Below are 47,012 nucleotides of genomic sequence, written 5' to 3' on the forward strand. Positions count from 1 at the left end.
CATCGGTAACTACAACCTCAAGGACAACGTCGACGGCGACGGCGTGCAATTCCGCCACGACCTGCGCCTGACCTCTGGCCAGTTGGGGACGCGCTTCTCGGTCACCGACAACCTGAAAATGACCTTGGGCGGCAGCGTCTACGCCTACCAGAACGACAAGGACAGCCGTTGCACAACCACCACCACGCCTTGCGCACTGGCGGTCAACGGCAACTCGGCCGACAACCAGTTCCGCCTGTATGAAGGCTTTGCCCAAGCCGACATCGGCGGCCTGGCAGTACCGCTGGCGTTCTACGGCCAGTACGTGAAAAATAACGACGCCGTGACCGACCAGGACACTGCCTGGCTGATCGGCGCCAAGTCGAAAGTGTTCGGTTTCAATCTGGACTACAACTATCGCGACATTCAGCGTAATGCCGTGGTGGGTGCCTTCACCGACTCGGACTTCGCCAACGGCACCACCGGTTCGCGCGGTCACAAGATGAAGGTCAGCTACGACATCGACAAGAACTTCGCGCTCGGTGCTACCTACTTCCTGACCAAGGCCGACTACGCCAGCCGCACCCAGCGTGACGCCAACACCAACACCCTGCAGTTGGACGCAGAAGCCAAGTTCTAAAGGTAAGTGTTAAAAACCTTGGGCCAGGACGGCCCGAGGTAGCAGCAACAGTCTTGCGTGGGTGGAACGGTCCCCATCATCCGTCCGGTCCCCCCATGCGAGCCTGATTATTCCCCGCCTTTGTGATCCTTGAGTCGCTCTTGCGCCAACCGCTGCGCCAAGGCCTCCACACCCTCTACCGGCTCATCCGGCATTATCTTCAGCGTCGCCTGCATCAGGCGCATCTGGCGGATAAACCGGCGGCAGTTCGGGCAGAACATCAAGTGATGACGCACCAGCAGACGCTCGCGAAAGGTCAATTGCCCATCGAGATAGTCACTGGAACGTGCCACTTGTTCTTTACAGGTCAACATTCGCCCGTTTCCTCAAAATGCTCCACCGTGGCGAAGACTTTAAGCCGTGCTCGATGCAACAGCACACGGACATTGGAGAGCGACAGCGTCAGAAGATTACAGATCTCTTCCAACTCCAACCCCTGGCGCTCACGCAGCACCAGCACGCTGCTCTGCAACTCAGACAGACTCAGCAACGTATGCTCCAGGCATTTACGCAGTTCATCCTCGGTCAGCAGGGCTTCCGGAGTGTCCTGGTGCCAGGCGTAGGGGGCGACGGCCCAATGACCATCGTCGGGGGTGAAGCGATCATCACCAATAGTGCCATGGGGCGAAGGCAGGTCGTCGAGCAACACTTCGCGACGATTCTGCTTATAGCGCCCCTTGGCGGCGTTGGCGGTGATGGTCAGCAGCCAGGTCTTGAGGCTGGAACGCCCTTCGAACTTGGCCAGGTTGCGCACCACCGACAGCCAGGCGTCTTGCACGACTTCGTCGGCGTGACGCTGGCCGACAATGGCATAAGCCACCGCCCGCATGGCGCTCTGGTAAGTGGTGACCAATTCCTTGTAGGCCCGCTGCTCACCCTTGAGCAGGCGTTCAAGCAGGTGCGCGTCGTCCGCTGCTGCCATTCATGACCTCGATTGTCTTAGCGTTTGCGCAGGATCACGCTGCCGATCGAATAGCCCGCGCCAAACGAGCTGAGTACCGCCACGGAGCCCTTGGGCAAATCGTCCTGGTATTTGTGGAACGCAATCACCGAGCCCGCCGAACTGGTATTGGCGTAAGTATCGAGGATCACTGGCGCTTCTTCCACCGAGGCTTCACGGCCCAGCAGTTTCTTCACGATCAGGTGGTTCATGCTCAGGTTGGCCTGGTGCAGCCAGAAGCGCTTCACATCGGCCACGTTCAGCTGGTTTTCTTGCAAATGCACGCCGATCAGCTCGGCCACCATCGGGCAAACATCGCGAAATACCTTGCGGCCTTCCTGTACGAACAGCTTGTCGGGCGCGCCGATGCCTTCTTCCGCCGTGCGGTTGAGGAAGCCAAAATTGTTGCGGATGTTATTCGAGAACTTGGTCAGCAGCTTGGTGCTCACCACATCGAACTGGTGCTCGGAGGTCGCCAGGTCAGCGCGCTCCAGGATCACGGCAGTGGCCGCGTCACCAAAGATGAAGTGGCTGTCACGGTCGCGGAAATTCAGGTGGCCGGTGCAGACTTCCGGATTGACCATCAAAATCGCCCGCGCCTGGCCCAGTTGGATGCTGTTGGCGGCGTTCTGGATGCCGAAGGTGGCCGAGGAACACGCCACGTTCATGTCAAAACCAAACCCTTCGATACCCAGCGCTTCCTGGACTTCAATAGCGATGGCCGGGTAGGCACGCTGCAGGTTGGAGCACGCGACGATCACGCCGTCGATGTCGGCAGCGGTTTTGCCAGCGCGTTGCAGGGCCTGTTCGGCAGCGCCGACGGCCATCTGGCAGAGCACTGACCATTCGTCGTTGCTGCGCTCGGGCAGGCGTGGGGCCATGCGCTGCGGGTCAAGAATGCCATCCTTGTCCATCACGAAGCGGCTCTTGATGCCCGAGGCTTTTTCGATGAAGGCTGCGCTGGATTCGGTCAGCGGTTGCACATCACCGCGCTCGATGGCGGCGGCGTTATCGCTGTTGAACTGATGCACGTAGGCATTGAAAGACTGCACCAGCTCTTCGTTGGAGATGCTGTTGGCCGGGGTGTACAGGCCAGTGCCGCTGATGACGACGTTATGCACGGTCGTTCCTCTAAATCTGTCAGGCAGAAGATATTGGTACCGTCGTACCAAACTGTAAGTAGTTCGATCCCGCCCAGCGGACATCAAACTGGCATCGCTTTATTCCTTCGCGTCGCAGCCCTTCACGACGATCCCGGCATTTATAGGCGCGAAGTTTGCCACAAACCCTGGGATTTGGCGCCATATGCCAGATAAACACCCTCCGGCTTCCCTTGTAGGAGCGAGCTTGCTCGCGAAGAACTCAAGGACGCCGCGGTCGTCCAGACTGCCCGCGTTATCGTTGACGTTTTTCGCGAGCAAGCTCGCTCCTACAGGGGAGGCAGGTCTTCAGGCTTCTACCAGGCTCCATTGCTTGCTCAAGCGCTTGTCGGAAATCGGCACTTTGGTACCCAGTTGCTGGCCAAACAACGACACGCGATATTCCTCCAACCACCAGCGATAGAGTTCCAGCTGAGGGTCGCGCTTGCCTTCCTGGGCATGCTTTTTCAGACGGTTCTCGTACTGCGTCCACAAGCCGGCCAGTTCGCCGCTCCACACCCGATCCTTTTGCACCTGACTCGGCAGTTTCTCCAGGCGCAACTCGATGGCCTTGAGGTAACGCGGCAACTCCTTGAACCACTGCGCCGGGGTTTCCCGCACGAAACCTGGGTACACCAAGTTACTCAGCTGCTGCTTGATGTCGTTCAGGGCCACGGCCTGGGCGAGGTCGATCTTGCCTTTGAAGCGTTTCTGCAGGCCGTGCCACAGTTTCAGCACATCCAGGGTCAGGCGCGCCAGGCGCTCGGCGTGTTCGGTCCAACTGCCGCGCTTGCGCTCGGCCAAAGCGGCCAGGCCTGCGCCATCACGCGGCAGGTTGGCTTCGCCTTCGAGTACACAGGTGTCGAGGCTGGCCAACAGGATGTCTTCCACCAACGCGTCGATGCGGCCCAATTCGCGGTACATCAGACCCAGTTCGGTCAGGCCCGGCAATTTGCCGCGCAGGAATTTCGCCGGTTCTGCCAGTTGTTGCATCAGCAAACGCTGCAAGGCGCGGCGATGCTGGAACTCCGCCTCGGCGGCCGTGGAGAAGCGTCCTTCCTTGACCGTGCCGTTTTCCTCCACCAACGCCGGATACACCGTCATCGACAGCCCGGCGATCTTCTGTTGAGTCTTTTCCGCCACCGCCGCAAACACCTTGGCTTCCACCGGCTGCTGGCTTTTTGCGGTTTGCGGCACGGCCAGCGCGGCCTGGCTGGCCTCGGCAAAACGCGCCGTCAGTTCGGCCAGGTCGCGGCCTTCGCCGAGGAACTTGCCCTGGCCATCGACCACTTCCAGGTTCATCTTCAGGTGGCTTTCCACCTGCTGCGCGGCTTCAGCCCAGGCTTCATCGCTGACCCGCGCCCCGGTCATGCGCAGCAATTCGCGGCCCAGCGCCTGAGGCAACGAGCCCTGGCCAAACTCGATGCGTTGCAGCGCGGCCTTGACGAAGTCCGGCACCGGCACGAAGTTCTTGCGCAATGCCTTGGGCAGGTTACGCACCAGGGCGATGCACTTGGCTTCGATCACCCCCGGCACCAGCCACTCCAGACGCTCCGGCGGCAACGCCGGTAGCAGCGGTGCCGGCACGCGCAGGGTCACACCGTCGCGCGGGTGGTTGGGTTCGAAGTGGTAACTCAAGGCCAGTTCCAGGTCGCCCAGGTGCAGGGTGTCCGGATAATGCGCGGCGGTGACTTCACTGGCTTCACGGGCCAGCACGTCTTCTTCGCGCATGATCAGCAGTTGCGGGTCTTTCTGGCTGTTGATCTTGTACCAACTGTCGAAGGTCGCGGTCTGGTGGATCTCCGCCGGCAAGCGCGCATCGTAGAAGGCGAACAGGGTTTCTTCGTCCGCCAGGATGTCACGGCGGCGCGCCTTGGCTTCCAGTTCGTCGAGCTGTTCCAGCAGTTGCTGGTTGGCAGTGAGGCACTTGGCCCGCGACTGGATCTCGCCACGCACCAGGCCTTCGCGGATAAACAACTCGCGCGACACCACCGGGTCAATCGGCCCGTAATGCACCGGCCTGCGCCCGACCACAATCAGCCCGAACAGGGTGATCTGCTCAAAGGCCACGACCTGTCCGCGCTTCTTCTCCCAATGGGGTTCGAAGTGGTTTTTCTTGATCAGGTGCCCAGCCAGCGGCTCGATCCAGTCGGCGTCGATCTTGGCGACCATGCGCGCATACAGCTTGGTGGTTTCCACCAGTTCGGCGGTCATCAGCCATTGCGGGCGCTTCTTGCCGATGCCCGACGACGGGTGGATCCAGAAGCGGCGCTGGCGTGCGCCGAGGTAATCGCCGTCTTCGGTTTTCTGGCCGATCTGGCTGAGCAAACCGGACAACACCGCCTTGTGCAGTTTCGGGAAATCCGCCGGCTCTTTATTGACGGTCAACTGCATGTCACGGCAGATCAGGCTCAGCTGGCGATGGGAGTCGCGCCACTCGCGCAAACGCAGGTAGTTGAGGAAGTTCTTGCGGCACCAGTTGCGCAGCGGGCTGGCCGTCAGTTCCTGGCGCTGCTCTTCGAAACCGCGCCACAAGTTGACCAACCCAGCGAAGTCAGAATCCGGATCTTTCCACTGTGCATGCGCCTGATCGGCCGCTTGCTGGCGCTCCGGCGGACGCTCGCGCGGGTCCTGAATCGACATGGCGCTGGCGACAATCAGCACTTCCTGCAGGCTGCCGAGCTTGGCGGCCTCCAGCAACATGCGGCCCATGCGCGGGTCCACCGGCAGACGCGCCAACTGACGGCCCAATGGCGTGAGCTGGCTGTTGCGGTCTACCGCCGACAGCTCTTGCAGCAGGTTGAAACCGTCGCTAATGGCCTTGCCGTCCGGCGGCTCGATAAACGGGAAATCGGTGATCTCGCCAAGGCGCAGGTGCAGCATCTGCAGGATCACGGCGGCGAGGTTGGTGCGCAGGATCTCCGGGTCGGTAAATTCCGGACGCCCGATAAAATCCTCTTCGCTGTATAACCGAACGCAGATACCCGGCTCGACCCGGCCGCAACGGCCCTTACGCTGGTTGGCGCTGGCCTGTGAAATCGCCTCGATCGGAAGGCGCTGCACCTTGGCGCGGTAGCTGTAGCGGCTGATGCGCGCGGTGCCGCTGTCGATCACATAACGAATGCCCGGCACGGTCAGCGAGGTTTCTGCGACGTTGGTCGCCAACACCACGCGCCGACCCGGATGGGACTGGAAGATGCGCTGCTGTTCGGCCGGCGACAGGCGCGCATACAGCGGCAGGATCTCGGTGTGCTTGAGCTGGGCCTTGCGCAGCATGTCGGCGGCATCGCGAATTTCGCGCTCGCCCGGCAGGAACACCAGCACATCACCAGGGCTGCGGCGCTCGCTGCGCTCGTAGGCGGCGATTTCATCGAGGGTGGCGAGGATCGCCTGGTCAACGGTCAAGTCGTCCTCGACGCGATTGCCCTCCTCGTCCTGCTCCAGGGTCAACGGGCGATACCAGGTGTCCACCGGGAAAGTACGGCCCGAGACTTCGACAATCGGCGCGTCATCGAAATGCTTGGAAAAACGCTCCAGGTCGATGGTTGCCGAAGTGATGATGACTTTCAGGTCCGGACGACGCGGCAGCAGGGTTTTCAGGTAGCCCAACAGGAAGTCGATGTTCAGGCTACGTTCGTGGGCTTCGTCGACGATGATCGTGTCGTAGCGTTCCAGGTAGCGATCGTTCTGGGTTTCCGCCAGCAGGATACCGTCGGTCATCAGCTTGATCAGGGTGTTGGAATCGCTCTGGTCTTCAAAACGCACCTGATAGCCAACCAGCGCGCCCAAAGGCGTGGCCAACTCTTCCGCCACCCGGCTGGCGACGCTGCGCGCGGCGATCCGGCGTGGTTGGGTGTGGCCGATCAGACCGAATTGGCCACGACCGATTTCCAGGCAGATCTTCGGCAACTGGGTGGTCTTACCCGAGCCGGTCTCACCGGCAATGATCAGCACCTGGTGCTTGTTCAGCGCGGCTTTGATCTCATCACGCTTGGCCGCAATCGGCAGGCTGTCGTCATAACGGATCACCGGCAGGCTGGCACGCCGCGCCGTGACCTGGGCGCAGGACGCCTGCATGCGCGCGACCCACTGCGCCAGCTTTTCCTCGTCAGGCTTCTTGCGCAACTCAAGCAATTGCCGCCGCAAGCGGTGGCGGTCGGCGAGCATGGCGTGATCGAGGGTCTTGAGCAGTTGGTCGATAGTGGGCGCTTGGTCAGTCATCAGGTACGCAAGGGTCGTCTATATATGCAGGGGGCGGATTGTCGCAGAAAACCACCCATAAGCGTGCCCCCTCATTCGTTATCGCGGTCCTTGCGTCGGTACGGGAACACATCAATGACCTTGCCCGCGCGGATCGCCTCCTGAAGGCCTTTCCAGTAATCGGCGTTGTACAACTCGCCATGCAGTTCATCGAACAGCTTGCGCTGGCCGGCGTCGGCGAACAGAAACGGCGGGAACTCCTCGGGGAAAACATCCAGCGGGCCGATGGAGTACCAGGGCTCGGAAGCCATCTCATCCTCGGGGGTACGCGGCGCCGGAATGTGACGAAAGTTGGCTTCGGTGAGAAAGCAGATTTCGTCGTAGTCGTAGAACACCACGCGACCGTGGCGAGTGACGCCGAAGTTTTTCAGCAGCATATCGCCAGGAAAGATGTTGGCCGCCGCCAGTTGTTTGATCGCCAGGCCGTAGTCTTCCAAGGCTTCACGCACCTGGGCGGGGTTGGCGTTGTCGAGGTAGAGGTTGAGCGGGGTCATGCGCCGTTCGGTCCAGCAGTGGCGGATCAACACCGTGTCGCCTTCGACTTCGACGGTGCCAGCGGCGACTTCCAGCAATTCGGCGAGGCATTCGGGCTCGAACTTGCTCAAGGGAAAACGGAAGTCAGCGAACTCCTGGGTGTCGGCCATGCGCCCGACCCGGTCGACACTTTTGACCAGGCGGTACTTCTCGATCACCGTGGCGCGGTTGACGTTTTTCGACGGCGAAAAGCGGTCCTTGATAATTTTGAACACCGTATTGAAACCCGGCAGCGTGAATACACTCATGACCATCCCGCGCACGCCGGGAGCCATGATGAATTGATCGTCGGTGGTCGCCAGGTGGTTGATCAAGGCCCGGTAGAACTCTGACTTGCCGTGCTTGTAGAAACCGATCGAGGTATACAGCTCAGCGATGTGCTTGCCCGGCAGGATGCGCTTGAGAAAACCGACAAATTCCGCCGGCACCGGCACATCCACCATGAAGTAGGAACGGGTGAACGAGAAGATGATCGACACGTCGGCTTCGTCGGTGATCAGTGCGTCGATCTGGATGCCCTGCCCTTCACGGTGCAGCAGTGGGATCACCAGTGGCCATTGTTCGTCGCGGGTGTAGATACGCCCTACAAGGTAGGCGCCTTTATTGCGGTAGAGCACCGAGGAAAACAGCTCGACCTTGAGGTCCGGGTCCTTGCACACCCAGTCCGGTAGGTTTTCCCGCAGTTGGGTCTCGAGGCGGCGCAGGTCGCCGGCCAGGTCGGCGTAAGGCTCGCTGAAACGGTAGTCGGCAAAGACCTGCGCGAGCATCTCCGGGATTTTCCCGGCGGGGGTGTAGGTACGCGTCTGCGCGGCCCGCGCCCGGCGCAGGCTGGGTCGGGTGGTGTGGATGAACATGCAGCCGTCGCTGATCAGGTCGTGGCTGAACAGCCCGCAGAAGATCGAGTTGTACCAGGTCTCGGAGAGTTCATCATCGAAACGCAGGTCGATCAGACCGATGTAGGCGCTTTTCACCACGGGCCACTGGTCAACATCGAGTAATGCTCCGTCATCAAAGCTACTGCGCAAACGCGCAATCACTTCACTGACCTTTTCTTCATAGAGGTTGATCCGCGCCGCCGATGCCGCCTGCCCCTGCTGCCACTGGGCCTTTTCGAAACGCTCACGGGCGCCGTCAGTGATCTGGCGGAAGTGCTCACGGTAATCATCGAAACCATCGAGGATCATCTGGGCGACAGCGAGGGCGGATTGCGACATGCGGGAAACCTCTACGGGCATCTGGAAGCCCTGAGCTTAGCCAGTGTACGAGAGCAGGAGAAGGGTCATTTCTTGCACTGCCTTGTACAACTTCGTTCATTTCGTACATTTATTTTCAATTTTTTTAATTCGACCATTCGGTCAATAAACGCACCCTGAAGTCTCGCTGCGTTTTACCCGCACGCCTTCAATGGCGGGGCTTGGCAGGTTGAAGCCGGAAAACCGCGCGCAGCTCCGGCGGCGATCATCGCACAGGGCTTTGGATCCAACTAAGGGAAACCCTGATTACCACGCTGATGGCACTTTGATATATAGCGCGCCCTCTCCCACCCTAACAAGGTCCAAAGACCGATCCGGGAACAGGTTCTAATCGCCCAAGGAGCATTGAGATGTCATTGAGGAACATGAGGATCGGTCTGCGTGCCAGTCTGAGTTTTGGGGTTTTGGCCAGCTTGCTGGTGATCGTCGGGATGTTTGGGCTGGGCCAGATGGCCAAGTTGCGGCAGAGCGCACTGGTTATCGAAGAATCGTGGATGCCGAGTATCGAGAACATCCACGACAGCGCGGCCTTCGTGGCCAGCATCCGCCTGGAGGCGTTGCGCCTGGCGACCACCGACGAATCGCGGATACGCGACAACAGCAAGGCCCTGATCACCCGCCAACGCACCGAGCTGCAAACCTTGCTGGACCATCACAAAACCCTGCTCAGCGGCGATGAAGAACGCGAGATGCTCAAGCAACTCGAAGGCAACGTGAATGCCTACCTGACCCTCGTCGGACAGATCGTTGCCCTGGTGGACAAGGACCAGCAACAGGACGCCATCGACCTGCTCAACAGCCGCCTCGCACCACAAGGCGTGATCCTCAACAAAAGCCTGGAGGACATGATCACCTTCAACCAGAGCGGTGTGGAAACCGCTGTTGACTCCGCCGCACAGACCTATACCAGCGCGCAGTGGATTGTCGGTTCGATCATTGTGTTCGCGCTGATTGCCACCTTGCTGCTGGCCTGGCTACTGACCCGCAGCATCACCGCCCCCCTCGGCCAGGCCCTGATCGTGGCCCGCACCATCGCCGGTGGCGACTTGAGCCAGCCGATCGCGGTCAGCGGCAAGGACGAACCGGCTCAATTGCTCACGGCCCTGGCCACCATGCAGGCGCAGTTGCAAGGCACCATCCGTGGCATCAGCGAGTCGGCGCAGCAACTGGCTTCTGCGGCCGAAGAGATGAGTTCGGTGATGGAACAAAGCACCCGTGGCCTGCAAGCGCAGAACGACGAGATCGAACAGGCCGCCACCGCCGTGACCGAAATGAGCGCGGCGGTGGATGAAGTAGCGGGCAATGCGGTGTCCAGCGCCGAAGCGTCCCAGGCCTCCGACGAGGACAGCAAGCACGGCCACTACCAGATCAGCGAAACCATCAGCTCGATCCAGAACCTGGTGGACGAGGTGCTCGGCGCGTCGAACAAGGCCGAAGGCCTGGCCGTACAGGCCCAGGACATCAGCAAGGTGCTGGAGGTGATCCGTGGCATCGCCGGGCAGACCAACCTGCTGGCGCTCAACGCCGCCATTGAAGCGGCCCGCGCGGGCGAGGCCGGGCGTGGTTTTGCGGTAGTGGCCGATGAAGTGCGCTCCCTGGCGCAGCGCACCCAGGACTCCACCGAAGAAATCGAGCAGATGATCACCGGTATCCAGCAGGGCACCCAAGACACGGTCGAAGCCCTGAACAGCAGCGCCGAACATGCCGGCCAGACCCTGCAACGCGCCAACAGCGCCGGCAGTGCCCTGGAGAAAATCACCGCGGCCATCTCGCAGATCAGCCAGCGCAACCTGGTGATCGCCAGCGCCGCCGAGCAGCAGGCACTGGTAGCACGCGACGTGGACCGCAGCCTGGTGAACATTCGCGACCTGTCCACCCAAACCGCTGCTGGCGCCACCCAGACGTCGGCGGCCAGCCAGGAACTGTCGCGCCTGGCGGTGGACCTGAATGGGCTGGTGACGCGGTTTGTCCTGTAATCATTGGAAATGTCATGCAACACTCGCGGGCTTATTGAGGTAGGAGTGTTGTGTGAGACCTGTCGACAGCCTGTATTTATTGGGACTCGCCGCCATTTGGGGGGCGAGTTTCCTGTTCATGCGCATCATCGCGCCCCAGATCGGCACCGTGCCGACGGCGTTTTTCCGCGTGTCGATCGCCGCCGCCGGGTTGCTGGTGATTTTGGCGATGATGCGCGTGAGCTGGGATTTCCAGGGCAAGTTCAAGACGGTGTTGCTATTGGGGGTCATCAACTCCGGGATCCCGGCGACCATGTACTCAGTGGCGGCCCAGGTGTTGCCGGCGGGTTACTCAGCGATCTTCAACGCCACCACGCCGTTGATGGGTGTGTTGATCGGCGGGCTGTTTTTCAGCGAGCGCCTGACGCCGTCAAAAATTGCCGGCGTGTGCCTGGGCTTGTTCGGTGTGGGTGTACTGACCCGCGCCGGGCCGGTGGCGTTTGACCTGGAATTGTTGATGGGTGCGCTGGCCTGTTTGCTGGCGACCACCTGTTATGGCTTTGCCGGGTTCCTGGCGCGGCGCTGGTTGGATCAGCGCGGTGGTTTGGACAGTCGCCTCTCTGCGTTGGGCAGCATGCTCGGCGCGACGTTATTTCTGTTGCCGTTCTTCGCCTACAGCGCGATCAGCCAGCCGCCTGCGAGTTGGGGTGGGTGGCAGGTGTGGTTGTCGTTGCTGGGGTTGGGGCTGGTGTGTACGGCGTTTGCCTACATTCTTTACTTCCGGTTGCTGACGTCCATCGGGCCGGTGAAGTCGATGACCGTGACCTTCATGATCCCGCCGTTCGGCGTGCTGTGGGGTGCGCTGCTGCTGGATGAGCCGTTATCGATGGCGCACCTGTATGGCGGGGTGTTGATTGCAGGGGCGTTGTGGTTGGTGTTGCGGCCGAAAAGAATCCTGTAGGAGCCCGCTTGCGGGCGATGGCGATCTTCTAAACGCCATCGCCGGCAAGCCGGGCTCCTACAGGGTGCGGTTGTGTCAGGTCTTACGGAAGACGAAAACCAGGCCGATGATGATCAACCCCATTCCCATCAGGCTCAACATCGCGAGCCTGTTGCCGAAGATCAGGTAATCCATCACCGCCGTCACCGCCGGCACCAGGTAAAACAGACTGGTGACATTCACCAGGTTACCTCGGGCGATCAGGCGGTACAGCAACAGGGTGGCCAGCAACGACACCACCAGCCCCATCCACAGCACCGGCAGGTAGAAACCGCTGCCGTGTTCGAAGTGGAACGGTTGGAACGGCACGAATACCGAACACAGCAGCAACCCCGCCAGGTACTGCACCGGCAACGTGCCCAGGGGGTTGTCGGTGATGCGCTTCTGCATGATCGAGCCGAAGGTCATGCTGGCTAGGGCCAATAACCCGAAGAGCATCCCTGCCAACGACATGCCGGACAAGCCGATACCCTGGTAAACCACCATGATCAGCCCCGCCAACCCCAGCGCCAGGCCAAAAAGACGGCTCAACGAACGCTGGCGCTCCATCAACACCACGGTAAGGATCGGCTGCACGCCCATGATGGTGGCCATCACGCCGGGAGTGACTTTCAGGTCCAAGGCCAACAGGTAGAAAATCTGATAGGCCCCCAACAGCACCAGCCCGGTTGCCGCTGCATACAGCATGGGCTTGCCGGGACGCGGCAGTTTTAATTTGAGGATGGGAATGAGCACTGCCAGGCCCGCGAGAGCGATGGCAAAGCGAATCAACAGAAACGCGAAGGGTGAGGCGTGAGCCAGGCCCCATTTGGAGAAGATCGCCCCGCTGCTCCACAGCAGGACAAACAGGCTCGTCGAGGCCGCCGCGGCCACGGATTGTTTCGAAAGAACAGACATGGATACCACCTGTCATCAGGCAAAAAAGCCGACTCAGCGTTTGCTGAAATTCAGTAGATTTTTTGGGGCAGGCAGAGGGAAACCAGCGACTCGCTGATCAGCCCGAAATGCCAACACCCGGCGGTGATACGACTGCGTACACCGGCGTGCTACTGACAGGTGGGGGGTAGTGACTGATCTGTGCAGGCTGCTTGTTCGCGCACGGCACGACCGCAGCGTTGACCGCTGAATCGACTACCGCTGTGCGCAGAGAAGCTGGCATGGGTTGATCTTGTGTGAGGGGATGAAGAGGCTTGGACTATAACCAGCCGGTGACAGGTTTTGCAATCACCCTGAATGGAGGCGTTTTCATGTGGGCCCTACCGGACGGGTCGCTATAATACCGCCCAGATTTTTCCAAGGACTCCTCATGATCGCATTGCCCTGGCTGTACCTGGCGCTCCTTTCCATCGGCTATCTGCTGGCCTTGATCTACGGGCAACTGGGGGTGCTGGCGGGCGTGTCCGTCGCACTGCTGCTGATCGCCGGTTACGCCGTACGCCAGCAACGCACACCCTGGGCGCGCTACCTCGGCCACGGGTTGTTTATCGTCTTGGCCCTGAGCCTGGCGATGCACTGGTTGCCGGGTTTCTACAACGGCCGCGGGATTGATCCTCAGCGATTTACCCCTGACGCCGTGCCGTTCTCGATGTACCTGAATCAGGACAAACCGCTGATTGGCTTCTGGCTGCTGCTGGCCTGCCCGTGGATTGTGGCACGACGCTCGTTGCGTTTGTCGATCTGCGTGGCCGCCCTGGCACTGACCTTGACTGCCGTTGTTGCGCTCGGTGGAGCAGTGCTGCTGGGGATCACTCACTGGGCCCCAAAATGGCCCGAGCAATCGTGGTTATGGGTACTGAACAACTTACTGTTGGTCACGCTGGTGGAAGAGGCGTTGTTTCGCGGGTACGTACAGGGAGGGCTAAGCCGACGATTTAAGCATTTGTCGTATGGCGACAACCTAGCGCTGCTGCTGGCCTCGTTGCTGTTTGGACTGGTGCACCTGGGTGCGGGCTGGCAGTGGACGTTACTGGCAACCATCGCAGGGGTGGGGTATGGGTTGGCGTATCGGTTTGGTGGGTTGGGGGCAGCGGTTATGACGCATTTTGGGGTGAATTTGGTGCATTTTGGGTTGTTTGTTTATCCGATGTTGGAGTGACGGAAAACGTGGGGGCAGTCTCCTCAGCCCCCCCATTAATTACGAGACGTTGAAATTCACTCAAGCTCGGCCGAATCGTAGGACCTGTACAACCACGCGGGTTTTTTACCCTTATCAACCCCGGTCTTCCTGGCCCGTATAAAAATATACTGACCGAGATCGTGTTCTCGATATTTTATTAAATGCCCGAACTTATCCGGATCGAGGTAGGAGCCGGTAGCATTATCGTGTACATCGGCGGTGAAAATCTCGTCGATAGTGAACCCGAGGTACGTTAGTAGATTATAGAGTTCGTGCTTGTTGTATTCCCGATTATGGCGCCCATAAGGTCCATAGCCACTGTAAGGGTCGTACAAGTTGGCACCGACAATCATGCGTGCGACGTTCTCGATGCGATTGACATTAGGCGTAGTCAACACCAGCGTTCCGTCATCTCGAAGAACACGCTTTATCTGCCGGAGTACAGCGCAGGGATCGTTTAGCAAATGCTCGATAATTTCACAAAACAGTACGATATCGAGTGAACCTGATTCAAAAGGGAAGGCATCTTCTTCGATATTGAAATGCGAGTACGTCAGGTCGACATGCGTTTTCTTATCCAGCGCCCCAAACTCGCTCATGTACACGCGCTGATGGGCATCGCCCTTGGGGATCTGGTCACCAAAATAATTGCCAAGGCGCCAATCAATCGGCGTGAACTGCTTCAACAACATTGTCGTGAAATAAGGATTTCCGCCCAACTCTAGCCCAGTCAAATTGCCAGTCGCGCTCGACGTCGCTCGCTGAACCAAACCAAAGGTATGAACAAACCGCTCAAAATCCTGAGTACAGTAACTGGCAATCGAATCGGGAGCATCAGCGACACGCACAGTTTTTAACCAATCGAACAATTCTTGTCTCGATACTCCCTTGGGAAGAGGAAGCGGTGGTCGGAGCGGAAATGAATCGAGCGTATAAGCAGGGCTTTCGTCTGCACCAAGAGCTGCGGCTTTGGTCTTGAAAAACATCATGATCCCTCATTGTTTAACAGCGAATCGAATAATAGGCTCCGAACGCATTCAGCCCGGAATGCTAGCACAATGGCCTTTCGCGCTTAGTGATAATTCAGGCCCGCTTGGTTACAACTTGCACAGTTCGTCGCAGCAGCATTTTGGATGGTATCGACTGCCGTTGAGATACTCACAAACCTGTTATCAGCTTCAATTGTTACAAGGACCCTGTTTTTATGCTTTCAAGCCTGCTGCAGTTGCGTTACCACTGAACGCGCGATCCGGTCCGCATTCGCCATGATGGTCAGCGTATGGGACTTCTCAGTAAGCGTGGGCAGGCAGGCAGCGTCAACCACATGTACACCACACAACCCCTCTACCTCTCCGAAACTATCCGTCTGCCCTACTCGTGGCTTAGAGCGCATAGGGAGCGTTCCAGCGTAGTGAATATCGGCTCCAGGCTTACCCACAGTGAAGCTCATTGGCATCAGGATTGCGCCCATTTTCCAATAAATTCGACGCAGTGTTGATTCGGCTGCTTCCATGAGTGCAGGTATTTCCGGCTTCACACCACCGCTGATCTTCAGAAAACCATCCGGACATAATACCGCTGTGTTACTGGACAGGTTGCCGGGCAGGAATATATTGCCTACAAGGCAGGAACTCAGCAGGTTTTTCAGCAACTCAATGCTGGAGCGCTTACTCATGGGAACCCGGCTGACAAACTCCGTCATTGGGAGGCCGGTGGTGCTGAAGGTCGAACCAAAGGCTGTTGTAGTGGCGTTCAACTCCAGCGCAAAAGAGAGTTGGCCAAGGCCAAACCCTGGCGCCCGTGGGCTGCCTAAGAGTCTCGGTAGCCATAGCAGGAAAGCAGCAGTTGGCGATGACAGCAATGGCAATGGGGCTGAATGATTCAGTTGCTTGAGCACGAGCCTCGTCGTGGCCAACGTGCCCGCCGCCAGGAGCAGTCGTTTACCTGAGAAGCGTCGGGTAGAGCGAACATCGGTGACAGTCCAGGAGCCGTCTTGTTGGAGAAAGTCACCCACCAGAAAGTTTTGCACATGATGAAACCCAGGGTATTGCTTGAGCTTTGGCAGTTCCAACGAAGCGCTGTACAAGGCCTGATTCTGACACTTCCACAAGCAGTTCCCTGACAGGTCACAGGCCTGACGCCCATCAAGAGGCTCACTCAGGGCCGCGACCCTGGAGCGCCCAAGCCGAAACCCCAGGCCGGGAAATGCCTTTCGGTGTCGATTGTAGTTATCAAGCATTCGCTGATGTAGCCTATCCAACGGCAATGGCGGCTGTGACCAGTTATCTAAACCAAAGTAGCCCGACAAATCATCGCTGGCTTGGCCACTGATACCTATCCGCCTGGAAACCGTTTCGTAGGATTTTTCCAGCTCAACATAATCAATGCAGGCCTCGGAAAACTCGCTGGCAGGCAGCCTTGCGACGCCACACCCCCAGGCGTTCGACAAACCACCTGTTGCCAGGGAACCGATGCCGATGAAGTTTTCGGATTCAATGCGATTGCTTGCGCTGAAGCCTTGAAAGACATGGGCATGGGTGGGCGTCTTGAGCTTGGGTGAAACCGCATCCAGCTGATTCAATGCATGAAAGTTTTCGCCAATCATCCACTTCCACTGTTGCTCATCGTTCGCCCTGCTAACGAGAAACGGACGCTGTGGCGCGGCCAAAGATCCAGGATCGCTCTGGGCATCGACCATCAGCACTTTAAGACCGGCCTTGACCAACGGGTAGGCAGCCGAAGTTCCAGCCGGGCCACTGCCGACAATAATCACATCAAATTCAGGCTTCACGCGGGTTTCCACTTTCTAGAAACAACTGACAGGCAAAGGGCCGTAACAAAACACTCGCCATCATCCAGGCGAACTCTTTGATCGTAGTCCCTCCCAATGCAAGCAATGTAACAATGAGGCCACGCTGGCGCAGTGTGCCGAGAAACGCTTGCGCCCCCTGAGGACTGGCTTCAGCGATGCCGAGTGCAACTTGAAGCCGCCAGGCCAACCCCTCGCCGCGGGCCGACTTCAGAACGGTTTGATTGTCGAGAAGTGTCAGCAGTATCGGCCAGCGCCTCAACAGGCAAGAGGCAACAGCCGGCCTGCTTTTCCCGGCGCGCTCAAGCACCCTCACGTACCGACGAACCAGGCTTGCATGCGGTGCTTTTTTCAGCAAGTAGCTCAGGAGCACAACCGCTTCCTGAAGAAGCTGACGCCGACGCCCCCGGCCAGATCGATGCATCCCATACGCCATAGGACGCAACACCCTACCCAATCGCTCGAGGGAGTCTGCACTGTCCATTGAAGGCAGTTCAATAAGCGAAAAAATGCGCTGAAGTCCTAACTTTGCACTCAAAGAGTGCCCGAGTACCCGCACCAGCAATCGGAGGAGTACTACCGGGACGGGGATTGGAAGGCGAACGGCACGGACGCGATCTGACGCGATTGTTTTCAGAAAAAGATGAAAGGAAACAGGCTGCACAGCGCCCAGATTGAATAAGTCGCCACGAATATCCGGCAGCTCAACCAGGGTCAATATGGAGGCGGCAAGGTCGTCGACATGGATGGGCTGAACGCGAGGTGCCGGCACGAATACGGGAATAAACGGCACTCTACGAACCAGCGTTGTCAGCACTCCGAAGAGGCCCCGTTCGGGGCCGCCATAAACTTGCCCTGGCCGGACGACAACACCGCCTGCAGCCAGGACATCACGCTCTATACGCCACTTGGTCTGCCCATAAACGCTGGGGGCCGCAGCATCAGCGGTTTGGCTGGAAATGAAGATGAACCTTGCTTGGGCCTCATAAGCGCTGCGGATAAGCATTTGAGCCGCACGGACTTCATCATCCGGGCTGATCTGGGCGCCCGTCGAGGTATCGGCAGCCAGATGAATAAACACCTGGATGCCCGGCGGGAAAACTGGCACAGGCTCTGACAAATCGTAAGGGCACCACAGGTAGGCCTTGGAGCACGGCTGGCGCGTCGCCCCAATGACTTCATGGCCCTCCGACCGGGCAAGAGACGCCAATTGCGAGCCAATGTAACCGGTTGCGCCGGTAATAAGCAGCTTCATCGCTATTGGCCTTGCATGTGATCAGAGGGGGCAGGATCGTATTGCTTGGAACGAAAAACGAATAGCTTGCTGATCCAGTAAGTCATGAGCACACAGACCACATCAGAAGCAAACTTCACAGGGGTTGGGTTATCGACAAAAAACAAACCAATCCCCAACAAAGCAGACGCCACCGGAATGTTGATCGCCAGTAGAGAGAAATACCGAAGCGCCTGGACTTTACCGCTGGATCCCGTGGACTGGAATGTGAAATGCCGGTGCAGGAAGAACGCAAATACACCGGCGACACCCTTGCCGGCAATATTAGCCAACACCGCATGATCACTGAATAAGCAAAGCAGTAGCAAAAAGGTGCCCATATCCAGCGCATAGGCTAACACTTGAATGGTGCCATAACGGACGAAGGTCAAGACTTCCTCCTGATGACCACAATGTGATGAAGCCCAAGTATGCGCTTCAAAGGACTTAGCACCTTCTCCGCGATTTTAATCACTGGGATAAGAAAATCTGGGAGCAGTTGGCGAAAATTAAGCCCCCCCGAAATCAGGTACCGCGGGTAATTGCCGCACACCTCCTGATGAACAATTTCCAGATCAGGGTACTTGAGCTCGAATGTCTTGCGGTCACGGACGAAAACAATGTAGCTGAGGGCCTGATTCGCACCGTTCATCGGGCCCGTGGACGGCGTTTCCCATGACGCAAAGTCCATGTCGAAGCCCTCGGACTTGAACAGGCGCTTATAGAGATATGCCGAAAAAGGACCATAGTAAGGCTCGATTAAAATCGCTCCACCTCCCGGTTTCAAAGTGCGCTGTAGCTCCGTAAAAAACCGATCGGGGTGAGGAAAGTGGTGAAAACAGTTCTGGCCATAAAATGCCCTGACCGAATCATCGTCCAAGCTCATGGCCTCAGCATTCAGCGCCATATCCAGCCGATCGCTGGAGACAACATCAGTGGCCAGTACGTGCGGGTAGGAATTGCGCATAGGTGCAATTCCTGCCCCCAGCTCTATCTCGGAGCCCTTGACCTTGAAGAAGAGCTCCGCGAGGCGATGGAACGAATGATGAAACTCGATAAAAACCTCGCGTAGCATCCGTTTGTTCTCTAGCACCTTCTCGTGCAACTCCATACGCTCAGGACCATCGACATCCAATGTCTTGAGCGATGGATCCGACAAAAAATCCCTCAGTGCCTTCATCAATTTTTTCCCGCAGTGACGTGACGTTACGATGATCGGAATGCCTGAGCCGGTTGACACAAAGCGATAACAGGGCGGAAAAATGGCTGCCCATTCTCCTGAGGTCATCTTTTGGTGCAAAGAGCAACGGCCCACTCCGCTCGGGCGAACTCGAGCCCGTGGCAATGGCAGCGATTCATATCAAACAGAGACATGAATCCAAATCACCAAATAAAACACTCTAAAAAACGCATCTAAGATCGCGATACTACCACATGATTTTCGGTCTTGAGTACACAGACTTAAAAATGCGTTCCCGTTTAAATTTTTCATATAAAGACTCTATCAAGCGTAAGTCCCACCTCTTCAACGAAGGGCGTCAAAAAGAGACCCCCATACATTAATTAGCTTTACGAATCTCGACTTGCTCAATTCCCAACCCAAGTGGACGATCATCCCCGCTTATACCTAATTGTTTGGGTGTTGAAGGCGACGGGACAATTATAGACAAGACATTGCTACTCCCTGAATAGCGCACACGGACTACATGGGGTGCACTAGTGGCCGTCAATGTAAACGGTGTTCTTTGGGCATTGAGCTCAACATAGAAATCTTGATCAACATTAGGTCCAAAAGCACTTGCAGTGAGAACCAGATCAAAAACTTCTGGCAGTGGTTTCTCAAATGTTATGGACACCTTCCCGCTGTCAGACCATGTCCCCCATGCTTCAGCACTGGATAGTCCGGAGGTCTTTACCGATGGGTCCCAAAGCGCCCCTTTACGAAAATCGAGAACAGAATACGCTCCCGTTGCCCTTTTGGCCAAAGAGAACCCATTGAGATTCAACACCTCAAATTCACTCTTTTCAAACTCAACATCTCCAACCGCCAACACCCACTTCTTATCGTCCGGCAGATTAGCGACACTGTATGGTTTGCCCGCCGCATAGACGTACGAACTATCAATAGTCGAACCCAGATTATCGATATAAAAGAGTGTACGAAATTTGGCTGGCATGCTATCGCCAAGTACAATCAATTTCGACAATTCGAAATCGGGAACGTAGCTTTTGGCAAACATGCCTGCCTTATCATAGGCATCAACTACCATGCGCTGCCTGACTTCAGCATTGTTGAAAACTGCCATCACCGCGACAGATAGAGGCAGATAGGCGAATGTAAAAAAAGCGACCCCCGCCCTGGGAGCCTTGTACCAGAGCAGCACGGCAAATCCCGACAGCACAGCAAGTGCGACAAAACTTTTAGTTCCACGTGCATAGCCATGAAGTTCCGGGCCGTCCACGTGGGACAGGATATAAGGAGCCATATGAGTAACTGCCGCGTAGGCGATAGCAGAAACAATCACCAGCGCCGTTGCAAGCCTCAAATACCTCAGCGATGAATCATGCGCCCGAGAAAGCTGGGCTGCCGCAGCAATAAAAAGCAACGGCAGCATAAAGTTGTAATACCTCATGTGCAGCCTAAAGATACTTTCGGCTGAATTACTTCCTGCCACTGAAGCCGTGAACAAAGCAACAACAGCGATCAGATTTAGCAGGATAGCCAGTGTGCAGAATGAAACTTTTCCACCGACTGAAATTTCCCGGCGAGATAATACTTCGACACTACCCACTATCACAACTGCCAGCGCCACCCCGAACATCAAGCTGTTCGCAAGCAGATGCCCCCCTGCTACCATCGGCGCCTGAGAAGCGATGTCAAGATAACGCTGAAGCGTAGAACCGCCCGCCTCGAATGTTGAAGTGTAAAACCCACCCAAAATAGTCAGCCCGGCCTTCCCCGCCAACAGATAGCCGAGGGAAAACTTTACCATCAACATCGCGGCTAAAAACAAGGCCGAGTTTTTCAACCCCACAACCAACCAGTTCTTTACTCTGTCGGAATAAGAAAAAATCAGGATACACAAACAAAAAGCAGGAATCATAAAAAGGGCATGCGGTTTAACCAGCGACGACAAGCCCATTAAGAAACCAAAAAACAGCCAGTGTTTGGCGAAGGCAAAAGAACTAAGACTTAAAAAATAAGAAACACAGACCCAGAACGATAAAAAGAACAACGTATCCGGCATAAAATATACCGTATAGCTGTTTATAGGTCCCATCATGGAAAGTACAACAATCAGCAGTGAAACCCGACTACCACAAAATTTTCTTGCCACAAAATATATAAATGGCGCTGACGCGACAAAAAATACGGCATTCAAAACTCTTGAGCATTCAAGGTATCCATCCCCACACGCACTGGTAAACTTGTAGATAGAGAAGTAGAGATAGTTTGGAATGGTCACAATGGATAACGGGGTCAATCTCGACATCGTGCTGAAGAGATATTCATCCCCCATAATTCCAGGATAGATTCCAGCAGACCGAGAAACCAATACCACCAACGTAACCAACATGACACTGGCTACTGCAACCGGGGCGCTTAACCGTACCTTACTCAATAATTGCATACCGACTTTTTCTCCCCTACTTAAACAAAAATAAAAATAAAAATCTACGACTGATGGAAGGTTGCCAGACTTATAGCTTTTTGAATTTTGATTTTATTTTCGTCAAATGAAACGGCCTTCGGGGTACCGATGCAATATCCTGGCCCAGAAATGCCAGGATGAACTGAATTCCCAAGATGATCGGTAATGCCGCAAGCATGACGGTACCTGCCGGTGTTGGAACCCCGGAATACATCGACTCAACCCAATGGGTCGCCCCGAAGACCAAGCCGCCCGCCAGCATAATCAGACCGATGGGCAATTCAATGGAAGCCAGTGACAGATCTCTTAAATAGTAATTATAAAAAATTCTCTTACCAAAGTTTCGGACATGCTTGAAAAAGAACTCACCCACAATTTTTGACACTTTCAAATTGCTGATTTCATCACCGTATTTCGCATGCATTGGTACGTCGACGACTACCGCGCGCAAAGTATTCAACCTGAACAACATATCCGTCTCAAAAAAATAACGCCGACTGATTTTGTTGAACGGTAAATGTCTAGCCACATCACGATGTATTGCTGTATATCCATTGGTGGGATCAAAAACATCCCAATAACCTGAGGAAAATTTTGTCATGAAGGAAAGCACAGCATTTCCAAACAACCGAATTCTCGGCATTGCTTGAATTTCTTCTAAGTCAAAGAACCGATTCCCTTTCGTATAGTCTGCTCCCCCTTCTATTATCGGACTCACGAAATTCATGATAAGCGAAGGATCCATCTGGCCATCACCGTCTATTTTGACCATGACCTCCATATCATCCTCAATGGCAGCCCTATACCCGGTCATGATGGCTCCACCCACTCCCTGGTTTTCAGGATTGCGCAGCACTCTTACACGAGGGTCCGTGCAATTTTGCTCAACATGCGAACCGGAGCCGTCTGGACAGCAGTCATCAACGACGTAAATACGCTCTACTTCTGGCCCAATTTCTGAAATCACCCGCAAGATATGAGGGACCACTTTAAAGGAGGGGCGGTTGCAGGAGCTGAGTGCAACACGGTCATTGAATTGAAGCTGGAGCATCATGCCGCATAGCCATGGCCTTCTGCATCACCTCGCCCATAACTTCGATTGGGCATTTGAAGTCGAAGCGCTTACGCGGACGCATGTTCAGTTGCAGTGCGATGGCATTCAGTTCTTCCTGGCTGTGTACCGACAGGTCTGTGCCTTTGGGCAGGTACTGGCGGATCAGGCCATTGATGTTTTCGTTGCTACCGCGCTGCCAAGGGCTGTGCGGGTCGCAGAAGTAAATCGCCACCCCAGTCTGCTGGGTGATTTCAGCATGCCGCGCCATTTCTCGACCCTGGTCGTAGGTCATGCTCTTGCGCATCGCCAGCGGCATGCCATTGAGCGCTGCACTGAAGCCTTCCATCGCCGAGGTCGCCGTCGCGTCGTTCATCTTCACCAGCATCAGGTAGCCACTGGTTCGCTCCACCAGCGTGCCTACACACGAGGCGTTGGCTTTGCCCTTGATCAAGTCGCCTTCCCAATGCCCTGGCATTAGCCGGTCTTCGATCTCCGGTGGGCGCACATGGATGCTGACCATCTCGGGAATCTGGCCGCGCCGATCCACACCACCAGAGCGCGGTCGGCGTGTCGTCTTGCTTTGCCGCAGGCAGATGATCAGCTCCTTGCGCAGTTCACCGACCGGCAGGGCATAGATCGCGTTATAGATCGTCTCGCGACAGACGTAGGCATCTCTGAGGCTGGGAATGTTCATGCTGCGCAGCTTGCCGGCAATCTGCTCGGGAGACAAACGCTCACGGAGCATATGCGCCACCAACTCGAAGCGCTCACCACCCCGCAACAGCTTTCGCTTCGGTCGACACACCTGGCGGCGAGCCTGCATCTGCTGCTGGGCCGCGTGGGCCGAGTAGCCGCCACAGACATCTCGATTGCGGCGCAGCTCCCGGCTGATGGTCGAAGGGGATCGGTTGATCAAGCAGGCAATCCTACGCAGGCTGAAGCCTTGGGCATGACTGATTTGAATGGTGGCGCGCTCTTCAACGCTGAGTTCGGTATAAGACATAGGGGCAGCACCGTACCGGAAAGGTCAGGTGTTGCACTCAGTTTTTGCCGCCGCCAGGGAATCAACACAGCAATCCTACTACGTCCTTCGGCATCGGAAGCACTACCTATGCCTAGCAAGATTTGATTCTGATGATCAATAGTCATATTGAAATTTATCCGTTTATCCAGACTGCCAGCCAAAGACTTCCATTAAGTCCCCGGCAAATCCATGTTATTAGTTAACCCAAGCCAGTTCACTTGAAGAGAGTTACCTTCTTCATAAAGAGCGAGCACTGCGCTCTTTGAGTCTCGCGTTTTCTTCGCTAGACCTGGCTAATTCCGAGTAAACTCTCATATAATCGTCCCCCATTGATTGGGAGGTGAATATCTTCAAATAGCGTACGCGGGCAGCTTTGCCATACTGTGCAGCTAGTGCCGAGGACTCCCACAACTGTCTCATTGCGACACGCATGGCCAGCGCATCACGTGGTGGCACGACCAAACCAGAAACTCCATGCTGATTTATAAAGCTGGTTCCCGTGCCGATCTCACTACAAATCATGGGTTTTCCAAACATCGCAGCTTCGAGCAGGCTTATCCCAAATGCCTCTGACCTCAAGTGTGAAGGGAACACAACCGCATAACAGGCGTGGATCAAATTCACTTTCTCTTGTTCGCTGACCTGCCCAATAAACTGCACATTATGCAAATTACGTTCAGCCGCCATCTGCATCAAGTCTCGCTCAAGTGGCCCGCCCCCTACAATCAACAAGGGCCAACCCTGGCCTTCTATAGCTTGCAGCAGGAATTTCAGCCCCTTATAGTAACGAAGAACACCTACAAACAAGAAAAACCGACCGTGTCGCTGTTGCAACTCTTCAACTTTTTCTGCCTCCGGACCTGGATACATAGACTCCTCCAAACCAATTGGAATATACGTCGATTTATCACGATAACGAGCCAGGACCGGCGAGCTTTCCAGATAGTTCGGGCTGGTCGCCACGATAGCGTCCATGCTGTTCAAAAAGGCACTTTGCAAAGGACTGTAAAGGCACTTAAGTATTTTTTGGCGAACGATGTCCGAGTGATAAGTGACGACAGTCGGTTTCTTCACGCGTGTGGCGAAATGGACGACATCCATAAATGGCCAAGGAAAATGATAGTGAACAATATCCGCAGACTTGCTCAACTCAGAGAAAATCTTAAAAGATGAAAACGACACTCCCGTTGATGCAAGGTTAAAATTCTCCTTGGCATGAACCAATCGGTAGTCAGGCCCGTCTTCCGTTGATGCACCGTCGGGCGTCAATGAAAGTACAACGTTTTCACATCCGAGCCGACTTGTAGCATGGGTCAAATGGCGGATGAACATCTCTACCCCACCATGTTGATGAGCGGCAAAGGTCTTGTAAAAATGTAGTATTTTCAAAAAACACCTATATCGGCTTTAGAAGCATATTTGATGGGTTAGGCTCTGCTACCGCATAATTTTTTTGAAGCGCACGTTACGAAGACTCCATCGCCTTGACGTAAACATCAAGGGTTTCCTGCGCGCATCGTGACCAAGAGAATCGACTTGCCTGGCGCTGGCCTTCACTCGCCATTTGAATGCGCAATCCAGGATTCTCTACCAACGCCAAAATAGCGGCAGCCAACGATTCAGCCTGCTCGACATCAACAAGGCAGCACGCCCCTTCAGCGAATTCGGCCATCGATGTGCCAATGCCACAAATAACCGGTACCCCACAGGACATCGCTTCAAGTACCGGCAGGCCAAACCCTTCATAAATCGAGGGGTATACAAACACAGTAGCGCCCGCGTATATGAACGGTAAATCATCATCGCTTACAAATTGAAGAAACCGAACTTCGCCATTGGCCTGAAAAGCCAGGATGCGATTTATCAACGCTGCATTTTGCCAACCCGGAGCACCGGCAATCACCAACGGCCAATTGCGACGCACCGCTACCGGCAAGCGCTCCCAGGCATCCAGCAAGACCGAGAGGCCTTTACGCGGCTCAATAGTTCCCACAAATGCCAAATAGCGACCATGAACAAGACCGTATCGAGAAAGAACCGACTCAGTCGACTCTTCCGGTCGCGGGATAAAACGAGCATCCGCCCCCAGATATATCGCTGCAACACGATCGGGCGGCACGCTGAATTGCTCGATCAACTGAGTACGAACAATTTCCGAATCGGTAATGACAAAGTTGGCGCGGTCTAGCGTACGAGGCAATTGGCGACTCAACCAGGCAACACGCTCCGCAGGATGGAATTGCGGATGACTGACGAACGAAAGGTCGTGCACGGTGGTAACGGCAGGCCCCTCATGATCTTTGAGAATAAAGTTTGGCTCATGATAGACAAAGTCTCGACGTGCACCGTCGCCCTGTCGAAATCGCGCTCCTGACCAGGTCGCCTTGAGGCGATAAGCCAAAGGCAATGCGCGCACAGAACTGCGGAGCTTGCTTTTCCATCCGCCACTGGGTTTTACACAGGACACCTGCCTGCTCAAGACCTCTTCTGCCGGTGAGAATCGAACACCGTCAAAGCATTCCACAGCGTCTATGGCGGGCAGCCCTTGAAACTCCCTCAGTAGATTGAGCGTATAGTTTCCAATCCCGGTGAGCGGCGGCTGCAACGATTCGGCTCCCATCAACACGTTCATTGTTCAGTCACCACGCGCATGCGCCAGTCAGCCAACAGCGAGGCCAATGTCTTCTTCAGTGGGATACTTGGCTGCCAGCCAAGCACCTCTCGAATACGCTCGCAGTTGCCAACAGCGAACGGAATATCCGACGGGCGCAAGCGCTGGGGGTCAAGCTCAACCGAAATGGCAACCGTACTTTGGCTGATCAGTTCATCGAGAATTTCCTTGATCTTGCGTGCCTGTCCCGAGGCGATATTGAACACACGCGGGTGTTCACGGCCGTCACTCAGCTCAAGCAATTGCAGGTAAGCGGCACACACATCACGCACATCCAGAAAATCGCGACATGCCTCAAGATTGCCAACCTGCATGACAGGCGCTTGCTTGCCGCTTTCGATCAAGGCGATCTGCCGGGCAAACGAAGCCGTTACAAAGTCAGGAGACTGGCCGCTACCAATGTGATTGAAAGGGCGCGCGATGACACCTCGGATGCCTTGCTTGAAGTACTGTTCAAATGCCAACTCCGCAGCCAACTTACTGGCGGCGTAAGGGTTCATCGGCAAACACGGGCTGCTCTCACCCAACGCTGCGCCCGATTTGAACGCTTCCCCATATACTTCCGAAGAACTGGCGAATACGACGAATGCATCCGGCACCTTTTGCTTGATGGCTTCCAGTAAATTCAAACTCCCCATGACGTTGGTATTCCAAGCCAGCAGGGGGTCGCGAAAACTGGTCGGCACATGAGAGATGGCGGCCAGGTGGACAATATGGGTGGGCTTGAGCCGCTCCAAGGTTGCTACGCAGGCCATCGGATCCCGAATATCCAGCACAACCTGCTCGACACCCGCGCGGGGTGACGGATTGAGAACACTACAAGCACAACTCACCCGATAGCCTGCCGACAGCTGGTCTAACAGTACATTACCGACAAAGCCATTAGCCCCGGTCAACAGAACATGTTTCACCGCTATTCACCCTTGGCCTGAACAACATAAATAGGACACAGCGGGTTCAAACACGAACCTGCCGATTGGAGCGCAAGTGAATACGCTCTTCAGGACTCAGAAGGAAAAACCCTGCTCATTACGGCGCAGGTCTTCTTGGACCATCATCCGACAGAGTTGCTCCAGAGTGGTTTTGGGCTCCCAGCCAAGCACAGTCTTGGCTTTTTCAGCATTACCAATCAATAGTTCGACTTCGGCCGGTCGATAGAACTTCGGATTGACCCGAACCACCGTCTTACCATTTTCGGTATTTATCGCGTGCTCTTGGTCGCCCTCGCCTTTCCAGTCGAGATGGACATCAATGGCTTTGAACGCCAGAGAAACAAAATCACGAACTGACTCAGTACGGTTGGTTGCCAGTACAAAAGTATCCGGCTCATCGGCCTGAAGCATCCGCCACATACCCTCAACATACTCCTTGGCGAACCCCCAATCGCGCTTGGCATCCATGTTGCCCAGCTCCAGGACGTCCAGCTTGCCTTGACTGATCTTGGCGGCAGAGTCTGTAATCTTGCGCGTTACAAACTCACGCCCGCGCAGTGGCGACTCGTGGTTGAACAAGATGCCGCTAGTCCCGAAGATACCGTAGGACTCTCGGTAGTTGATGGTCATCCAGTGCGCATACAACTTGGCGACACCATAAGGGCTGCGTGGGTAGAACGGTGTTGTCTCAACCTGCGGGATGGCTTGGACCTTGCCGAACATTTCAGAGGTTGAGGCTTGGTAGAAACGCACCTTCGGGTTAACGATGCGGATCGCCTCCAGTAAATTGACAGCACCCACCCCCGTGATTTCGGCGGTGGTCACCGGTTGGTCGAAAGACACACCCACGAAGCTTTGGGCGGCGAGATTGTAAACCTCGGTCGCTGCAGTAGTCTGCAGCAGACGGATACTAGAGGACAGATCCGTCAGGTCATATTCAACCAGATGCAGGTTCGGGTGCTGGGTGATACCCAGTTCATCCATGCGCCAGAAATTGACCGAGCTAGTACGGCGGTAAGTACCGAAGACCGTATAACCTTTTTGCAGCAAGAGCTGAGCAAGATAGGCGCCGTCCTGACCGGTGATGCCAGTGATAATTGCTTTTTTCATGCGTAGCTCCCTAGTTATGCTGTGTTTAATCTTGAACGCTCGAATTGCTCGGCAAGTTCGCTAATAAAAAGACTTAGCCTCTTCACTGAAATACCGCCTGTTTCAACTGGTCGGCACTCTGCTCCCAAGTAAGCCAAGGCATATTCACGGATTGTGGATGCTCACCTAGCTTGAACAGCCCCAGCCACTCTCTCAAGGCATTAGCCAGTGATGGCGGTGTGAGCCCTTCAAAATAGAAAGCATGATCCCCCGCCACTTCGCGGAAAACGGGAATGTCACGGGCGATCATCGGCAAATGGTGCTGTGCCGCCTCGATAAGCGGCAGGCCAAAGCCCTCGCCCTCAGAGGCTGCAATCAAACATGTTGACGCGGCATAGACCTTTTCGAGGTATTCATCGCTGATCCCTTCAAGCCAAAAAAGTCGCACGTTTAAAGCTGTGTGTTGTTCGATTTTGCTAATCAACGCGTCGACTAACCAACCGCGCTTCCCGACAATGACGAGGTTCGCGTCAAGACCTTCCGCCCACATCGACTCAAAAGCGGCAATGGTCTGAGCATGCCCTTTACGAGGTTCAATCGTACTCACCATCAAGAAGCTGGGACGTGCTTTCAACTGAGCAAGCACCTTTTGGGCATCCTTGGGAAATCCAGCCGAAGGCATGCTGCTGGCAATATCTGCCCCCAAATGAAAACTCCTCACTTGAGGCCCACCATCACGTCTAGCAGGGCAGTTGAAAGCCACCCAATGTGTCAGCTCCTGAGCTACTGCCTCGGAGATACAAATTAGCCCAGTCCCGACGTCAGTGATCCGTTTAAGCCAGTTTGTAAAATAATCTGCTGTCGGTGCCGGCCACCAATCAGGCCGATGCACGAGCAGCAAGTCATAGACAATAAATTTTATCTCGACGCCACTGGAACGCATTTTCGCGTGGAGCGGATAGAGTTCATCCGCCAGATGCATTGTCAAATCCAAAGACAAATAGATATCGCCTTGAGAATAGTCAATCGGGGCATCTGATGCGCTTTCACTTCCCGAAAATACTCTTCCTACGAACTCATCGGCGTAATAGTAGCGGCCCGCACGATAATATATCGGGCGAACTGAAAGCCTTTCAGGCGGCGCACTTAAAAGCTCTTGCAACAAACTGCGAACCACCCGCTGGATACCCGATTTCGCATCAGAATGAACAATACTGGAAACGTCCAGAAGCAGTTGCCTCTTAGCCTGCCCCAGAAAATTGAAAGCAATACAACTGGATAATTTTGCTAGTTGCCTGTCCGTTGGCTGACAGTGAGGCAAGTTAAGCAGGCCTTCCAGAAATGCTCGCTGTGAAAACTCATAATGCTTCGAGTCTTCCAACGAAGTCCCCAAGCGCTCTATTGCAGCAATTGCCTTAGTCGCAGTTTCATCCCAAGAAAACTTTCTTGACTGGACTTTTGCGTGTTCAATCAAGGAGCAACGAAGCTGGTCGTCCTCCAAGACCTGACTGATTTTTGCAGAGATCGAGTTTACTGATAGCGGATCGAAAAGTGCTTCGTCGAGCCCAATAACCTCCGGCACACTGCTGCAATTTGAGCCAATCACTGGCGCGCCACACGCCATGGCTTCGAGGACGGGCAGGCCAAATCCTTCATGTGTGGAGGGAAAAACAAACAGCGATGCAAGCGAATAAAGCGATACGAGATCTTCATCCGTGACATAGCCTGTCAAGACCAGCTCATGTATCTCAAACCCAAACTTTTCTTTCAGATCCAATAACTCAATTCGCTGCAAATCATGTAATTTGCTGGCGATAACCAATTGATAAACGGATCTCAACTCAGGCTTGAGAAGGCTGTACGCTTCCAATAGCCGGGAGAAATTCTTTCTCGGGTCAAATCCTCCTGGCGCGTACAGTACAAACCTCTCATGTATACCCATGCGCTGCAAAAACTTTGCCGCTGTCTCTCCTGTGAAAACCTTGGGATAAAACTGTTCACCAATGGCAGCAGAAATATTCACCACACTCTCACGCGGCACTTCCAAGTACTCAACGGCCTCATCGCAAGAAGACTGAGAGATGGCCAGTAACGCATCGGCGCGCTCCAACCATTCGATCTTCTTACAGTAGTAATCACGCAGCGCCTGGGTGGGCAGGTACACATCTTTATTGAGAAGAGGTATCAGATCATAAAGCACAACCGCTGTTTTATAGTCTCGAGCGCTCGCGCCCACGGAAGTCACAGCCCCTACCCCAGGATCTTCAAAGAGACTGCTGATCAAGACAACGTCAGGTACGAGCGAGCTGATAAACTCCTCCCTAACAACTTCTGCCGCACTTAACACCCAAACCGAACTTAATTCGTCGGGCACATCAAACACACGAATTCGTTCCTTGGGAATTAACGTTGAAAAAGCAGCCTGAATATCCAAGATACTTTCGGGCATTCGACCGTTTAGGACAATCCAGACTTCATGGTTCCCCGCTTTCCTGGCAATGGCTAACGCCAAGGAAAGGGAGTAACGGCCAATGCCACGAAACCGACTTTCTGATTGAGCACCCTGCAAATCAATGACGATACGCATCAGTGGGTATCCTTACGCCGCATAATATCTTTAAGTTCAGAGTAAACACCCGATACTCGCGGGCTCAGATTATCGACATCCACTTCGATGGGCTGCACAGGTGAAATCAAAACACCGGACCTTGCTGGCTCTCGTCGATCTGCCACGAGGCCGCCATGCATTGCCGCTTGCTTCAAATAACGTGCAATACGCGGGTATTTTTTTATCGTGTTGCTCAGCCGCCCATAGAGAGCAGGGCGCCTTAACACGTAACGCAGCAAGCGCATCAACACTGAACGCGCCACGAACTTCACTCCACGAACGGGCAGTTTGACCGTCCAAACACCGGCCCTTACGCAAAAGCGCAGTGGGGAAGTGATTTTCCATGAGGTGCTCTTGAGCAGTACGCCCACATGTTCTTCATGGGCAGTAGCTTGAAGCCACCAATGATGAGTATTGCCCATCGCCAAGTCCAGTTGGTGGCTCAGCTCTTGTATCCGGGCTTCGAGTTCGCCTATGCGGGCGAGACTGGACCGGCACTCATCGGCTAAATGACGCCTGTGATCTTCTGCCAGAGCCAGTTGTTCATTCAGAGCCTCAACCTGACCCGACAAGCCCTCAGAGCAGCCTAAGACAGGCTCAACCTGCGTGTGCCCCTGCACCGCCTCTGGGAGTGATTGGCTATCGAACTCCAGCTTGCCGGCGTGAACTCTGAACCCGTGGATTTGATCCTCAAGGGCCATTCGATGCTGCTTTTCAATTTCAAATTGCATCGTCACCTGCTGATGCCTCTTGTAGAGCTCCAACAGTTCATTGGTTACATGCCTGGCCTGATCACGCAACACATCGTTCAATGCTTCAGCCGAAACACGCTTAAGCTCGGCCTGCGCCGCCCGATTAATACTCTCTCGCAATGCCAGATCGTTTTCATGGCTACGACGCTCGGCCGACTGAATTCGAAATCCTGCCTCTTGCAGCTGGAGCCGCTGTTGTTCGGCTACGGCTTCACTATATATCGCACGACGCTCAAACCCACTCATCCCCCCCTGAGCATCTAAAGCGATATCGGCCACCTGCTCCAAGCGATTTCGCACTTTTTCAAGTTGCGCTTCCATTTCGTAACTATTCCCCAGCAATTTTCCATCTAAGTTTTTTATGTAACCGCTGTGCTGATCAAGCGCTTCCTCAATCGCCTGCATCCAAAGATCTTCTGTCTTCTCGGCACTGCCGTCATTGGGTGATTCGTTTAATTCGTCGAGATGCTCAAGCATCAGACGAAAGCTCCACTGATGCACCGGTACGGCCCACAATCCAGTCGCCCAACTACGGAAAGGCTGTGGCAGATTAAAGGGAGCGATCGTTATTTGCCTGATCGGTGATGGGTCGACAACGTGCCCCGTTGCCAACTCATGAACAAACACCATAAACGACAAGTAAATATTGTTGGGCCAAACGCAGTCTTTGAAATCCTGCGATATGGCACCATAGTCTATAACTCGCGCGCCGACTTCTGGCGCCACTATAACGTTCCACGCCCGAAAATCACTGTGGTAAAGACCAAAGGCTTCCAGGGCGGAAAGTTGTTCCAACACCTCCCGAAGAACCTTCTTTCGATCCAGGGATGCATCATTTAGTACATCCAACAACAGATCGCCATGAAACCTCTGCATAACCACCCAACCTTCGCTTTCACCCTCTGAAAGGGCAATCAGCTCGGCAACTGGATAGTTTGGCGGTGCTCCGGTCAAAAATAATTTTTCGCGATGAAACTCAATACGATTGTGGTCTGCACGCCCGTCCACAAAACGATACAACTTAATGACTTCCTGTGCCCCAAAAAAATAGCGACGCGTTCCCTCGTGGGTATTCTTCGCCAGTGCATGGGAATCACTGCGCCACGCATCAAACGCTCCCGCTTTTCCGTCGACAGTCCAATAGCAGTTACTGGCAAAATACAGAGGGCGCTGCACGCTCGTTAGATGTGTCTGACAACGAGCCATTTCGCGGACAAAATGAACCGACTCCAACAACTCCCTTGGCTCTTCAGGTTGAGAGGCAGCCCAGTAAAGATCGCCCTCTCGTAAAGCGATTTCCAGAATCAGTGCACCAGACATTTCGGCAGCACGCTGAAAAAGCCGCTTCACCTCATCGATCCCACGTTCGTGAATCACGTGATGAAAAACACTCAGCCCCAAAACCAGATCGTACTGGCCAGGCTCCAAACGATCGATAACATCCTCAACCCGGCCTACTTCAAAGGTCGCATCCAATTGCGGATGTTCTTGAGAAAGCGCGGTACATACTGCGACGTTTTTATCCAGGAAATCGATCCCTCGAACCGCTGCCCCGCGGCTGGCAAGGCTAAGGCTGAAGTAGCCTTGGGCACAGCCCAGGTCCAGGACTCTCAGAGGGCGGCCGAGATGAGCCTGCAGAGCGTCATAGATGCGCGCAATAACATCCAGCCGATCAGCGCACGGACGTGAAACATGATCCGAAAGATCGGAGCGACCAAAGATCGGCTGATAAACCTCTGGCAACTCGGCTACCAATTGCTCAATCATGGGCTGCGACCTTATCGCTTGGAGACTCCGGGTACTCGACATCAAACGTTGCCCCCATATCGGAGATACCCCAGAACTGAACAGACCTGCTGATTTTCACCATCACCGAATCATATCGTCGATCCAGGGGTAGCAAGTCGCCTGACAACGGGTCGCCCGACGAAATACCAAAAGACACCAGGAAATCTCCCGCATTTAAATTAAGCGGCAGCGAAAACCTGAACATTCGGATATCACCTGCACGCACCGAAACAACAGCCTGGCCACGGCTGGAAACAAATGAATTGGTACCATACAAAAATATGCCGTCAATTGTCTTGATTAGAAAACCCGGCACCACACTTTCAAAATCCGCATCAAACTTAACCTTGAAGTAAAAGTCTGCGTTTGAGTTGCTTTCAATGCGGGAAGGAAATCGGTCACCCTCCACAATCAGCAGATAATCTAAAATCGCTGCACCACCGTGTCCCCAGCGGTACTCAGCAGGGTTATACCCACCGCGCGTAGCGAAAACATCGTGTGTATTCAAGAAGTCTTCTTGGACAAGGCCGGGACTGGCAACGTCGGCCTGATGCCCCACGCCTTTCTTCTTGCCGAACAACTCATCTAGGTAACGATTGGTAACCTCCCGAGAAGGGCCATCGAGTTCGATATGCCCGTTTTTCAGCAGGATAGCTCTCTCACAATGCCGCACAATGTCATCAGCACTGTGCGAGACAAGAATCAGGGTCATCCCCTCATCACGGTACTGCTTGATACGTTTGAAGCACTTGGCTTGAAAGTAACTGTCGCCAACAGAAAGCGCTTCATCGACGATGAGAAGGTCGGGCTTGAACGCTGTCGCCACTGCAAAGGCAACACGCATTTGCATACCACTTGAGTAAGTTCTCACGGGCTCTTCAAAATACTCGCCAATTTCCGCAAAGGCCTCGATATCCGGCATTGCCTGCGCGATCTCGGCGGCGCTGAAGCCCATCAGGCCAGCCGAGTGGAATACGTTCTGTCGCCCGCTCAACTCCGGCGTAAACCCCATCCCCAACTCAAGGATGGCCGCAATGCGGCCATTGATCTGCACACTGCCTTCGCTGGGTTGCAACGTACCGGTGATCATTTTTAGCAGCGTTGATTTTCCCGCGCCATTCTGGCCAACGATACCGATCGACTCTCCTGGGTGAATCGTGAAGTTCACACCCTTTATCACCCAATGCTCTTCACTGGGTTTTATCGGCAAGCCGAGCCAACGACCGATACGCTGAAATTCCGAGGCATACACCCTGTAGGCCTTACCCAGATTACTGACACTCAAAAGGCTCATAGTACGTCCACCATTTCTGGCGCTGCACGCCTGAACATCATCAAGCCCAAAAGCATAAGTACAACTGCAATCACCGCAGGCACGATAAGTCCATCAAGATTTGGCGCTCGCGAATGCACCAATGCGTCATGATAAGCGGTCACAATCGGGTACATCGGATTGTATCCCATCAACCCTTTGAAGCTTTCAGGAATGATGTTGTCGGGATAGACGATCGGCGTAAACCAGAACCAGGCTTGCAGAACGATCGGGACCACTTGGCCAGTATCACGGACAAATACATTCAGGACTCCAAGCACCAGACCAATGCCCACCGCGAGCGCAGTGACGACTAACGTCAACGGCACAATCCAGAAAACGTGCAGAGTTAGAGATTGTCCCAGAAGTGCAAAAACCAATAACAACGCAACAAACAAGAGCCCGTAGTTGAGCAGACAAGACCCTACTGCAATTACCGGTAAGGTAATACGTGGAAACCGCATCTTTTTCATCAGGTTTCCCTGATCGATGAATAGGGTCAAGCAACGTCCGATGATTTCAGAGAATAAACTCCAGGCTAAAACTCCTGCCATCAGGTAAAGCGCATAGGCATACTTGTTATCAATACCTGGCAACTTCGCTGCCAGTACATTGGACAAAACCAGCGCATATATCGCCACCTGCGCCAGTGGGTTAATGATCATCCACAGCCCGCCCAAGCGACTCCGGGCAAAACGGGCAACAAACTCATTCCGAATGGATGACCAGACGAAACCCCGGTACTCCCAAAGGCTTCTAAACAACCCAAACATCGCTGACTCCTGAAAAAAAGCCAGACAGATGCCTGACTTGTTGCAACACTTAAATGCGGCCCACACCTTCATACGCAGACAAGCAAACAAGCAGAAAACGGGCATTCAGCGCCTCCCCGTACAGTTGCGCGTTTACCCTCCGACCCTGCCGTAGATGTCCTCAAACCGAACGATGTCGTTTTCTCCCAGGTAGTCACCACTCTGCACCTCAATCAACACCAGATCGATGACCCCAGGATTCTCCAGACGATGTGTATGACCTGCGGGAATGAACGTTGATTCATTAGTATTGAGCAGAAACTCGCGATCATTGTTAACCACTCGCGCCATACCACTCACCACAATCCAGTGTTCGCTACGGTGATGGTGCATTTGTAGCGACAATGAGCCTTGTGGCTTGACGACAATCCGCTTGATCTTGAACCGCAGCCCCTCTTCCAGCGTGGTGTAAGCGCCCCAGGGGCGCCGCACGGTGGTGTGGTCCAAGTGTGATTGGTGACCATTTTTCTTCAATTGCGCCGTGATCGCCTTGATGTCCTGCGCATGATCTTTGTGCGCAACCAACAGGGCGTCCGGCGTATCGACAATGATGAGGTCCTCAACGCCTACCAAGGCGGCCAAGCGGCGCTGACTGCGTACGTAGTTGTTGCTCGCGTCGTGAAAAATGGCTTCACCCTCGACGCGGTTGCCCTGCTCATCCGCCGCAGACAACTCGCTCATGGCATTCCAGGAGCCGATATCACTCCAACCAATGTCACAAGGCACCGTCGCCACTTTGCTCGAACGCTCCATAAGCGCGAAGTCGATGGAGATATCAGGCACGTTGGCAAAGCTTTCGGGCTCCAGATGCAGGCTGCGATGACTGCTGCCGGTCATCGTGCCAGAACCCGCCAGGCACAGTTCTACGGCACTGGACACGTCCGGTGCGCACACTGCCATTTGCTCAATTAAAGTTCCGGCGCGGAAGCAGAACATACCGGAGTTCCAAAAGTACTCGCCCGACGCCAGATAGCCCTGGGCAGTTTCGAGGTCCGGTTTCTCAACGAAACGCTTGACCTTGAAACCGCTACCCAGAGGGCCGTCGTTATCTTTCTGGATATAGCCATAACCGGTTTCCGGGTATTCAGGCTTCACGCCAAACGTCACCAACCAACCATCTTTGGCCAGCGCGCACGCACTTGAGACAGCAGTGGCGAATGCTGCCTGATTATCGATTAAGTGGTCGGCCGGCAGCACCAGCATGATGGCATCCTGCCCATGAGTGCGTGCAACTTCCTGGGCAGCCAATGCTACTGCGGCTGCTGTATTACGCCCGAACGGTTCCAGGACGAAACTCAAGTTCGTGAAATGAGGCGCCTGAGCACCATATTCATCAAGCGTCTTGAAGTAAAGATCACGATTAGTAATCGTCAATACTTCACTCACCGCGTCCAACGCCAAGGCACGACTGTATGTTTTTCGAATCAAATTGCCACCATCGGGCAACTCGATAAACGGCTTGGGATGTGCTGAACGTGAAACCGGCCAGAGACGGCTGCCCGAACCGCCACAGATAATGACTGGAACAAGTGTCACTTTGTACTCCTTTACGCATTGCCACTAGATTTCCGCCGCAGCCCTCGCCCCCTCGAAGCCGCCTGCTCGAAAAAAGTGACTAGAGTCTTTCAGCTAAAAAAGTCAAATCGCCAAAGGCGTTTTGGGGAGGAAATACTGTTTTTTTCTTACAGAATAACTAGTGTATTCTTTATCAAATGGTCATTTATGTCTAGGAAAAGGCGGAACATTCCCACTGACGTGATCATTCTTATTTTCTGGCCAAATGCCACTTCCAGTAGAACTTGTCACTTTTCTTGGTGATTATTCCTACACCTCACCAATCTGCACCTAAAACCGCCGATTCCATTGATCTAGAGCCTTAGCGGGTGCTGTCGCTTTTCCGGGCAAGCCTCCAACAAAGTACCTTTCAGAAAATCCTCCTCAACAATCACCGACAGCTGCCGATACCCCCTGAAAGCCTTGCGGATTGAACAACCATGCGTAATAACCAACCCGTTACCCAGCGCGAACGTACCTTCCCCGCTCAGCAACGGTTGATCTCCACCACAGATGCCAAAGGCGTGATCACCTACTGCAACGACGCCTTCGTCGAAATCAGTGGGTTCTCCCGTGACGAACTGGTGCGTGCCCCGCACAATCTGGTCCGTCACCCGGATGTTCCGGCGGCGGTGTTCGCGCACATGTGGTCAACGCTCAAACAAGGCTTGCCATGGATGGGCATTGTCAAGAATCGCTGCAAGACCGGGGATCACTACTGGGTTAACGCCTACGTGACGCCGGTTTTCGAAGGCAACCAGGTGGTCGGCTACGAATCGGTGCGCATCAAGCCTACCGCCGAGCAGATCCGCCGTGCCGAAGCGCTCTACCACCGCATCAACCAGGGCAAGTCGGCGATCCCCCAGCGGGACAAGTGGCTGCCGGTTTTGCAGGACTGGCTGCCGTTTATCCTGGTGAGCCAGTTGAGCTTCATGATCGGCGCGTCCCTCAACTCCCACTGGGGCTTTGCCCTGGCGGCGGGGCTGTCGGTGCCGCTGGGCCTGCTGGGCCTGAGCTGGCAACAGCGCGGCCTCAAGCGCTTGCTGCGCCTGGCCGAGCAGACCACTTCCGACCCGTTGATCGCGCAGATGTACACCGACAGCCGTGGCGCTCAAGCGCGGTTGGAGATGTCGATCCTCAGCCAGGAAGCACGTCTGAAGACCTGTCTTACTCGCTTGCAGGACACTGCCGAACACCTCAACGACCAGGCCGCGCAATCCAACACCCTGGCGCATAACAGCTCCAGTGGCCTGGAACGCCAGCGCGTGGAAACCGAACAGGTGGCGACCGCCGTCAACCAGATGGCTGCCACCACCCAGGAAGTCGCCAGCCACGTGCAGCGCACCGCCGATGCGACCCAGGAGGCTAACCGCCTGACCGGTCGCGGCCGCGATATCGCCGGGGAAACCCGCGAGGCAATTCAGCGTCTGTCTGTTGCAGTGGGTGAGACCGGCGTGACCGTGACCCAACTGGCCAAGGACAGTGATGAGATTGGCGGCGTCGTCGACGTGATCAAAGGCATTGCCGACCAGACCAACCTGCTGGCACTGAACGCGGCCATTGAAGCGGCACGTGCCGGTGAAATGGGTCGTGGTTTTGCGGTGGTTGCGGACGAAGTTCGTCAACTGGCGCAACGCACGGCTGAATCGACCGGGCAGATCCACGCCCTGATTGCCAAGCTGCAGCAAACCGCCAGTGCCGCCGTGCAAACGATGGACGCCGGGCATCGCCAGGCCGAAGAAGGCGTGGCGCGGGTGATGGAAGCAGATCAGGCGTTGGTGGGGATCAGTGAGGCGGTGGCGCACATCACCGACATGACCACGCAGATCGCGGCGGCAACTGAAGAGCAAAGCTCGGTGGCCGAAGAGATCAGCCGCAACATCAGCACCATTGCGTTGCTGGCGGATCAGACGTCGGAGCAGGCGTTGAATTCGGCGCAGTTGAGTGAAGAGCTGACGCATACCGCGAATACCCAGTATTCGCTGGTTGAGCGTTTCAACCGGTAGACGGCTTTCGCGAGCAAGCCCGCTCCCACATTTAACCGTGTACATCCCTTGGAATGCGGTCGAATGTGGGAGCGGGCTTGCTCGCGAAGGGGCCCTAACAGGCGCCGATAAACCCAGCAATTTTCGCCGCAGCTGCCTCCAGATGTTGCTCATGGCTGAACCCCGACGCCTTCAACGGCTTCAAGTCGTGATCCCCCGCCACCAACCACATCACCTCGATGCTCGGCGACAACGCATACCCCTCAACCGCCGCCCGATTGCCCAACGCATCCCGCTCGCCTTGCACAATCAACGTCGGCGTCTTCAGCCCAGCCAAATGCTCAGTCCTCGGCTTCTCCGGTTTACCCACCGCATAGAACGGATACCCCAGGCACACCAGCCCATCCGCGCCCAATTCGTCCGCCAATAAACTGGCCATGCGCCCGCCCATGGACTTGCCGCCGATGGCCAGCGTCCCAGCGACATGACGTCGCACCTCGGCATGCACCTCACGCCACGCTTCGAGCAGTTTGGGCGCCGGATTCGGCGGACGTTTACCGCCGTCCACCCGGCGCTGGGCCATGTAGGGAAACTCGAAGCGCAACACGTTGACGCCATGCCCGGCAAGGCGTGCAGCCATGTCATTCATAAACCCGGAGTCCATTGGCGCACCGGCGCCGTGGGCCAGGATCAGGGTGACCGGTTTGCCCGCAGCCTCGCCCGACGCGACATCCCACAACCACCCGCGTTCCCGCACACACTGCGCCCATTGATCCCCGTCAATACTGGCCTTGTGCTCTTTGCCCATGCTTGCCTCGCTTTTTAGTCTGCCTATAACTCCAGCCCAAGTGCCGCATTGGCTTGGGTTGAACCGTGGATGGGGAACCATGAACACTACTTTAAGTACCGCCTATAACTACAAGGTGGTCCGCCAATTCGCCATTATGACGGTGGTGTGGGGCATCGTCGGCATGGGGCTCGGGGTTTTTCTCGCTGCTCAATTGGTCTGGCCTGCACTCAATTTCGACTTGCCGTGGACCAGCTTCGGAAGACTGCGTCCATTACATACGAACGCAGTTATCTTCGCCTTTGGTGGCTGCGCGCTGTTCGCCAGCTCCTTCTACTCGGTGCAACGCACCTGCCAGACCCAGCTGTTCGCGCCGAAAATCGCCGCGTTCTGTTTCTGGGGCTGGCAACTTGTCATTGTCTTGGCCGCGATCTCCTTGCCGCTGGGCTACACCAGTTCCAAGGAATACGCCGAGCTGGAATGGCCAATCGATATCCTCATCACCATTGTCTGGGTGGCCTACGCCATCGTGTTCTTTGGCACGGTGATGAAGCGCAACACCAAGCACATCTACGTCGGTAACTGGTTCTTCGGTGCGTTCATCATCACCGTGGCCATCCTGCACATCGTCAACAACCTGGAAATTCCGGTCAGCCTGACCAAGTCCTACTCCCTCTACGGCGGTGCGACGGATGCCATGGTGCAGTGGTGGTATGGGCATAACGCGGTAGGCTTTTTCCTCACCGCCGGCTTCCTGGGGATGATGTACTACTTCGTGCCCAAGCAAGCCGAGCGTCCGGTGTATTCGTATCGCTTGTCCATCGTGCACTTCTGGGCACTGATCACTCTGTACATCTGGGCCGGCCCGCACCACTTGCACTACACCGCGCTGCCAGACTGGGCACAGTCGCTGGGCATGGTGATGTCCCTGGTGCTGCTGGCACCGAGCTGGGGCGGCATGATCAACGGCATGATGACCTTGTCGGGCGCCTGGCATAAGCTGCGCAGCGACCCGATCCTGCGCTTCCTCGTGGTGTCCCTGGCGTTCTACGGCATGTCGACCTTCGAAGGCCCGATGATGGCGATCAAGACCGTCAACGCCCTCTCCCACTACACCGACTGGACCATCGGCCACGTGCACGCCGGCGCCCTCGGCTGGGTGGCGATGATCTCCATCGGCGCGCTGTACCACATGATCCCGAAAGTCTTCGGTCGCGAGCAGATGTACAGCCTCGGCCTGATCAACGCGCACTTCTGGCTGGCCACCATCGGCACCGTGCTCTACATCGCCTCGATGTGGGTCAACGGCATCGCCCAGGGCCTGATGTGGCGTGCGGTCAACGAAGACGGCACCTTGACCTACTCCTTCGTCGAAACCCTGGTGGCCAGCCACCCTGGCTTCATCGTGCGGCTGGTGGGCGGTGCGGTGTTCCTCTGCGGCATGTTCCTGATGGCTTACAACACCTGGCGCACCGTGCGTTCGGCGCAGCCCGTCGAAGCCACTACCACTGCGCAGCTGGCCTGAGGAGTCTGTGATGAAACACGAAACGATTGAAAAGAACGTCGGCCTGCTGATGCTGCTCATGGTGCTCGCCGTGAGCATCGGCGGCCTGACCCAGATCGTCCCGCTGTTCTTCCAGGACGTGACCAACAAGCCGGTGGAGGGCATGAAGCCTTACACCGCGCTGCAACTGGAAGGCCGTGACATCTACATCCGCGAAGGCTGCGTACAGTGCCACTCGCAGATGATCCGCCCGTTCCGCGCCGAGACCGAACGCTACGGCCACTACTCGGTCGCCGGCGAGAGCGTGTGGGACCACCCGTTCCTGTGGGGCTCCAAGCGTACCGGCCCGGACCTGGCACGCGTCGGCGCGCGCTACTCGGACGATTGGCACCGCGCGCACTTGTACAACCCGCGCAACGTAGTGCCCGAGTCGAAAATGCCGGCCTACCCGTGGCTGGTCACCGCCGCCGTCGACAGCAGCCACACCGAGACCAAGTTGAAAGTGATGCGCACCCTCGGCGTGCCGTACACCGACGACGACATCAGTGGCGCCGTCGCCAGCCTCAAGGGCAAGACCGAGATGGACGCGCTGGTTTCGTACCTGCAAGTGCTCGGCACTGCCATCAAGAGCAAGAGGTGAGCCATGGGATTTGAATTCGATGCGGGCACCATCCGCGGCCTTGGCACCCTGGTGGTCGCCATCGCCTTTATCGGCCTGTCGCTGTGGGTGTTCAACAACCGGCGCAATGCGGAATTCGAGCAGGCCCGCCTGCTGCCGTTCGCCGATGAACCTTCTCCATCCGACGCTCAAGAAGAGCCTGCAATAAGGAGCACTCGGCCATGACCCTATTCTGGAGTACATGGATCTGCGTATTGACCCTCGGCAGCCTGATCGGCCTGACCTGGCTGTTGATCGGCACCCGCAAGGGCGAGACCAAGGGCAGCGTGGACCAGACCATGGGCCACGCCTTCGACGGTATCGAGGAATACGACAACCCGCTGCCCCAGTGGTGGTTCATGCTGTTCGCCGGCACCCTGGTGTTTGCGGTCGGCTATTTGATCCTCTATCCGGGACTGGGCAACTGGAAAGGCGTGTTGCCGGGCTATGAAGACGGCTGGACCCAGACCAAGGAATGGGACAAGGAAATGGCCAAGGCCGATGCCAAGTTCGGGCCGATCTTCGCCAAATTCTCGGCCATGCCCGTGGAGGAAGTCGCCAAGGATCCACAAGCGCTGAAAATGGGCGGCCGCCTGTTCGCCTCCAACTGCGCGGTGTGCCACGGCTCGGATGCCAAGGGCGCGTTTGGCTTCCCGAACCTGGCGGACAACATCTGGCGCTGGGGCGGTTCGGCCGAAGCGATCAAGACCACCATCCTCAACGGCCGTCACGCGGCGATGCCGGCCTGGGGTGACATGCTTGGCGACGACGGTGTGAAAAACGTTGCTGCTTATGTGCGTCACGACGTGGCCAAGCTGCCCTTGCCGGCCGACAACAGCGCCGACCTGGCCGCCGGCAAAGCGGCGTTCAACAGCACCTGTGTCGCCTGCCATGGTCCGGAAGGCCACGGCATGGAAGCCATGGGTGCGCCAGACCTGACCAGGCCGGCCGGCTACATCTACGGCACCAGCCTCGCGCAGTTGCAGCAGACCATCCGCCACGGCCGCCAAGGCCAGATGCCGGCGCAGGAAGTGCTGCAAGGCAACGACAAGGTGCACTTGTTGGCCGCCTATGTTTACAGCTTGTCCCACAACGCTGATGGCGCAACGCCAGAAAGCCCCGCTCAGTAACCCTTTACTGCCGCTACCGATCAGGAGCGGCAGCCGCTTTTTCTGTAGGAGCGAGCTTGCTCGCGAAGAACCTGAGGGCGAAGCGTTTATCCAGAATCAACGCGGCGCTCTTGAGTTCTTCGCGAGCAAGCTCGCTCCTACAGTGATCCTATGTCGCTTTCACTTACGCGACCAAGTGTCGCACCCTTCCACAGCACAACTTTCCCCTCCTCACTTTCGGGTCTACGCTTGTTCCCACAGCGGACCAATCCTGGCGTACGCAACGACATTCGTTGCGACCCCAAAAATTTCCTGTCCACTCGATCAGCTTTCGATTTCTGATTTTGTCCCTACGAGAAACATGGAAAGGGCGCAGAATCTGGCGTGGAACGCATTGATACAGGTCAGCCATTGCGTTGCAATGGCCCCTCGCTTTCTACATACTTGCGGCCGATTTTACCTATAAAAAAACCTAAACCGTGGAACCTTAGAATGAGCACAGCAATCAGTCCGACTGCTTATAACTATAAGGTAGTCCGCCAGTTCGCCATCATGACGGTGGTCTGGGGGATCCTTGGCATGGGGCTCGGGGTGTTCATCGCCTCGCAACTGGTTTGGCCGGAATTGAATTTCGGTTTGCCATGGACGACCTTTGGCCGCCTGCGCCCGCTGCACACCAACCTGGTGATCTTCGCCTTCGGTGGCTGTGCATTGTTTGCCACCTCCTATTATGTCGTGCAGCGAACCTGCCAGACGCGACTGATCTCCGACAGCCTCGCGGCCTTCACCTTCTGGGGTTGGCAAGCCGTCATCGTGAGCGCCATCGTCACCCTGCCGCTGGGTTACACCACCACCAAGGAATACGCCGAGCTGGAATGGCCGATCGCCATTTTGCTCGCCATCGTGTGGGTGACCTACGCCGTGGTGTTCTTCGGCACCATCGTCAAGCGCAAGACCAAGCACATCTATGTGGGTAACTGGTTCTACGGCGCCTTCATCCTGGTGACGGCGATGCTGCACATCGTCAACCATGCCTCGCTGCCAGTGAGCCTGTTCAAGTCCTACTCGGCCTACGCCGGGGCCACGGATGCGATGATCCAGTGGTGGTACGGCCACAACGCCGTGGGTTTCTTCCTGACCACCGGTTTCCTGGGGATGATGTACTACTTCGTGCCGAAACAGGCCGAACGTCCTATTTACTCGTACCGTTTGTCCATCGTGCACTTCTGGGCGCTGATCACCCTGTACATCTGGGCAGGTCCGCACCACTTGCACTACACCGCGCTGCCGGATTGGGCGCAGTCGCTGGGCATGGCGATGTCGATCATCCTGCTGGCCCCGAGCTGGGGCGGCATGATCAACGGCATGATGACCCTGTCGGGCGCCTGGCATAAGTTGCGCACCGACCCGATCCTGCGTTTCCTCGTGGTATCGCTGGCGTTCTACGGCATGTCGACCTTTGAAGGGCCGATGATGGCGATCAAGACCGTCAACTCGCTGTCCCACTACACCGATTGGACCATCGGCCACGTACACGCCGGCGCCCTCGGTTGGGTGGCGATGATCTCCATCGGCGCGCTGTATCACATGATCCCGAAACTGTTCGGCCGTGCGCAGATGCACAGCGTCGCACTGATCAACACGCACTTCTGGCTGGCCACCATCGGCACCGTGCTCTACATCGCCTCGATGTGGGTCAACGGCATCACCCAGGGCCTGATGTGGCGTGCGATCAACGATGACGGCACCCTCACCTACTCCTTCGTCGAAGCGCTGCAAGCCAGCCACCCGGGCTACATCGTCCGCGCCCTGGGCGGTGCGTTCTTTGCCGCCGGCATGCTGTTCATGGCCTACAACGTCTGGCGCACCGTGCGTGCCTCGGACCCGGCAGAAGCCGAAGCCGCCGCCAAGATCGCCGTTGTGGGAGCCCACTGATGAAGCATGAAGTAGTCGAGAAGAATATCGGCCTGCTGGCCTTCTTCATGGTCATCGCCGTGAGTATCGGCGGCCTGACCCAGATCGTTCCGCTGTTTTTCCAGGACGTGACCAACAAGCCGGTCGAGGGCATGAAGCCGCGCACCGCCCTTGAACTGGAAGGCCGCGACGTCTACATCGCCAACGGTTGTGTCGGCTGCCACTCGCAGATGATCCGCCCGTTCCGCGCCGAAACCGAACGCTACGGCCACTACTCGGTCGCCGGCGAAAGTGTGTGGGACCACCCGTTCCTGTGGGGTTCCAAGCGGACCGGCCCGGACCTGGCCCGTGTCGGCGGGCGTTACTCCGATGACTGGCAGCGTGCGCACTTGTACAACCCGCGCAACGTGGTGCCTGAATCGAAAATGCCGGCGTACCCGTTCCTCGTGGAAAACAAGCTCGACGGCAAGGACACCGCGAAGAAGATGGAAGTCTTGCGCACCCTGGGCGTGCCCTACACCGACGAAGACATCGCCGGTGCAGCCGCAGCCGTGAAGGGCAAGACCGAAATGGACGCATTGGTGGCCTATCTGCAAGGCCTGGGCACCATCATCAAAAGCAAACGGTGACCTACATGGATATCGGGATGATTCGTGGCCTGGGCACCGTCGTGGTGATGGTGGCCTTTATCGGCCTGGCGTTGTGGGTGTTCAGCCCCAAGCGCAAGTCGGAGTTTGAAGACGCGACCTTGCTGCCCTTTGCGGATGATCCCGAAGCCATCAAGCACGTCGAGCAAGCTTCTAGGAGTAACAAAGAATGACTACGTTCTGGAGTCTGTACGTCACAGTCCTCAGTCTGGGTACCATCTTCGCCCTGACCTGGCTGCTGCTGTCGACCCGCAAGGGCCAGCGCGCCGAGCAAACCGACGAGACCGTCGGCCACTCGTTCGACGGCATCGAGGAGTACGACAACCCGCTGCCGAAATGGTGGTTCATGCTGTTCGTCGGTACCATCATCTTCGCCCTCGGCTACCTGGCGCTGTACCCCGGCCTGGGCAACTGGAAAGGCCTGCTGCCGGGCTACAACTACCTCGACACCGAAAAGCAAACGCCCTTCGCCAACGGCCAGACCGGCTGGACCGGCGTGCACGAATGGGAAAAGGAAATGGCCAAGTCGGACGCCAAGTTCGGCCCGATCTTCGCCAAATTCGCATCGATGCCGATTGAAGAAGTGGCCAAGGACCCGCAAGCCTTGAAAATGGGCGGCCGCCTGTTCGCCTCCAACTGCTCGGTGTGCCACGGCTCTGACGCCAAAGGCGCCTATGGCTTCCCCAACTTGACCGACGCCGACTGGCGCTGGGGCGGCGAGCCCGCCACCATCAAGGAAACCATCATGAAGGGCCGCCATGCCGTGATGCCGGGCTGGCTGGATATCCTCAAGGAACAAGGCGTCAGCGATGTCGCCGCGTTCGTGGTGACCAACCTCGACGGCCGCAAGCTGCCCGAAGGCGTGAAAGCCGATGTGGCCAACGGCGAGAAACTCTTTGCCGCCAACTGCGTGGCCTGCCACGGCCCGGCCGGTAAAGGCACCCCAGCCATGGGTGCGCCTGACCTGACCCACCCAGGTGCCTTCATCTACGGTTCGAGCTTCGCCCAACTGCAGCAGACCATCCGTTGGGGTCGTCAGGGCCAAATGCCTGCGCAGGAGCAACTGCAAGGCAATGACAAGGTGCATTTGCTGGCGGCGTATGTGTACAGCTTGTCCCATGGGGATAAGAAGACTGAAGAGCAGTAAGCCCTCGGAAGATCAAAGCCCCGCGCAGCGAAAGCTGGCGGGGCTTTGTTCTTTCTAGGGAAACTCTGAAAAAGA

37 protein-coding genes (1 of these 37 only partly in view) are annotated in these 47,012 nt (G+C 56.1%); 13 read left to right on the forward strand and 24 right to left on the reverse strand.

Features of this window, described 5'->3' with window-relative positions; all coding sequences use genetic code 11:
* On the forward strand, positions 1 to 619 hold the 3' end of the coding sequence (locus HX793_RS18435) for a putative porin (protein WP_016979346.1). 704 nt of this gene lie to the left of the window's left edge; the window shows 619 of its 1,323 coding nt (coding positions 705–1,323); its start codon lies beyond the left edge, outside the window; its stop codon occupies positions 617 to 619.
* Between the two features lie 107 nt (positions 620 to 726).
* On the opposite strand, the gene HX793_RS18440 is transcribed toward HX793_RS18435, so the two are convergent.
* The 5 genes from HX793_RS18440 to aceK form a co-directional block, all read right to left on the reverse strand.
* Positions 727 to 972 (reverse strand): anti-sigma factor family protein, encoded by a 246-nt coding sequence (locus HX793_RS18440; protein WP_016979345.1) that lies wholly within the window; start codon positions 970 to 972, stop codon positions 727 to 729.
* Positions 966 to 1,580 carry an RNA polymerase sigma factor gene (locus tag HX793_RS18445; RefSeq protein ID WP_177059437.1) on the reverse strand — a complete coding sequence of 205 codons (615 nt, stop codon included), beginning with the start codon at positions 1,578 to 1,580 and terminating at the stop codon, positions 966 to 968. The genes HX793_RS18440 and HX793_RS18445 overlap by 7 nt, the downstream gene beginning before the upstream one ends.
* A gap of 17 nt (positions 1,581 to 1,597) precedes the next feature.
* The gene (locus HX793_RS18450; protein WP_177094475.1) at positions 1,598 to 2,719 is read right to left on the reverse strand and encodes a beta-ketoacyl-ACP synthase III; all 1,122 of its coding nucleotides are present in this window, start codon (positions 2,717 to 2,719) and stop codon (positions 1,598 to 1,600) included.
* Positions 2,720 to 3,046: 327 nt separating this feature from the next.
* Entirely contained in the window at positions 3,047 to 6,958 is a 3,912-nt protein-coding gene (gene hrpA, locus HX793_RS18455; RefSeq protein ID WP_177094476.1) for an ATP-dependent RNA helicase HrpA, read from the reverse strand.
* A 71-nt stretch (positions 6,959 to 7,029) separates the two neighbouring features.
* Positions 7,030 to 8,745, reverse strand: a complete 1,716-nt coding sequence (aceK, locus tag HX793_RS18460; protein ID WP_177059433.1) for a bifunctional isocitrate dehydrogenase kinase/phosphatase — start codon at positions 8,743 to 8,745, stop codon at positions 7,030 to 7,032.
* Between the two features lie 404 nt (positions 8,746 to 9,149).
* Here aceK and HX793_RS18465 point away from each other — a divergent pair, with 404 nt between their 5' ends.
* Together HX793_RS18465 and HX793_RS18470 are read left to right on the forward strand one after the other, a co-directional pair.
* A complete protein-coding gene (locus tag HX793_RS18465; RefSeq protein WP_438810852.1) occupies positions 9,150 to 10,760 on the forward strand; it encodes a methyl-accepting chemotaxis protein in 1,611 nt (536 codons plus the stop codon).
* Positions 10,761 to 10,812: 52 nt separating this feature from the next.
* The gene (locus HX793_RS18470; RefSeq protein ID WP_177059431.1) at positions 10,813 to 11,700 is read left to right on the forward strand and encodes a DMT family transporter; all 888 of its coding nucleotides are present in this window, start codon (positions 10,813 to 10,815) and stop codon (positions 11,698 to 11,700) included.
* Between the two features lie 75 nt (positions 11,701 to 11,775).
* Here the strand turns inward: HX793_RS18470 and HX793_RS18475 are convergent, their stop codons facing one another.
* Positions 11,776 to 12,636, reverse strand: a complete 861-nt coding sequence (locus tag HX793_RS18475; protein ID WP_177059430.1) for a DMT family transporter — start codon at positions 12,634 to 12,636, stop codon at positions 11,776 to 11,778.
* A gap of 409 nt (positions 12,637 to 13,045) precedes the next feature.
* On the opposite strand from HX793_RS18475, the gene HX793_RS18480 reads away from it, so the two are divergent.
* On the forward strand, positions 13,046 to 13,834 hold the full coding sequence (locus tag HX793_RS18480; protein ID WP_177052453.1) for a CPBP family intramembrane glutamic endopeptidase: 789 nt from the start codon (positions 13,046 to 13,048) through the stop codon (positions 13,832 to 13,834).
* Positions 13,835 to 13,890: 56 nt separating this feature from the next.
* On the opposite strand, the gene HX793_RS18485 is transcribed toward HX793_RS18480, so the two are convergent.
* The 17 genes from HX793_RS18485 to HX793_RS18565 form a co-directional block, all read right to left on the reverse strand.
* On the reverse strand, positions 13,891 to 14,844 hold the full coding sequence (locus tag HX793_RS18485; RefSeq protein WP_177052452.1) for a class I SAM-dependent methyltransferase: 954 nt from the start codon (positions 14,842 to 14,844) through the stop codon (positions 13,891 to 13,893).
* Between the two features lie 221 nt (positions 14,845 to 15,065).
* The gene (locus HX793_RS31575; protein ID WP_177052451.1) at positions 15,066 to 16,646 is read right to left on the reverse strand and encodes a GMC oxidoreductase; all 1,581 of its coding nucleotides are present in this window, start codon (positions 16,644 to 16,646) and stop codon (positions 15,066 to 15,068) included.
* Entirely contained in the window at positions 16,636 to 17,919 is a 1,284-nt protein-coding gene (locus HX793_RS18495) for an NAD-dependent epimerase/dehydratase family protein (RefSeq protein WP_177052450.1), read from the reverse strand. The genes HX793_RS31575 and HX793_RS18495 overlap by 11 nt, the downstream gene beginning before the upstream one ends.
* Positions 17,920 to 17,921: 2 nt before the next feature.
* Complete coding sequence (locus HX793_RS18500) at positions 17,922 to 18,329, reverse strand: GtrA family protein (protein ID WP_177052449.1); 408 nt, start codon at positions 18,327 to 18,329, stop codon at positions 17,922 to 17,924.
* A complete protein-coding gene (locus HX793_RS18505) occupies positions 18,326 to 19,117 on the reverse strand; it encodes a class I SAM-dependent methyltransferase (RefSeq protein ID WP_256348310.1) in 792 nt (263 codons plus the stop codon). Before HX793_RS18505 ends, HX793_RS18500 begins: the two co-directional genes overlap by 4 nt.
* Positions 19,118 to 19,496: 379 nt before the next feature.
* On the reverse strand, positions 19,497 to 21,569 hold the full coding sequence (locus HX793_RS18510; RefSeq protein ID WP_177094478.1) for an ArnT family glycosyltransferase: 2,073 nt from the start codon (positions 21,567 to 21,569) through the stop codon (positions 19,497 to 19,499).
* A 70-nt stretch (positions 21,570 to 21,639) separates the two neighbouring features.
* On the reverse strand, positions 21,640 to 22,644 hold the full coding sequence (locus HX793_RS18515; RefSeq protein WP_256733886.1) for a glycosyltransferase family 2 protein: 1,005 nt from the start codon (positions 22,642 to 22,644) through the stop codon (positions 21,640 to 21,642).
* The gene (locus tag HX793_RS18520) at positions 22,619 to 23,647 is read right to left on the reverse strand and encodes an IS30-like element ISUnCu4 family transposase (protein WP_095016300.1); all 1,029 of its coding nucleotides are present in this window, start codon (positions 23,645 to 23,647) and stop codon (positions 22,619 to 22,621) included. Before HX793_RS18520 ends, HX793_RS18515 begins: the two co-directional genes overlap by 26 nt.
* Positions 23,648 to 23,905: 258 nt before the next feature.
* Positions 23,906 to 25,057 (reverse strand): glycosyltransferase, encoded by a 1,152-nt coding sequence (locus HX793_RS18525; protein ID WP_177052447.1) that lies wholly within the window; start codon positions 25,055 to 25,057, stop codon positions 23,906 to 23,908.
* Between the two features lie 76 nt (positions 25,058 to 25,133).
* The gene (locus HX793_RS18530; RefSeq protein ID WP_177052446.1) at positions 25,134 to 26,300 is read right to left on the reverse strand and encodes a glycosyltransferase family 4 protein; all 1,167 of its coding nucleotides are present in this window, start codon (positions 26,298 to 26,300) and stop codon (positions 25,134 to 25,136) included.
* The gene (locus HX793_RS18535) at positions 26,297 to 27,250 is read right to left on the reverse strand and encodes a GDP-mannose 4,6-dehydratase (RefSeq protein ID WP_177052445.1); all 954 of its coding nucleotides are present in this window, start codon (positions 27,248 to 27,250) and stop codon (positions 26,297 to 26,299) included. The genes HX793_RS18530 and HX793_RS18535 overlap by 4 nt, the downstream gene beginning before the upstream one ends.
* Before the next feature lie 96 nt (positions 27,251 to 27,346).
* A complete protein-coding gene (gmd, locus tag HX793_RS18540; RefSeq protein WP_177095717.1) occupies positions 27,347 to 28,381 on the reverse strand; it encodes a GDP-mannose 4,6-dehydratase in 1,035 nt (344 codons plus the stop codon).
* A gap of 82 nt (positions 28,382 to 28,463) precedes the next feature.
* On the reverse strand, positions 28,464 to 30,947 hold the full coding sequence (locus HX793_RS18545; protein WP_177052443.1) for a glycosyltransferase family 4 protein: 2,484 nt from the start codon (positions 30,945 to 30,947) through the stop codon (positions 28,464 to 28,466).
* Positions 30,947 to 33,487, reverse strand: coding sequence for a methyltransferase domain-containing protein (locus HX793_RS18550; RefSeq protein ID WP_177052442.1), 2,541 nt, complete (start codon positions 33,485 to 33,487; stop codon positions 30,947 to 30,949). The genes HX793_RS18545 and HX793_RS18550 overlap by 1 nt, the downstream gene beginning before the upstream one ends.
* Entirely contained in the window at positions 33,480 to 34,802 is a 1,323-nt protein-coding gene (locus HX793_RS18555; RefSeq protein ID WP_177052441.1) for an ABC transporter ATP-binding protein, read from the reverse strand. Before HX793_RS18555 ends, HX793_RS18550 begins: the two co-directional genes overlap by 8 nt.
* Positions 34,799 to 35,593, reverse strand: a complete 795-nt coding sequence (locus HX793_RS18560; protein ID WP_177052440.1) for an ABC transporter permease — start codon at positions 35,591 to 35,593, stop codon at positions 34,799 to 34,801. The genes HX793_RS18555 and HX793_RS18560 overlap by 4 nt, the downstream gene beginning before the upstream one ends.
* A gap of 132 nt (positions 35,594 to 35,725) precedes the next feature.
* Positions 35,726 to 37,168: a mannose-1-phosphate guanylyltransferase/mannose-6-phosphate isomerase gene (locus HX793_RS18565; RefSeq protein ID WP_177052439.1), complete on the reverse strand. Its 1,443-nt coding sequence runs from the start codon at positions 37,166 to 37,168 to the stop codon at positions 35,726 to 35,728.
* 458 nt (positions 37,169 to 37,626) lie between these two features.
* Here HX793_RS18565 and HX793_RS18570 point away from each other — a divergent pair, with 458 nt between their 5' ends.
* The gene (locus HX793_RS18570) at positions 37,627 to 39,192 is read left to right on the forward strand and encodes a methyl-accepting chemotaxis protein (RefSeq protein WP_016979316.1); all 1,566 of its coding nucleotides are present in this window, start codon (positions 37,627 to 37,629) and stop codon (positions 39,190 to 39,192) included.
* A 94-nt stretch (positions 39,193 to 39,286) separates the two neighbouring features.
* On the opposite strand, the gene HX793_RS18575 is transcribed toward HX793_RS18570, so the two are convergent.
* On the reverse strand, positions 39,287 to 39,979 hold the full coding sequence (locus HX793_RS18575; protein ID WP_177095719.1) for an alpha/beta family hydrolase: 693 nt from the start codon (positions 39,977 to 39,979) through the stop codon (positions 39,287 to 39,289).
* A gap of 79 nt (positions 39,980 to 40,058) precedes the next feature.
* On the opposite strand from HX793_RS18575, the gene ccoN (HX793_RS18580) reads away from it, so the two are divergent.
* From ccoN (HX793_RS18580) to ccoP (HX793_RS18615), 8 genes are all read left to right on the forward strand, one after another.
* Positions 40,059 to 41,483, forward strand: a complete 1,425-nt coding sequence (gene ccoN, locus HX793_RS18580) for a cytochrome-c oxidase, cbb3-type subunit I (protein WP_177095721.1) — start codon at positions 40,059 to 40,061, stop codon at positions 41,481 to 41,483.
* A gap of 10 nt (positions 41,484 to 41,493) precedes the next feature.
* Positions 41,494 to 42,102, forward strand: a complete 609-nt coding sequence (gene ccoO, locus HX793_RS18585; protein WP_017735321.1) for a cytochrome-c oxidase, cbb3-type subunit II — start codon at positions 41,494 to 41,496, stop codon at positions 42,100 to 42,102.
* Positions 42,103 to 42,105: 3 nt separating this feature from the next.
* Complete coding sequence (locus tag HX793_RS18590) at positions 42,106 to 42,306, forward strand: cbb3-type cytochrome oxidase subunit 3 (protein WP_010208563.1); 201 nt, start codon at positions 42,106 to 42,108, stop codon at positions 42,304 to 42,306.
* The gene (gene ccoP / locus HX793_RS18595) at positions 42,303 to 43,250 is read left to right on the forward strand and encodes a cytochrome-c oxidase, cbb3-type subunit III (RefSeq protein WP_177052437.1); all 948 of its coding nucleotides are present in this window, start codon (positions 42,303 to 42,305) and stop codon (positions 43,248 to 43,250) included. The genes HX793_RS18590 and ccoP (HX793_RS18595) overlap by 4 nt, the downstream gene beginning before the upstream one ends.
* Before the next feature lie 471 nt (positions 43,251 to 43,721).
* Positions 43,722 to 45,164, forward strand: coding sequence for a cytochrome-c oxidase, cbb3-type subunit I (ccoN, locus tag HX793_RS18600; RefSeq protein ID WP_016979311.1), 1,443 nt, complete (start codon positions 43,722 to 43,724; stop codon positions 45,162 to 45,164).
* Positions 45,164 to 45,772 (forward strand): cytochrome-c oxidase, cbb3-type subunit II, encoded by a 609-nt coding sequence (ccoO, locus tag HX793_RS18605; RefSeq protein WP_003193167.1) that lies wholly within the window; start codon positions 45,164 to 45,166, stop codon positions 45,770 to 45,772. The genes ccoN (HX793_RS18600) and ccoO (HX793_RS18605) overlap by 1 nt, the downstream gene beginning before the upstream one ends.
* 5 nt (positions 45,773 to 45,777) lie before the next feature.
* A complete protein-coding gene (locus HX793_RS18610) occupies positions 45,778 to 45,963 on the forward strand; it encodes a CcoQ/FixQ family Cbb3-type cytochrome c oxidase assembly chaperone (RefSeq protein ID WP_003175465.1) in 186 nt (61 codons plus the stop codon).
* Positions 45,960 to 46,937 (forward strand): cytochrome-c oxidase, cbb3-type subunit III, encoded by a 978-nt coding sequence (gene ccoP / locus HX793_RS18615; protein ID WP_177052436.1) that lies wholly within the window; start codon positions 45,960 to 45,962, stop codon positions 46,935 to 46,937. Before HX793_RS18610 ends, ccoP (HX793_RS18615) begins: the two co-directional genes overlap by 4 nt.
* The last annotated feature ends 75 nt before the right edge of the window (positions 46,938 to 47,012 follow it).

It is taken from the genome of Pseudomonas reactans (genome assembly GCF_013387025.1).
Taxonomy (GTDB): domain Bacteria; phylum Pseudomonadota; class Gammaproteobacteria; order Pseudomonadales; family Pseudomonadaceae; genus Aquipseudomonas; species Aquipseudomonas reactans.

Coding starts and splice junctions, on each gene's coding strand:
- HX793_RS18440 (WP_016979345.1), bottom strand. CDS start 972: ATGTTGACCTGTAAAGAACAAGTGGCACGTTCCAGTGACTATCTCGAT.
- HX793_RS18445 (WP_177059437.1), bottom strand. CDS start 1,580: ATGGCAGCAGCGGACGACGCGCACCTGCTTGAACGCCTGCTCAAGGGT.
- hrpA (WP_177094476.1), bottom strand. CDS start 6,958: ATGACTGACCAAGCGCCCACTATCGACCAACTGCTCAAGACCCTCGAT.
- aceK (WP_177059433.1), bottom strand. CDS start 8,745: ATGTCGCAATCCGCCCTCGCTGTCGCCCAGATGATCCTCGATGGTTTC.
- HX793_RS18465 (WP_438810852.1), top strand. CDS start 9,150: ATGAGGATCGGTCTGCGTGCCAGTCTGAGTTTTGGGGTTTTGGCCAGC.
- HX793_RS18475 (WP_177059430.1), bottom strand. CDS start 12,636: ATGTCTGTTCTTTCGAAACAATCCGTGGCCGCGGCGGCCTCGACGAGC.
- HX793_RS18480 (WP_177052453.1), top strand. CDS start 13,046: ATGATCGCATTGCCCTGGCTGTACCTGGCGCTCCTTTCCATCGGCTAT.
- HX793_RS18485 (WP_177052452.1), bottom strand. CDS start 14,844: ATGATGTTTTTCAAGACCAAAGCCGCAGCTCTTGGTGCAGACGAAAGC.
- HX793_RS18495 (WP_177052450.1), bottom strand. CDS start 17,919: ATGAAGCTGCTTATTACCGGCGCAACCGGTTACATTGGCTCGCAATTG.
- HX793_RS18505 (WP_256348310.1), bottom strand. CDS start 19,117: ATGAAGGCACTGAGGGATTTTTTGTCGGATCCATCGCTCAAGACATTG.
- HX793_RS18510 (WP_177094478.1), bottom strand. CDS start 21,569: ATGCAATTATTGAGTAAGGTACGGTTAAGCGCCCCGGTTGCAGTAGCC.
- HX793_RS18515 (WP_256733886.1), bottom strand. CDS start 22,644: ATGATGCTCCAGCTTCAATTCAATGACCGTGTTGCACTCAGCTCCTGC.
- HX793_RS18520 (WP_095016300.1), bottom strand. CDS start 23,647: ATGTCTTATACCGAACTCAGCGTTGAAGAGCGCGCCACCATTCAAATC.
- HX793_RS18530 (WP_177052446.1), bottom strand. CDS start 26,300: ATGAACGTGTTGATGGGAGCCGAATCGTTGCAGCCGCCGCTCACCGGG.
- gmd (WP_177095717.1), bottom strand. CDS start 28,381: ATGAAAAAAGCAATTATCACTGGCATCACCGGTCAGGACGGCGCCTAT.
- HX793_RS18545 (WP_177052443.1), bottom strand. CDS start 30,947: ATGCGTATCGTCATTGATTTGCAGGGTGCTCAATCAGAAAGTCGGTTT.
- HX793_RS18550 (WP_177052442.1), bottom strand. CDS start 33,487: ATGATTGAGCAATTGGTAGCCGAGTTGCCAGAGGTTTATCAGCCGATC.
- HX793_RS18555 (WP_177052441.1), bottom strand. CDS start 34,802: ATGAGCCTTTTGAGTGTCAGTAATCTGGGTAAGGCCTACAGGGTGTAT.
- HX793_RS18560 (WP_177052440.1), bottom strand. CDS start 35,593: ATGTTTGGGTTGTTTAGAAGCCTTTGGGAGTACCGGGGTTTCGTCTGG.
- HX793_RS18570 (WP_016979316.1), top strand. CDS start 37,627: ATGCGTAATAACCAACCCGTTACCCAGCGCGAACGTACCTTCCCCGCT.
- HX793_RS18575 (WP_177095719.1), bottom strand. CDS start 39,979: ATGGGCAAAGAGCACAAGGCCAGTATTGACGGGGATCAATGGGCGCAG.
- ccoN (WP_177095721.1), top strand. CDS start 40,059: ATGAACACTACTTTAAGTACCGCCTATAACTACAAGGTGGTCCGCCAA.
- ccoO (WP_017735321.1), top strand. CDS start 41,494: ATGAAACACGAAACGATTGAAAAGAACGTCGGCCTGCTGATGCTGCTC.
- HX793_RS18590 (WP_010208563.1), top strand. CDS start 42,106: ATGGGATTTGAATTCGATGCGGGCACCATCCGCGGCCTTGGCACCCTG.
- ccoP (WP_177052437.1), top strand. CDS start 42,303: ATGACCCTATTCTGGAGTACATGGATCTGCGTATTGACCCTCGGCAGC.
- ccoN (WP_016979311.1), top strand. CDS start 43,722: ATGAGCACAGCAATCAGTCCGACTGCTTATAACTATAAGGTAGTCCGC.
- ccoO (WP_003193167.1), top strand. CDS start 45,164: ATGAAGCATGAAGTAGTCGAGAAGAATATCGGCCTGCTGGCCTTCTTC.
- HX793_RS18610 (WP_003175465.1), top strand. CDS start 45,778: ATGGATATCGGGATGATTCGTGGCCTGGGCACCGTCGTGGTGATGGTG.
- ccoP (WP_177052436.1), top strand. CDS start 45,960: ATGACTACGTTCTGGAGTCTGTACGTCACAGTCCTCAGTCTGGGTACC.